Consider the following 57,671-nt stretch of genomic DNA (forward strand, 5'->3'; position numbering starts at 1 on the left):
CAGGCGAGTTCCCCTACCTCGCCGACGTCAACGGCGACGGCAAAGACGACATCATCACCTTCACCAAGAGCAACACCAACGACATCTACGTCGGAGTCACCACCGGCACCACCTTCACCGCCGGCACCAAATGGCACGACTTCTTCGGCCTCAACGGCGAAACCACGCTCTGAACAGCGGGTCATAGGGGGCGCCGGTCGAACCGGGCCGGCGCTCCGTCGACCTGACGAACGACTTCGTCGACCGCCCTCACCGGCCAGAGCCATCTCCATCTGCCGGCGACGGTGCGGCACTGGCGCGGGCTGGCGGCCGACGATCGGGTGCTGCTGGCGGCCAATCCCACTGACCGGCTGCTCGTGGTGCACCCTTCCGCCGCCCTGGACGCGCTGATCATCCAGCCTGACGCTGCTGTTCTCGGCGGTGATCTGCCATGAGCGGCACTACGGCGGGTCGCGACGTCGTCTTCGGCTGGCTTCCTTGAAGGGTTCCCCCGCCCGGCATTCTTTGCCAGGATTCACATCACGTGTGGAAGATTTCTACACGCTTAGACTGGGGAGGACGAATCATGCGAATCCGCAGCATGGTGAGTGCAGCCGTACTCGCTGGGGGCCTGGTCGCCGCAGCGACGCCGGCCGCCGCCGCGCCCACCGCCGCGCCCCAACAAGAATCGGCGTGCTCGCTGACGGTCACCAACCTCTACTACTCCATTGGCATGCAGACCGCTTTCGCCAGGCTCTCGGGCGGGTGCAGCGGGCCGATCGACATCGCCCTGGAACGCGCGGACGCGCCCGCCGGCCCGTACCAGGAGGACCCGGAGGCGCTCTACTACCTGCAGCAGGCCGCCGACGGTACGGCAGCCACCGCCTACTTCATGGACCCCGCGGAACGGGGATACTGCCGCGCGAGGGCCAGCTTCGACACGCTCGTCGTGTACTCCCAGAACCCGGTCGGCTGCTAGACCAGCGGCCGGACGAAGACCAGCACGAAGGTCTCCGCGAGCGGGGCCGCCCGAGACGACGGCGGCCCCGACGGCCATGTCAACCGTGACGGGGCCAGGCCCAGGGGCCTGGTCGTAGGTGTGTAGATCTGCGCTGACAGGGTTGCTGTGCGTCATCCCAGCGTGTGCAGGGCGTCGTCCATCTCGGCGAGCAGGCGCACGGCGGTGTCCTCGGTCATCCCGTCGGCCCGCCACAGCATGATCAGCGACCAGGAACCGTCCGGGCGGGGAAACGCTTCGAACATCAGCTCGACGGCGGTGGTGGGGGGCCGGACCCGGACCCGTTCGACAACGACGTCCGCGCCCATCGTCACCGGTGGCGTCTCCGCCTGGAGCACCGCCCAGACCTGGAAGAAGGGATGCCGGGACCGGTCCGGCCGCAGCTCCCGGACCAACTCGTCGAAGGGGATCCGGGCATGCTCCAGAGCAGCGACCGTGCTGTCGCTGACCGCCCGCAGCAGCGTTCCGGGCTCGCTGTCCGGCACGTCGTACACCGGCACCGCGAGCGGGTTGACGAAGTACCCGATGATCCGCTCGGTCTCGGTGTCGAACCGGCCAGCGGTAACCGTGCCGATAAACAGGTCGGGTACCCCGAAAACGGTGGCCACCGCCCTGCCGGTGGCGGTGATCAGGGCCGACACCGGCGGTCCCCCGTTCGCGGCGGCGGCCCGGTGCAGGGCGGCCACCGTCTCCGCCGCCACCTCCAGTTCGAGTTCCCGCCGCGGCGCCTCACCGACGGCCGACGGACGCGGCAGAAACGGGGCCGGCGCACCCTTGAGGGTGTCCCGCCAGAAGGGCAGTTCGGTACGACCCCAGTGCTCCAGGTTCTCCTGCTCCCACACCGTGAAGTCCCGGTAGGAGACCGGCCCGCTCGGGGTCGGGCTGTCCTCCCCGGCGAGACGGGCCGCGTACGCGTCGGCGAGGTCCGCCAGGAAGACCGATTCGGACCAGCCGTCGAACGCGACATGGTGCACGTGCAGGCAGAGCAGGTGCCGACCCTCGTCGAGCCGGCAGATCCGGGCCCGGACCGGGATCTCGTCCTCCAGCTCGAACGGGCGGCTCCACCAGTCCATGGTCGCCTGCTCGGCGGCCAGTTGGACCGTGGCCACCGCCGGGAGGGCCACCTCCTCGACGCTGAGCACGACAGCGTCGCCGTCCAGCACCTGCTGGATCGGGGAGTCGTCGTCCCAGCCGTAGCTGGTGCGCAGCACCGGATTGCGCCGTACGACGTCGGTCAACGCCTGCCGCAGCACGTCCGGGTGCGGGGTGCCGGTCATCAGATAGGCCAGCACCAGCATGTTGTCGGCCTGGCCCGGCGCGGTCTGCTCGGCGAGCCAGAACCGGCGTTGCGCGTGGGAGAGCGGGGCCGGGCCGCTGGCGGCCACCGGCACCAGCGGCGTCGCGGCCCGTGGCGCGGTCGCGTCGAGCGCGTCGACGATGCCGGCCAGCGAGCGCCGCCGGTAGATGTCCGCGATCGTGCAACGGACACCGAGGCGGCCGGTCAGCCGGGCGGCGAGCCGGATCGCGTCGAGGGAGGTGGCGCCCGCTGCCAGCAGGTCGTCGGAGGCCGTCACCTCCGGCAGGTCGAGCAGGTCGCGTACCTCCGCCAACAGCGGATCCACGGCGTCGCCGTCGGCCCCGGTCGGGGCGTGCGACACCAGCCGGTGCAGCTCGGCCTGGTCCAGCTTGCCGTTCGGGGTCAGCGGTAGCCGGCCGACCTGGTGGAACCGGGTCGGGATCATCGCGTCGAGCAGGGTGCGCGCGGCGAAGTCGCGCAGCGGCGCGAGCTCTACCGGACGCCCGTCGGTGGAGCTGAAGACGCAGGCCAGCTCCGCGTCACCGGCGCGCCGCGCCACCCGCAGCACCGCGCACGAGGCGATCGACGGGTACGACCGCAGCACCGCCTCGACCTCGCCCGGCTCGATCCGCACACCACGGATCTTGAACTGCCGGTCGATTCGGCCCCGGTACCGCAACTCGCCGCCCGGGCCGAGTTCGCCACGGTCACCCGTGCGGTAGTAGCGGACACCGTCCCGGTCGAAGAACCGGCGCGCGGTCTCGTCCGGGTCGTTGAGGTAGCCCAGGGCCAGCCCGTCACCGGAGAGTGCGATCTCCCCGGTGCCGTCGAGGAGCACCACCCCGGTCTGCGGCACCGGCCGGCCGATGGGCACGTCGTCGGTGCCGTCCACCAGGTCGGCGTGGGTCACCACGTGGGTGGTCGCCGCCATCGAGCACTCGGCTGGCCCGTAGAGGTTCACCAGGTGCAGCTCCGGTGCGGCGTCGAGAATCCGGCGCAGGTGCGGGGCGGACACCCGGTCACCGCCGACGACCAGGACCCGGATGTCGCGGAACAGCTCCGGGCACTCGTCGGCGAAGACGTTGCACAACGAGCTGGTCACCCAGAGGGTGTTCACCCCCCGGGCGATCCCGGCGCGCAGCGCCTCGGCGTCCAGGGCCGGCTGGTCGCGGTCCATCAGCACACAGCGACCGCCGTTGAGCAGGGCCCCCCACAGCTCCAACGAGTGCATGTCCCACGGCACCGGTACGGCCTGCAACAACACGGTGGTCGAATCCAGCGGGATGGTCGGCGAGTTGACCAGCACCCGGCAGGTGCCGCGGTGCGGGGAGAGAACGCCCTTGGGTCGGCCGGTCGAGCCCGAGGTGTAGAACACGCTGGCCGGGGCGGCACCGTCGAGTCCGGGTCGACCGGTCGGCGCGTCGGGCGCCACCGGCCGGGGTGGTGACCCGGTGAACACGTCCGGCGAGAGGCTGACCAGGCCGGTCCCGGCGAAGCGCTGCTCGTCGTCGGTAACGACCAGGGACACGCCGCTGCGTGCCACCACCCCGTCGACGCGGTCCCTGGGCCACCGGGGATCCAGGGGCAGGTACGCGGCCCCGGCCAGCAGCACGCCGAGAAAGGCCGCCACCCGCTCCGGGGTGCGTTCCATGTGCACGGCGACGACGTCACCGGCCGATACGCCGCCGGCTCGGACGGCCTCCCGGGCCGTGGACGCCTGCGCCCACAGCTCGCCGTAGCTGACCCGGCGATCCCCCTGCTGGACCGCCGTCGCGTCGGGTCGCTGGCGGACGCGGGTCGCGACGACCTGTTCGATCCGGTCACCGAGGGCGTACGGGCTGTCCATCGGTCTCACTCTCCTGGTGGCGGGGCAGGGCAGCGGAACAGCGGCGGGACCGCCCGACTCAGACGACCCGCACCGGGAGGGAGGTGATGCCGAGCATGAAGTTCGACCCCGCGCCCCGGACGAACAGGTCGACGTCGGTGCGGTCGACGCCCGCTGCGCCCGTCACGCCGGCTCGCCCCCCGCCACGGACTGGTCGATCAGGGCCGCGAGGTCGGCCAGGACGGTGTTGGACAGCAGCGCCTGGAACGGCAGCTTCACCCCGAGGTCCCGGCTGATCCGCCGATGCATCTGGAACGCCTGAAGGGAATGGCCACCCAACGCGAAGAAGTTCTCATTGCTGCCGATGTTCTCCACCCCGAGCAGCCGCTCCCACAACTCGACGAGATACCGCTCGGTGTCCGTACCCGGCGGCAGGTAGCTGTCCCGGCGCAGGCGGTGGGCGTCCAGCAGTTCGCGCAGCGCCGCCATGTCCCGCTTGCCGTGGTCGGTGGCCGGGATCTGCGGCACCACGATGAAGTGACTGGGCACCATGAAGTCCGGCAGGTCACCTTCGGCCTGGGCCCGCAGCTCCGCGAGGCTGGGCGTGCCGTCGACCACCACGACGGCGATCAGCCGCCGGTCGTCACCCGTACCGTCGGGCAGGACGGCCGCCTCCTGCACCTGCCGCTGGCGGCGCAGGCCCCGCTCCACCTCGCCCGGTTCCACCCGGTAACCCCGGATCCTCACCTGGTCGTCGGCCCGGCCGATGAACTCCAGTACGCCGTCGGGCCGGCGACGGACCAGGTCACCGGTCCGGTAGGCCCGGACCGGAGCACCGTCGTCGCCGGTAACCGTGCAGAACCGCTCCTCGGTCAGCTCCGGTTGGTCCTGGTAGCCACGGGCCACCCCCGGTCCCTCGACGAACAGTTCGCCGATCTCCCCGTCGGCGGTGGGCCGCAGGTCCGGCGAGAGCACGTGGGCGGTCACCCCGGACAGCGGCCGGCCGATGGGGATCAGGTCGCTCTCGGCGTCGGCCATCGTCACCAGGTGCGCGGTGCAGGCCGTGGTGATCTCGGCAGGTCCGTACATGTTGTACAGCTCGCCGGAGAACCGGCCGCCGAGCAGGTCGCGGCAGGCGGACGGCTGGAGCACGTCCCCGCCGACCCGGACAAGACGTAGCGGGGCGAAGGCGTCGCGGTCCGCCCGGACCACCTGGTTGACCACCATCGTCGGGACCACCATCACCGTGATCCCGTACCGCTTGAGCTGCCGCTGGAAGTCGGCCGCCAGCAGATCCGGCACGTCGGGCAGCACGACCACCTCGGCGCCGACGGCCAGCGCCGTCCAGAGCTCCATGTTGAAGGCGTCGAACGACACGCTGGAGATCTGCCCGGACCGGTCGGCCGGGGTGAGCTGGGGCAGTCCCGGATTGAGCGCGAGCGAGACCAGGTTCCGGTGTTCCAGGACGATCGCCTTCGGCTGCCCCGACGAGCCGGAGGTGAACAGGACGTTCGCCGCGCTGGCGGGTTCGACGGCCGGCATCGGCGTCGGCTCCGACCGGGTCACCTCGGCCAGGGTGACCACGTCGGCGGGGACCTCCCGCAGCCGGTCGAGCCAGTCCGGCGCGCAGATGACCAGTTTCGCGCCGCTGGTATGCAGCATGAGGTCGCGCCGGGCGTCCGGGTAGCGGCTGTCCACCGCGACGTAGGCGGCGCCCGCCTTGAGGATGCCGAGGACCGCCACGAGCAGGTCGACGGACCGCTCGGCGTAGAGCCCGACCCGGTCCTCGACGGTCACGCCCCGGGCCCGTAGCCCGGAGGCCACGGCGTCGGACTCCCGGTCGAGTTCCGCATACGTCAGTCGGCGGTCGCCGTCGCTGACCGCGGGGCGGTCCGGATGCGTCCGTACCGCCGCTCGGAACAGCCCGGGCAACGTGTCGACGACCGCCGGCGCATCCGCTGAACCCGTCACGGTGTCTCTCCCCTCATCGTCAGCGAACCTGAGCTGTTCCCGCCGTCCTCGGCCGCCACGAGAGTCCGCACCAGCCCACACAGTCCGGCGAACGTCGGCGCCTGGACGAACTGCGGCAGGCGGAGCCGCACGCCGAGCCGGCGGCGCAGGTCCGCCAGCACGCGTACCGCGCCGAGCGAGTCACCGCCGAGGCGGAAGAAGCTGTCCGCCCGGCCGAAGCCGTCATGGCCGAGCACCCGGGCCCAGGCGTCCCGCACCGCCGCCTCCAGCGGGTCGGCCGGCTGCGCGGTGTGGCCCTGCCGGGCCTGCACGTGTTCGAGCACCAGCCGCCGTGCGCGGTTCCGGTCGGCCTTGCCGCTGGGCAACCGTGGCAGCGCCGGCACCGTGACGATCACGTGGGGCACCAGGTAGGGCGGCAGGATCCGGCGCAGCCGCTCGATCGCGTCCTCCGGATCGAACCCGGCTGCGGGGGACCGCCGTGGCTCGCTGACCAGTGGCCGGCCCGGATCCACCGTGGCCCGCGCGGCGTCCCACTCCGCGTACCGCCGGGCGGCCGTGGCGGATCGGCCGAGGTAGGCGCAGAGCAGGGTGGCGTCCCGCGGGTCGACGCGGAGCACAGCGACGCAGCCGTGGGCGCGGGCGAGATCCACCAGCGCCGCCGGGGTCACCGGCACCCGGGGCTCCGGGGCCGGGAGCCATGCCGCGTTCTGGGCGTTCGGAATTCCCCGGACCACCGCCGGGTCGCCGCCGTCGCCCACCCGGGCACAGATCCCCTCGAACGACTCCGGGGTCCGCCAGGCGTGTTCACCGGGGGTGCGGTCGGGCGCGGTCGGCGCCCCGGCCCTGGTCAACACCGCGTCGAACCGGAACGCGGACATCTCGCTCCATGCGACCAGGTGCTTGGGTCGCAGGGAGACCCGCAGGTCACCCCGGGACCCGGCGAGCCGGTACAGGTACCCCGGGTCGACGAGCAGTTCCCGTTCAGCGTCGGCGAGTTGGTCGGCCGCTGCGGCCAGTCGCGGCCCGTCCGCGTCCGGATGGCGTGCCTCTGCCATCGCCCGGTAGTGTGCCCGCGCCAGCGGCCACGAGCGGAGATCACCGAGGAAGATCCGGCCACCGGGCGACAGGTGGTCCAGGCACGCGTCCAGCACCTGGTCGAGGTACTCCCGGGTCGGGAAGTACTGGATCACCGAGTTGAGCACGATGAGGTCGAACCGGTCCGGCAGGCCGTCCCATTCGTCGGCCGACCTCAGCAGCGCCGCGAAACCGGGGCCCAGCGTTTCCCGGTCCGCGTTCAGCGCGTCCACCGACCGGGCCGAGATGTCGGTGGCCAGCCAGGTCGCGGCCTTCCGTGCCAGCGGCCGGGTCACGATGCCCGACCCCGCGCCGATCTCCAGCACATGCTCGAACCCGAGGCGGGTGAGCGCGTCGAGTGTGTGGCCGGCCCATTCCCGCATCACCCCGTCCGGGTACCGTTCGCGGGTCAGACTGCTCGTCCAGCCACTGAACTCCGACCGGTCGAGGTCGGTGTAGACCTCTTCCCACTGGGTGCGCCAGTCATCGACGGCGGCGCCCGCCCCGTCGCGCTCGGTGGGCACCACCAGGGCCGCGAGGCTACGGTTGTCGTCGACCTCGACCGCGACGACCGTGGAACCGTTCACCCCCGGCAGCCGGTTGATCGCGCTCTCCACCTCGCCCGGCTCGATCCGGTAGCCGCGCAGCTTCAACTGGTCGTCCACCCGGCCGCGTAGCTGGTACTGGCCGTCGCGGGTACGCCGGGCCCGGTCACCGGTGCGGTAGCCGCGTCCGACCCCGTCGATCGTCTTGAACGCCTCGGCGGTCAGCTCGGGTCGGTTCAGGTAACCGCGCGACAGCGCCGGACCACTGATCCACAGGTCGCCCCAGGTGCCGGCGGGGGCCGGACGGCCCCACCGGTCGCGCACGAGGAACCGGTTGGTGCGCAGTGGCACGCCGACGGAGATGTCCCCGGGGGTCATCTCCCAGGCCGACGAGTAGACGGTGGCCTCGGTCGGGCCGTACCCGTTGAACGCCTTTCCGGCCAGGCCCAGCAGCGCGTCGCGGACCTCCACGGTCAGCGGTTCCCCGCCGCAGATCGCCACCCGTACCCCGCTGTCGAGGTGTTCGGCCAGGATCCGCCACACGCTCGGCGTCGCCTGCACCACGGTCACGCCACGGTCCCGGACGAGTTCGGCGAGCCGGACCGGGTCGGCCGCGATCCCGGAGTCCGCGACCACACACTCGATGCCCGTGGTCAGCGGCAGCAGCAGTTCCACCAGCGAGATGTCGAAGGTGACCGTGGTTGACGCGACCATCCGGTCGGCTGCGTTCGGCCGGACCAACCGCTCCATCTCCGCGATCAGCCCGGCCAGGCTGCCGTGCTCCACCAGCACACCCTTCGGATGGCCGGTGGAACCGGAGGTGTACATGACGTACGCCGGTGACCCGGGGTCGGTCAGGAACTCCCCGACGGTCGGACCGGTGTCGCCGACCTCCCCCAGCAGGACCGCGGTGCGCCGACCCAGCTCGGGGACCGCCCGGTCGGCGACCAGCACCCCGATCCCCGCGTCGTCGAGGATGAACAGGTTGCGCGGCAGCGGGTTCTGCGGGTCCAACGGCACGTACACCCCGCCCGCCGCCCAGATGCCCAGCACGGACACCACGAGATCGACACCCCGGGGAAGGTACGAGCCGACCGGCACCCCCTCGGTGACCCCGGCGGCGCGTAGCCGGGCGGCGAGCCGGAGAGCGGCCCGCCACAGCTCACGCCGGGTGAGCCGAACATCCCCACAGGTCACCGCGACCGCGTCGGGCGCGGTGCGGACCGCGTCCGCGACCAGGGAGAGCACCGGTGACGGCACGGCCGTCACCGGCTCCGACCCGTCGGGCCGCTCGGCGACCTGTTCCCCGGGGAGCAGGTCGATCTCGCCCACCCGGACCCCGGGGTCGGCGAGACAGCGTCGCAGAACCTCGACGTACGAGCCGACGGCCTCGGCAATCGACCGGTCGTCGAACAGGGCCGTGCGGTACTCGAACCGCACGTTCAGTCCCTCGCTGTGGGGTGCCAGATCGATCAGCAGGTCGAACTTCGCGCCGGCCGGGTAGACCGGACGGGCGTGCGCCCGGGTCGCCCCGAGCCGCAGGTGGATCTCCGGCACGTTCTGGTACGTCATCATGACCTGGAACAGCGGATGCGTCCCGGGGGTCCGGTCCAGATCCAGCGACCGGATGATGAGGTCCAGCGGGGCCTCGCGGTGCAGCAGCGCCTCGAACGCGCGGGCCTGGGTACGGCTGATCATCTCGTCGAACGACGGGTCGCCGCTGAGATCGAGCCTGATCGGCAGCGTGTTGACGAAGAAGCCCACCGCCCGCTCGGTCACCTCGTCGCGGTCGTCGGCGACCGGTACACCGATCACCAGGTCCACCACGTTGCACCATCGGGCGAGGAAGACTCCGAGCACCGACATCGCCACCACGAACGGGGTGGTGCGACGCTCGGCGGCCAGCTTCCTGAGTGCCTGCGCCGTCGACCGGTCCAGCTTGTGGGTACGGATGCCACCACGCCAGTCGAGCAGATCGGGGCGGCGGGCCCGGTCGACCGGAAGGTCGAGTTCGGCGGGCGCTCCCTGGAGCGTCTCCCGCCAGTGGCTGACCGCCTCCTGCTGCGTCTGCTCGGTGCGTTCCCGCCGTTGCAGGGCGGCCAGTTCGGCCATCCCCGGAACCGGCGGCAGTTCCGTGCCGGACCCCTCGGCGCCGGCGCCGGCCAGCCCCGCGTAGAGAGTGGAGAGATCCTCGGCCAGGTTGGCAACCGACCAGCCGTCCACCACGGCGTGGTGCAGAATCAGGGCGAGTAACGCCTCCTGCTCGGGCAGCGTCCAGAGCGCCGCCCGGAACACCTCACCGCGCTGCAGGCTCAACGGCCGGTCGAGGAAGGCGGCCAGCTCGGCCTCGGCCTGCGCGGCTGCCTGCCCGGTCGACACCCGCAGGTTGCCGCCGGCCGGCTCGTCGACCAGCATGTGCACCTGGTCGCCGTCGTCCACGAACGCACAGCGCAGCGCCTCGTGTCGCGCCACCAGCGCGTCCACCGCCGCTTCGAGGGCCGGCACGTCCAGCTCGCCGTACACCTGCCAGACCAGTGGCACGGTGTAGGCGGCGCCTCCCTCCTCGTGCCGGTCGACCAGCCACAGTCGACGCTGTTCAGGGCTGGCGGGCACCGGCCGGCTCATCGGGTCGCTCCCTCGGGTTGCGCCGTTGGCACCGTTTCGTCCGCGACGCTGTCGCTCGTGGAGGGGATCGGCTCGGGGTTGCTGCCGGCGGGGGTGTATCGGACGCGAGTGCGCTGCGCCCACCCGACGACCGGCCCGGTCGCGGCGGCGAGCAGCAGGAAGATGACGACCAGGGCGAGCCAGCCCACGCCGGCCCAGACGCCCAGGAGGTAGGTCACCAGGACCGGACCACAGATGGACCGGATCGTCGAACCGAGGGAGTGGATGGACCCGTACTCGCCCTGGGCGTCCGGGTGGGCCAGCTCGAACCGGAGGGACCAGTCGGCGGCTGCGGCGCGCAGCTCACCGGCGGTCAGCAGCAGGACGCCAGCGGAAAGGACGGCCCCGGCCAGCACGGCGGTGTCGGTCCAGGCGGTGACGCCGAAGATGGCGCAGGCGAGCGCGGCGGCCAGGCTGCCCTGGATGAGGGCCCGGCGCGCGTCGGGCACCGATTCGACGTTGCGTGCGGCGCGGACCTGGAACAGGACGATGAGCAGGGTGTTGGTGACCATCAGTCCGGCGAAGATCGTGGCCGGGGCGTCGGTGTGGTGGGCGATCCACAGCGGCAGACCGATCACCAGCACCGTGTCGTAGATCGAGACGAGGCCGGCCAGGATGGACACCGTGAGGAACGGCGGATCGCGGAAGACGCCTCTGGGGCCGGTCCGGACGGTTTCCCGCCGGCCGGGCACCCGGGGATACTGAAGGCTGATCGCGCTGACCCCCAGGGTGAGCGCCGCGTAGGTGACCAGCAGCACGACGAACGCCGTACGGGTGTTCACCGCGAGCGCGACGCCGGCCAGGGCGGTGCCCACCGAGAGGCCGATGTTCGCGATGCTCCGGCTCCGGGCGGCGGTGACCACCCGGCGCTTGTCGTCGACGAGCTGTGCCAGGAGCGCCTCCCGGCTGACGCTCGCGCTACGTTCGGCGATGCCGAGAGTGCACATCAGGATCAGGAACGACGCGACGCCGTTGATCAGCGGCAGGCAGGCGAGCAGGAGTCCCTGCACCGCACCGGCTCCGATGGTCATCTCGCGTGGTCCGATCCGGTCGACCAGCCGGCCGACCGGACTGGCCGCGAAGATCCAGACCGAGGCGGTGAGGGAGAATCCGAGCCCCACCTGCACCGCCGACACGTCGGCGAAGGTGGAGAAGTAGATCACGCTGACCGCGGTGTAGAGCCCGAACCCGACGCACCCGACGAGGGTGTTGACGAGCAGGATGGCCTCGACCTTCGGCAGGTCGCGGACGCTGGCCCACCAACGCGATGGCCAACCGGCAACGCCTCTGAAGCTTGCCACCTGACTGATCGTCCTTCCGCCTCGATGCTTCGCCGGACCGTGGTGCGCTGGCCGCACCGACCCGTGGTGCTGGCGCTTCACCCGCGCCGCCGGCCAGATCCGGCTCACCTACGGCCACCGGCCGGACCGGGCCACCGGGTGGGCGGGGCCGACGGGGGTGGGTGTTGGCCACCCGAATGGGGCCTGAGCAGGGGAAACCCGCCGGTCGACCTGGCCGGATCGCGATTACGGTCGGGGTTGCGGCATCCGATCGGACCATGCCGGTCGTTACTGGTCGACCGGTCCGCCGGGGACGTGGCTCAGAGGATGCCGCCTGACGACATGCCGATCGGGAGACGGTCGGTCATACCTGTGTGCGTCCACCAATTGTTACGTCGCCGCATCTCCCGTGGTCACTATCTGTAGCCACAATTAGCACATGAAACATAGTTGATATCTGATGCGGCCCCGACGCTAGCAGGAGTCGGTTGCGTGATCAAGAGCACTCAGGGTGCCGTGCCGACCCGGGCGGCCCGGTCGCCGACGCCGATCCGAACTGCACAGACATCACTACGCGGAGTGACCGCAACCCGGAGCCGTCACGTCGCCACCATGGCTGCGACCACCTCTCACCCGAGGGCTACGATGGCCGGCGCGACCAGCGGGACGGGTCCGCCGCCCGAAGGGACGGCCAGCACCGGGTGCCGCGTCGCTTCCAGGCAAATCGTGCGCCTGAGGTGCGATGTCCATCGTTCGAGAGGACCAGGATGCAGGAAAGCGAGACGGACGAACGACTCGGCCACGAGTCCCCGCGTCGACACCTCCCGGTCGAGTCGCAGTCGGTCGACCCCGACAGTCCGTTCCTGGCCGACATGCTCGCTCTCTGGCGGGAGTTGCTCAGCCAACCCGAGCTGCCGGTGGACGCCGACTTCTTCGCCTCCGGCGGCCAGTCGCTGCTGGCGATCCAGCTTCTCCAACGGGTACGCCGGACGCTCGGCATTCCGGTTCCACTGGACACGCTCATCTCGGCGCCCACCCCGCGCCGGTTCGCCGAACGGCTGACCGTCCTGCGCGCCGAGCACCGCCGGGACGGGCCGGCGGACCGGCCGGCCTCCCGGTCGGCGACCGGTGCGCTGGACCGGGCGATCGCGGAGGCGATCGGGGAGGTCCGACACCTCGGCATCCAGCTCTACGTCTCGATCGCCGGCAAGCCGGTGCACGACCGGGTCGCCGGCCACCGCGAGGACGGCACGCCGTTGGGGCCCGACGACATCCTGCCCTGGTTCAGCGGTGGCAAGCCGCTACTCGCGGCGGCCCTGTGTGAGCTGTGGCGCCGCGGGTCACTCGACCCGAACGAGCCGGTGGCGACCTACCTGCCGGCGTTCGGCACCGATGGCAAGGCCGCGATCACCCTCCGGCACCTGCTCACCCACTCCTCGGGGCGACTGCTCACCGACGACCCGCGCAGCGCCGACCCTTACTCCGTGGGCTACGCGCAGGCGGTCCAGGGAGCTCTCGCGGCCCGGCTGCACCCGGACGACGTGCCCGGTCAGCAGCCGTCGTACTCCTCCTCGGCCATCGGCTGGCTGGTGCTGTCCGAGGTGGTCCGGCAGCTGGACGGCCGCGACTTCGACCGGTTCGTGACCGACGAGATCGCCGGCCCGCTCGGCGCGACGTACCACTATGGTTTCTCCGCCGACGAGCTGCGGGCGCTCGGCGGCCAGGTGGGCACCTACCACCGGCACAGGGCGGCGGAGCTCAGCAGCCCGCAGGAGGTGCAGACCGCTGCCGAAACCCGGCGGCTGCTGGCCAGCGGCCTGGTCCACACGACCCGGCATCCGGGTGAGGGGCTGTGGGCCAGCGCCCGCAGCATGGCCCGGTTCTACGAGCTGCTCTGCCACCATGCGGTCGGCGACGCGTGGAGTGCCGGGCATGACGGCCTGCTGGACGCACCGACCGTCCAGCAGATGATCCGACCGCAGCGACCGAGCTTCTTCGGGGAGGCTCCCCTCATCGACTTCGGGTTGGGCCTGACGCTGGAGAGCAGACGGCACGGGGAGGAACACGCCTACTACGGGTCACACACCAGCCCTCGCACCTTCGGTCACCAGGGCCACGGGTCGTCGCCGATGGCATACGTCGACCCGGAACACGAGCTGGTGGTGGCCTTCAACGGAAACGGACTGCCCGGCTTCGTGTCGGGCAAATCCATCTGGCACCGGGTCAGTGACGCTATCTACCGGGAACTGGGGCTGGTGTCACCGACCGCCCGGTGATGAACTCCGCCAACAGTCGACCGGCCCTGGCGTCCGCGAGCAGGTCGGCGCGGGGAACGTCGAACCGGACCCGGCGGTCGCCGATCGCCGGGAAGACGTCCTCGGGGTGCGTGGCGGACATGACGGTCAGTACCGGGAGCCGCAGCGCGGCGACCGGTGCCGGCAGCTCGGCGAGAGCGGCCACCACCAGGTACGACAGGTAGCGCTGGAACCGGACGGTGAGGTCGTCGACGAGATCGTCGTCCAGGTCCAACTCCCGGCCGACCTGGCCGGCGGTCCGGACGTAGCTGTCACCGAGACGCCGGGCCAGGCCCACCAGGGCGGCCCCTCCCGGCACCGGGCCGGACACCTCATCGCCGCTGGCCGGCGGCTGGTCGAGCACCGCCACCAGCGATTCGATCGAGCTGTGGTACGCCTCCAGGAGCAGTTCGTGGGTCGCCACCGCGGGATCGACCAGCACCAGGCTGACCGGGTGCCCGTGGGCGGTGAAGTCGTGCGCCAGGCGGGTGGCCACGGTCGCGCCGGAGCAGTATCCGATCACCGCCGAGATCCGCGCACCGGTGGCTAGGACCTCGTCCCGCCAGGCGTCGACCTGCCGGACGGCGGCGGCCGGGTCGTCGATGAGGCGGTCCGGCGGCCGGGTGGCCAGCACGGTGCAGCCGGACGGCAGCCGGGCGGCCAGGTCCACAAACCCGGCCTCCGGCCTGGCCCCGCCGAAGTCGACGGTGAGCACGAGGTCCTGCCCGCCGTCACCTACGCGGAGCAGGCTCCACATCTCCGTGTCCAAGAGGTCTCCTCAGTTTCAGGGTCGGGTACGACGGCCGTCCGAGTGGGACGGCCACGTCCATGATCTTCCGGCGCGGCACTGCCAATCTCGATCATGGCCGCTTACCCCCACCGGCACCACCAAAAGCCAGTCGATAGCTACCGATCAAATCAGTGATCATCAAGTCGAACGGCCGCCAGACCGAGCCGGACGCCGCCGACACCCCGGAAGCCGGGTCGGACGCAGGGGACGCTCGTCGGACGAGCAGCCACCCGGCGGCCAGCCACTCGTAGAAGCCGGGACGTCGTACCGCCAGGACGCGGCACAGCTGCTGCATGCCGTAGTCGGCGCGGTGTTCGGAGACGAACCGGTAGCGGAGGGTCATCGACCCATCGCCGGAGCGGGCCACTATGGCGGCGAGGCTCTCGAGGAGGGCCTCCAGCCGGATCTCGAAGCGCGCCCGCCGCTCTTGCCTGATGCCGGCGGACATAACGGTCTCAGCGGTCGGAGCCAGACGTCTCGTCGCCAGCCAACAGGCCGCGGCACGCATCCGCAGCGCTGTCACCTCGCCAAACGGCACTGCTGATGACGGGACCAGCAGCGGGAATGGCACACTGAACACGACGAAGCGTCGTCAGGGACAAGGTCCGTGAGGAACCTCGTCCTGCCGGAGCTTCCCGCTCAACATGCCGAAGTTGCCGTACCACGACAATCGCTACCTACAGCGACATTGTGATCTTGACGTGGTCGTGGCGGCGTAGGTGACCTGCGGGTCGCCCAGCATGCGCGGCAGGTCGGCCATGGTTGCACATCGAGGAGTATTTATGTCGGCACAGGACAAGCTAGAGTCGATCTTCACTTCGGTGGTGCGGCGCAACCCTGGCGAGAACGAATTCCACCAATCGGTGCGGGAGGTGCTCGACAGTGTCGTGCCGGCCTTGGAGAGGCACCCCGAGTACGCCGAAGCGAAGATTATCGAGCGAATCTGCGAGCCGGAGCGGCAGATCATCTTCCGGGTGCCGTGGGAGGACGATCGCGGTGAGGTCCACATCAACCGCGGCTTCCGGGTGGAGTTCAACAGTGCCCTGGGCCCGTACAAGGGAGGTCTTCGCTTCCACCCGTCGGTCTATCTGGGGATCGTGAAGTTCCTCGGTTTTGAACAACTGTTCAAGAACGCGTTGACTGGCATGCCGATCGGCGGCGGCAAGGGTGGGTCGGACTTCGACCCCAAGGGCCGCTCCGACCGGGAGGTGATGCGGTTCTGCCAATCGTTCATGACCGAGCTGTACCGGCACATCGGCGAGTACACGGACGTGCCGGCCGGCGACATCGGAGTCGGTGGCCGGGAGATCGGCTACCTGTTCGGGCAGTACAAGCGGATCACCAACCGGTATGAGTCCGGGGTGCTGACCGGCAAAGGCCTCAGTTACGGCGGTGCCCAGGTGCGCCGGGAGGCTACCGGCTACGGTGCGGTGTTCTTCGCCGATGAGATGCTACGCGCCGACGGCGGCGACAGTCTCGACGGAAAGCGGGTGGTGGTTTCCGGCTCGGGCAACGTGGCGATCTACGCGATTGAAAAGGTGCATCAGCTCGGCGGCACCGTGGTGACATGCTCGGACTCCTCCGGCTATATATACGACGAAAAGGGAATCAACGTCGATGTGCTCAAGCAGGTCAAGGAGGTCCGCCGGGCACGGATCGACGAATACGTCGACGCGCGCCGGCACGCCACGTTCGTCGCGGGTCGCCCGGTCTGGGACGTGCCCTGCCAGGTGGCGATCCCCTGCGCGACGCAGAACGAGCTCACCGCCGCCGACGCGCTCACCCTGATCGCGGGTGGCTGCACCATCGTGGTGGAGGGGGCCAACATGCCCACCACGCCGGAGGCGGTGCGGAGATTCGCCGAGGCCGGGGTGCGGTTCGCGCCCGGAAAAGCGGCCAACGCCGGTGGAGTCGCGGCCAGCGCGCTGGAAATGCAGCAGAACGCCAGCCGCGACTCGTGGACCTTCACCCATTCTGAGCAGCGGCTGCGGGAAATCATGCGGACTATCCATGCCCGCTGCTACGACACCGCCGAGGAGTACGGCATGCCGGGCAACTACGTCGCTGGAGCCAACATTGACGGCTTCCGGCTCGTCGCCGAGGCGATGCTCGCCCACGGGCTGATCTGAGACGGCGGCGTACTCGTAGTCCGTCCGGTCACGTCGTTCAGTGTCGCGGTCATCACGGCACCCTCCTCACCAGGCGCAACGCCTGGCGGGTCAGGCCGGAAACACCCTCAGACCCACAGGCCCGCGGCTGACCGGGCAGTTTCGGCGTGCACTACGAGGCGTCGCGGGCTGGACCCGTCAAGTGCCGGTGTTGACGATGACGGCCGGGTGGTTTCGCTGCTGGTGCCGTCTGCGGTCGACTGGGAGATGCCGGGGGCGGCGGGGCGGCCCGGTCCGGACCGGCCCCGCCGGGAATCACTCGGGGATGACGAACTGGGCGGTGCTGGTGGTGTCGTAGTTGACGCCGTTCTTCTCGGCGTGGTGGGTGCAGTTGACGTTGACGGTCCGGGACTGGACGGGGACGCCAGTGACCGGGACAGTCGGAGACCAGAAGTGCACATCGACGAGCGCCCCGTTGTTCTCAGAGTCGTAGTCGTCGGTGGAGTAGCTGAGGACGGTAGCGGAGCAGTAGACGTTGATGTAGTTGGCGTCCACCCGGTCGTTGCCCCAGGTGGCGAGTCGGGAGTATCCGCGGATCTTGACTCCGCCGCGGCGCAACGGCCAGGATCCTTCGTGGCCGGTGCCTTCCAGTTGGATGACGCCCTGCAGGTTGTACGCCGGCGACGGAGGCGTGACGGGGCCGCCACCGCCACCGCCACCGCCGTCGCCACCCCCACCGTCGCAATCGATGGGACACTCGGGTTCCCAGGCGTGCGCTGGCATGGCCACCGCGCCGGTGCCCGCAAGGCAGGCCAGCAGGGCGATTCCGACGGTTGCAGTACGTCTGAGCACGTCATCTCCGGTCAGCAGGCATTCAGGACGATCACCTAGGGCGTTCGATCGGGCGCGTAGAGTATCTACCCGGCTGTCGGCGACGCAATATCGACCATGCGGCGCGCAGTCGCCGCCGTCCGGCGCTTCCGTCCACCCGGGCCCCTTTGCCGGCGCACCCGGACAGCGGAGGGCTCCGAGGCCAGAGCCTCGCTCCACCCGGAGAACCGCCGCCATCACCGGTCAGTGGGCGGCTTCACCGCCGGGCCTGGTAGTAGGAGTCACGACGGGCGTGCGGCACCGCCGTGCATCGCCAGTCCGTCGAGGATCAGATCGAGGCCGAATTCGAACTGCCCGCCGAAGTGGTAGCCAGGCTGCTGGACGTGCTGCGTGGCGAACTCGACCATGTGCGGGTACTCGCCCGCCGCGAAACCTTCCATGATCGAATCCGCGATCGCGGTGGCGGAGTCTGGACCGTCGAACGGCAGCGACGCCTCCTGCAGCACGAAGCCGTAGACGTACGCATCGATGATCGCGTACGCGTGGGCTGTCATCTGTAGCGAGAAGCCCCCGGCCCGCAGCACACCCAGCATGGTGTCGTGATGGCGCAGGTTGGCCGGCCCGGGACTGGTCCGGGCTTCTACCAGGGTCAGCGCCCAGGGATGCCGCGCGAGGACCGTACGGGCCGAGAGGGAACGTCGGCGCACCTCGGCGCGCCAGTCGCCGCCCACCTCTGGCAGTTCGATCTCCGCGAAAACCCCGTCCACGAGTGCGTCGAGGAGCTCGTCCTTGCTGCGGATGTAGTGGTAAAGCGACATCGGCTTGGCGTTGAGCTCGGCGGCCAGCGACCGCATGGTCAATGCCCCCAGGCCGTGCGCGTCGGCGATGCCGACCGCGGCCTGCAGCACTCGCTCGCGGCTCAGCTGCCGTGCTGGTTCGCCCACCGACTGGTTCCCGTCTTCCTGGCATTGCGTTGACCGGCCTCGCCGCCAAGGCTATCGTACTTAGTACCCCTTACTTAGTACGAAGGCCTGAGAGGCAAAAATGTCACTCCGCGTGACCGGCAGATGCGCCGGTGCGTTCTTCCTGTTGGCATTCGTCTTCTACGGCATCGGCAGCGCTCTCGCCGGGCAGTTCGCCGGGGTGGCGCTCGTGGTGCTCAACTCCGTCATGGTGGCGGCCATCGGCGTACTGGTCTTTCGGGCGCTGCGTCGATCGCGTCCGGGGGCCGCCTGGACATACCTTGTCGCGCGCGGCGCGGAGGCGTTCCTGCTCACCGCCGGGATCGTCCTGCTGGACTCGGCCGGTGCCGGTGCCGCCGACATCGCCTACCAGGCGGCCATGCTGTCGCTGGGGCTGGGCAGCCTGCCGTTCTGCCTGGCCCTCAACCGGCAGCGCTGGCTGCCGAGCTGGCTGGCGATCTGGGGATTCTCCGGATACGCGCTGCTGGCGACGGGCGCGGCCGCCGAGCTGATGGGGGCCGGGGTCGGGGTCGTCCTGGCGATCCCGGGAGGTCTATTCGAGATTGTCTTCGGTCTGCTGTTGCTCGCTCGCGGCTTCGTGCCGTCCGCCGCTGTGCAGCCGAGCGCCGCCCCCGACGGGGCGTCGAGCGTGGCGGCCGTGGACGGCGACTCCCGAGCAGGCCGCGCGGCGCTGGCCGCCGGGCTCGGCCTGCTGCTGATGGCGGTTCTCGCTGGGCTGGCCAACTTCGGCGTCGTGGACCGGCTGGTCTCCACCGACGCCGCCGAGACCACCACCCGGATGCTGTCGAATCAACGGGCATTTGTCCTTGCCATCGTCGCCCTGTTCGCGGTGGCCTGCCTCGACGTGCTGGTCGCCTGGTCGCTGCGGGCGTTCTTCGATGACACCCACCGCACCGTCCCACTGCTCTCGGCCTGGTGCCGCACCGCGTACGCGGTCGTCTTCGCCGTCGCGATCACCTACCTGATCGCCGCCGCCGGTCTCCTGCACGACGGTCCGGCGACCGACGAGATCAGCCCCAGCGTGTACGCGTACATCACCGAATTCGAGGAGATCTGGAGCCTCGGTCTGATCCTGTTCGGCGTCCACCTGCTGATGATCGGGTGGCTGGCATGGCGGTCTCCCACTGTGCCGACCTGGGTGGCGGTGCTCGTAGCGATCGCCGGTGCGGGCTATCTCGCCGACTCGGTCGGGGCGCTTGTCTCGGCCGCGTACACGATTCAGGTCGCCGCAGTCACGTTCGTCGGTGAGGTCGTCGTCATGGGGTGGCTGCTCGTGTTCGCCGCACGCTCGCGTAGCCACCGCCGGCCCGACCCGGACGGAAACCGCGCCCGCAAGTTGCGGCAGCCCGCTTGAGAGCGGCCACCGCGCCGGGTGTTCCCGGCGCGGGATGAGGTGAGGAAGCAGAGTCCGGGTGTCCGCCGGTACCGCGCGGGTCGGCGCCGGGTTGGTCAGGTGCCCGCGGCCGGCGGGGACGCGGGGATCTCCTCGATCTGGGACACGCCGCTGGCGGCGTGGGCACCGTGGCGCTGCCACGTCTCGTGCAGCAGGATGCGCCCGTCGGGGAGGATCTCGGGGGTGCTGTGACACTCGCCGACGATGATCCGCCCGTCGTCGAGCACCATGCAGTACGCGAAGTCGACCGAGCCGTCAGGCTGGCACTGTCCGGCGAGGGTGCCCCGGCGCGCGTGACCCCCGGTGAATTCGCCCCAGAGCAGGTCGCCGTCCTGCCAGTAGTTCGCGACGCGGCTGTGCTCCCCGCTGCCGTCCGCGACCGGCCGGAACCGGCGCCCGTGATAGTTGATCGAGAGGGCCGTGGCGTTGGGTGAGGGCACGCGTGCTCCTTGAACGGGGTGGACGGCCTGGGCCGGCGATAGCGGTACGGTCGAGGTGAGTGGCTCTGGCGGTGCGCCAGACGCCGGGACACGCAAGAGGCCAGCGAGTCACCGGACCTCGGCGGCCGACGGACGCTCGCCAGCCGCCGAGGCGGTCAATCGAGCAGGACGACGCTGCGCAGCACGTCGCCGCGGCGCATGCGCTCGAACGCCACCTCGACGTCGCCCAAACCGATCCGCTCGGTGACGAACAGATCGAGCGGCAGCCGGCCCTGCAGGTGCAGATCGACCAACATCGGCATGTCCCTGGAGGGCAGGCAGTCGCCGTACCAGGAGGTCTTGTAGGTGCCGCCCCGCAGGAACAGGTCCAGCAGCGGCATCTCCAGCCGCATCGATGAGTCCGGCCTGGCCACCAGCACGAAGGTGCCGCCGATGGAGCGCGCGTGGAAAGCCTGGCTCCATGTTTCCGGCGACCCGGCCGCGTCGATGGTCACGTCGGCGCCGAGCCCACCGGTGATCTGTCGGATCCTGGAGACCACGTCCGGTTCCCGGCTGGCGTCGACGACATGCGTGGCGCCCAACTGGGTGGCCATCGGCAGCTTCCGCGGATCGATGTCGACAGCGACGATGGTTGTCGCCCCGGCCAGTTGCGCGCCGGTCACGGCCGCGCAGCCCACCCCGCCGCAGCCGATCACCGCGACGGTGTCTCCGGGACTGACGCCCCCGGTGCGCATCGCCGCACCCAGTCCGGACATCACACCGCAGCCGAGCAGGCAGGCAGTGGCCGGGTCCACCGCCTTGTCGACCAGGGTGCACTGGCCCGCGTGGACCAGGGTGAGCCGGGCGAAGGCACCGATGCCCAGTGCCGCCCCGAGCGGTTCCCCGGTGGTCAGGGTCATCGGTCGACTGGCGGTGAGTTCGTCCAGACACGCTTCGGGTGCCCCGCGCAGGCAGGGGCGACAGCGCCCGCAGACCGCCCGCCAGTTGAGGATGACGAGGTCACCTGGGACGACGTGCGTCACGTTGTCACCCACCTGCTCGACGATCCCGGCTGCCTCGTGCCCCAGCAGGTACGGGTAGCCGGAGCCGATGACGCCGTCGCGGTAGTGCAGGTCGGTGTGGCAGACCCCGCAGGCCAGCACCCGCACCGTTGCCTCGTCAGGTCCCGGGTCCGGGACCACGATGTCGCGGATCTGCACCGGTTGGCCCGGGCCGAGCGACACCACGGCCTCGACTGTCTGCGCCATGAACCATCGTCCTTGTCTGTCTGTCCTGCTGCTGCTGGTATGGGGGAGAGACGGCCGGTGGAGCGGCCCGGATCAGTCGGCGAACTCCACCTTGATCAGGTCCGCGAACCGGATCATCGTGGCGAAGGCGTCCTCCTGCGAGGTCCCGGTGGTGCCGAGGAACCCGAGGATCGTGTTGCCGTGCGGCGGGCGCTTGATGACGTCGCCCGGCCGTGCGGTGATCTTCAGGTCGAACGTCCGTTCCGACTCGCTGACCTCGGCCGGCACGTGCACGCTGGCGATGGTGCCGGCCGCGCAGATCAGACACATCGACGCGGTGTGCGTACCAGTGGGCTGAAAGTGCCGCACCCGGGGTCGCACGCCGCGGGCGATGTCGACGGCCGCCGCGATCGGGTCGTGATCGGCGGTCAGCCTGGCGATCAGGTCGAGCCCGCCGCCGCCGACCCGTCCGGCGATCTCCAGAAGGTGCGGCCGGCCGTCGTGGAACCGTACCTCCGCATGCGCCACGCTGCGCCGCAGCCCCTGCGCCCGCACCCCGGCAGCGACCACCTCGTGCACCGCTGCCAGGTCCTGCGGGCTCATCGACGTCGGCGCGTGGTGGACATCGTCGTCGAAGGTCTGCCCCTCTATGGTGATCCGGTCCACCACCGAGCCGAGGTAGACCTCGTCGTCCCAGACGACCACCTCCATCAGGTACTCCGCGCCGTCCAGGAACGACTCCACCAGCAGCCCGCTCGGTCCGAGGTCCACCCCTTCCGGTTCGGACCGCGCCCAGAACATGTCCCGGCTGCCTTCCTCCGCCTGCGCGTACCGCTCGGCCAACTCCGCCGGGGAGCCGACCTTGAACACGAAGTTGCTGCCGGCGCCGTGCGTGGGCTTGATGATGACCGGATAACCGAACGCCTCCGCCGCGGCATGCGCCTCGGCCAGGGTGCCGGTCAGCCGGAACTGGGGAGAGGGCGCGCCGGCCCGCTCGTACGCCTGCCGCATCAGGTACTTGTTGCGGCAGTTGACCGCGGTTTCGACTCCGATGCCGGGTAGGCCGAGGGCCTCGGCCACCGCCGCTACGGTGATCACCGACGACTCCGAGAACGTCAACACCCCGTCGAAGCCCTCGGCCTGGTGCCACTGCTTGCCGGCGGCGATGATGTCGTCGATGTGGCGGGAACCGGCCACCTGGTACCGCTCGGCGGGCCAGAAGTCCGGCTTACCTTCACCGTTGAGCACGTAGAGTGTCGCGCCCAGGGCTTCCACCTGCGCGTAACGCGACAGGTAGTACTCCAGATACTGGCAGGTCTCGATGGCGAGTAACTTCATCTGGTTCTCCTACGATGCTCGTCCGGCGCCAGCGCCGGGAGCCAGCTGGTCGAACGTGGCCGGCAGCATTGGCAACCGGAACATCGTGACCTTGTCCACGGCCCCGTCGTCGACCCGCAGCCGTACCCCGGCGCCGGCCAACGTGTCGGTAACGTCGATCAGGATGGGCGCGGCGTACGCGAGCAGGGTCTGCACCTGAGCCAGCACGTCGGCTGCGGTCTCCGAGTTGATGTGGGCACGTGCCAGGCGGTCCAGTTGGGTGGCGATCGTGTCGGCGACCCCGCCCGGGCTGAACCGGTCGTCACGGTAGTGCCGGCGCAGCCGGTCGGCCACCACCCGGGCCCGAGCGCGGCCGGCCGCGCTCACCGGCAACACCGCGCCGTCCGGGATGGTCAGCTCGGCCAGCGCCGTGGCCAGTCGGTTCCAGGGCCGCACCAGCCGGGTGGCCACCACGTCCCGCAGATCGGCCTCGGTGAAGTTGGTGCGTTGGAACTCCGGGGCGGTGAGGGCCAGATAGAACCGCGCCAGGTCGCGGGGCACGCGGTCGAGCAGTTCGGTGGCGGAGATCAGATGGCCGCGGCTGGTGGAGAACTTCGACCGGTCCAGCTCGTAGAACTCATTGGTCACGGTCACCGTCGGGGTGGCGTACCGCTGCGGGTGCGACAGCAGCATGGCCAGGTCGAGCATTCCCCAGTGGAAGACGTTGTCGTACCCGTGGAGGTAGACGATCGTGGGCTGGGTGTCGGCGAGCCAGAACTGGTCGGTGCGCTCGGTCGGCCGGCCGAGCTGCCCCGCCGACCACCACGTGCTGTAGATGATCGCCGGCATCGCCTCGATCCACGGGTACAACCGTTGCCCGGGAGTCTCGGCGAACGGCGCCGGCAGCCCCCAGTTGCCGGGCACGGTGACCGGCACATCCGGTAGCGGGCCGGCCATCAGCTCCGTGACCAGGTCGCGGGCGTTCGGCCGCCACTGCGGCGCGTGCCGGGCGTAGTGGTCGGCGAGCTGGTCACGCAGTCGCTCCAACGGCAGCACGAGGATCTCCACCTCGCGGTACTCGACGTCGTCCGTGGGGTCGAGCGGGTAATACGGGTCGAGCAGCTCGTCGAAGTTGTTCGGGTGCCCGCACGCCTCGCACGCGCCGCCCGAGCTCTGCGCCAGGCAGGTCGGACAGGTGCCCGAGACGAGCGCGTCGTAGAGGTAGACCCCGGCCCGTCGGGCGTACGGGAACCGGACGGTACGCAGCTCGAAAGCGCCTGCCCGGTGCTGGGCGGTGACGAAGTCGAGCACGGTGCGTCGGTAGGTCTCGTCGACCGGCGGCAGCCCGACCAGGGTGGCACCCAGCGCGGTGAACGCCTGTCCGATCTGCGCGGTGGCATCGCGCACCAGGTCCGCCGGGGCTACCCCCAGGTTCGCCGCGCGGGTCGCCACGAAGGACTGACTGTCGTCGGTGCAGGTGGTGTGGATGACGAACTTGCCCCGCGCCCGCTGGTACCGGGCGTAGACATCGGCGGCCAGGTACGGCCCCGCCAGGTGCCCGACGTGCAGGCCCCCGTTGGAGGTGGGCGTGGCCGGAACCACGATCACCGGGGATTCGTCCAGGCTCATGACACGGCCCGGTGGCGCTCGACGAACTGGTCCGCCATCTCGTGATCCCACCAGATCGCGTACATCTGGAACGGCTGGTCACCACGGTTGACCACCTGGTGCCGCTCGTGTGGCGGGAAGTGCACGACGTCCCCCGCGACGAACGGCGTGGTGCCCGCCTCGGTGACGAGCTCCGCCTGGCCCGTCAACGCGATCCAGATCTCGTACTCGTGGTGACCGTGCGCCCCGGACTCGGCCCCGGGCGGCACCACACACCAGGAGCCCTCGAAGGGGGCGTTCAACGCCTCCCAGGGCATCAGCCGCTGCGCCCGCAGCCCGTTGTCGGGCTTGAGGCCGTGGTGGTCCAGCTTGCGGATCTCCATGAGTCAGTCATCCCTTCCCTCGGCGAGGACGCCGCCGGCCACTGCCGTGCCGACCAGCGCCGGTGTGCTGGCACGGGGGGTGAGTAGATCGTTCACCATCTCGCCAGCGCGGACCGCCAGTACGCTGATCAGCGAGTCCGCGATGCCATGAGTCGCCTCGTTGACGCCCTGCAGATAGCAGCCGGCGGTCACGGAGTCCGGCGTCACCATGCGGTAGTTGCGGTCGACCGTGATCTCGCGTACACCCACGGAGGCGGCGGTCTGCCGGATCAGCGCCGGCTTGCCCTGCTCGAAGCCGGTGCCCAGGAGCACCAGGTCGGCGCGGAGCTCCTCGGTCGTCGCCCGTAGCCGGTCGTGCACGGTCAACACGACCTCGTCGCCCTCCATCCGGGTGGCGAGCACGTCGGTGAGCGTATGCATGACGATCCGCGCGTTGCCGGTCAGCCGGTCCTGGTACATCTGGCGATACAGCGAGTCGAGCATGCCGGGGGCCAGCCCGGCATAGTTCGTCCGGTGCATCTCCTGCAACAACTGGGCCCTGGCCTCGGCGGAGCCGGCGTGGAACTGGTCGACGAACGACGGGAAGTACAGCTCATTGGTGAAGGCGCTGCTCTCGTAGCCGCGCAGACCGGCCGACCTCATCAACATCCGGCACTCGGCGGTGGGGAACTGCTGGTACATCGTCCACAGCATCTCGGCAGCACTCTGCGCCCCGCCGACCACCACGACCCGGCGTACCGCCTTCGGGTCGAGCTGCGCCACCCGGCTGGTGAACTCGGTGCTGTGGACCACCCGGTCGGCGGGCAGATCCAGGAACGCGGCGGGAACGTTGGGGGCCCGGCCGACCCCGATCACCACGTTCCGGCAGCGGACCACCTCGCCGGTGTCGAACTGGACCCGCCAGCGATCCGACACCCCGTCGTCACGCGACGACACCGGCGTGATCGCCGTTACCGCCCGCCCGTACTCCACCTGCACCCGCTCCAGCGACTTGGCCACCCACTGCAGGTACGCGGAGACCTCCAGTCGGAACGGCAACGCCGAGCCCAGGTTGATGAACTCGTCCAGCCGGTTGGTCGAGTGCAGGTAGTTGACGAAGGAGTACCGGCTGCGTGGGTTGCGCAGCGTCACGAGATCCTTGAGGAAGCCGACCTGGCTCTGGGCCCACGGCAGCAGCATCCCGCGCTGCCAGGCGATGTCGTCGTACTGGTCCACCAGCAGGGTTTCGTCGGCCACGTCGGGAGCCATCTCCTCGACCGCCACGGCAAAGGCGAGGTTGGCCGGGCCGGCCCCCACCGCGACCACTGACTTGTGTCTCTCCATGCTGCCTCTCATCTTGACGCCTGGTCGCCCAGCTCCCGGCAAACCGGCACCGGGGGCGTGGACATCTGTGGCGGTTGTCCGCCGGCCGCCACGCACACCGTCGCGGCGGCCAGTCGGCTCGATGCCAGAACACTCTTCGCGGCGCTCCCCGCCCCACCGGCGAAGCTGAACACCCCCGGCATGTTGTCGATCGCGCGTAGCCGCAGCCCGCCCTCATCGGCAAAACTGTCCACGCCCGCGGCCGACCACCGCGGCGACGGCAGCCGCCCGTCGAGGCCGAGAACGGCGCGGGCGACCTCCGAAACCCGATCCAGGTACGCCGGGTCGGGGCGGGCGTCCCCCGGAGCTGCTCCCCACGCCGAGGTGGCGACACCGAGCAGCACGGACCCGGCTCCATAGGACCGGCCGTACAACGTGGACAGGTCATCGACGAGGCAACCGAAGTCGGGTCGCGCCAGCGGGTACACGCCGTACTGGATTCGTCGGGTGCGCAGCGACACGGGAACCAGTGCGCCGGTCCACGCGCCGGCCGCGACCACCACCATGTCGTGATGCCGGACGATGCCGCCCATCGTCACGGCTGGCCCGGCCTCGACCGAGTCGACCGCCTCGTGGCGTACCCGAACACCCAATTCGGTGGCCCGAGTGACGGCGTAGTGGCGCAGCGCATCCGGACGGATGTGCCCCGCGTACTGCTCGACGACCGCGAACGTGCCCTCCGGCCGGGGGGCGAGGCCGAGGGCCCGCGCCACCTGTCCGGCTGGCACCAGCCGGGCGGAGCCGCTGAGCGCGCCGTCCAACAGGGCGAGCTGGCGGTCCGGATCGACCTCCGGGCGCAGGAAATAGTAGGAGGGCGACTCCTGGTATCCGCTTGCCTGGGCCAGCGCGGGGTCGCGGCGGAGCTCGGCGAGGCTCTCAACCGCCAGCCGACACTCGTCGAGGTTCGTCTCGAAGCCCCGGACCAGTCCACCGGAGGCGACAGTGGCATCTCGGCCGCGCGTCGCCGCGCCCAGGTACAGCTCGATGCGGGGCCCCCCGATCTGCTCGGCGAGCCGCAGCGCGAGCAGGGAACCGGCCAGGCCCCCGCCGATGACGGCCACTGGAGTCCGCATCGGATCAGGCTCGGCGGGCATGCGGGCCGCACTGTGGACGCCCTGCGGCCCGCCGGTCGAGCCCGCGCATGATCACTCCGACTCCACAAGTGGGGGAAAGGTGCCGCTGTGGCAACTGTGGTTGCAGACAATAGAGATCAGTCGACATTCCGACAACCGATCAGGAAGCCCTGGTGCAGGGCGCGCAGGGCGACCATCCACGCCTTCACCACGCCCGTCTCCATCGAACGGGTTGATCCGGTTGGCTTGCGGGCGTTCAAATGTCGCTTGTCGGCTGTCAAACCTCGACGTTCGGTCGCGCTTCCTCCACCGGGGGCGCGGCGTTGGCGATGCGGTCGTCCGGGCTCGGCTGAACGGCCACCAGGACCACCGCGGCGGCCGTCAGCACCGCCGACGCACCGATGGTGACGGTGTAGCTGTGCTGCAGGTCAGCGAGAATCGCCCCGACCTGGCTCGTCGCTGCCACGGCGAGCATGTGGACTGCCCAGAGCACCCCGAGCGCGGTGCCGCGCACTCCGGGCGGCAGGACCCGGGTCGCCCACACCGTCGTGGCGACCACGGTGGCCAGATAGCTCACGCCGAAGACCGCGCCGAAGGCGATGACGGTGGCCGGGGAGTTGACGAACAGCAGCATGACCATGGCGGTGGCGCGCATCGCGTAGGCGCCGATCAGCGTGGCCCGCGTCCAGCCGAGGTCACACAGTCGTCCGGCGGCCAGCGCGCCGATGATTTCCAGCGCGCCCAGCACCGCCACCGCCGAGGCGCCGACCGAATCCGAGATGCCGTGGTCGTGCAGGTGCGGGAAGAAGTGCACGTCGATGAAGGCCATGGTGGTTCCACAGCCGATGAAGGCCAGCACCAGCGCGCGCATCTGCGGGTGGCGGAACGTCGTGGCCGTCGCGCTCCAGAACGACACCCTCGGTGCCACCCTGGCCGGCTGCCGGCTGACGGACAGGCGTACCAACGCCAGGGACAGGGGCAGCAGTACGACGAGGAAGACCACACCGATGGCGAACAGCACCTGGTTCCAGGACATGGTGTTGTCCAGGTAGGTCCACAGGGGAACCAGCACCATGAACCCCACCGCCGCCCCGTTGGTCAGCAGCGCGTAGAACAGGCCGCTGTTGCGCCCCTGGAACAGCTGGTCGGCCAGCACGCCCAGCGGCACGAAGGAGAGCATCGTGACCGCGACGGCACCGACCACGCCGTAGGTGAGGACGAACATCCACAACTCGGTGGCCATGGCACTGAGCAGCAACACGATGCCGTTCAGGGCGGTGCCGATCGCCAGCACCGGGATCGCGCCGATCCGGTCGGCGAGGTGCCCGATCACCGATGATGTCACCGCGGTGATCACAGCGAACAGGGTGGTCGCGATCGCCAGACTGCCGCGGCTGACGTCGAAGCCGTCCGCGATGTTCAGGAAGAAGACCTGGACAGTGCTTTTCAACGAGGAACCGGCGAGCGAGATCAAGAAACTGGCAGCCGCTGCGAAGGCCGCAAAGGCCGTGCCCACTTTGGCGGTCCTGGTCATTGGGTAGCCTCTGCTTAGGAGAGTGCCGATCTACAGGCACGATTGCCGAGACATCCTGGCATGAGCGTCAACCCCTGACCAGGGTCGGGTCTGGACCGACGACCGCGGCGGATCTCAGCGATGCTCGTCGGTGGTGCCCAGCACGGCGTCGATGAGGCTGTACATCTCCTCGTCGGAGGCGACGTCGAGATCGGCGGAGACGTCGAGATCGGGGGAGACGGCGAGACCCTCGGTGCCGCGCCATCGGCGGAGAAGCCCCTCCAGCGCGGCCGTTATCTCCGTACGCGCGTCCTCTGCGGCCGTGGTCGCGCCCAGGGCCTCCTCCAGGTCGCGCAACCGGTCGAGGACCGGACGACTGGACGGCACCCGCAGCGCACGCAGGCGGTCGCTGAGATGGCCGGCGAGTTCGACCGGGGTCGGGTGCTCGTAGACGACGGTCGCGGCCAGGCTCAGGCCGGTGTCGGCGCTGAGCCGGTTGCGCAGCTGGATCGTGGCGAGGGAGTCCATGCCCAACTGCTTGAACGGCTCGCCCGGCGGAACGTCGGCGGCGGGGTGCCCGGAGACGGCCGAGACCTGGGTGACCACGCGCCCGAGCAGGAACTCCCGGAGGTCCTCGTCCGGCAGCGCGAGCACCTCGGCGGGCAGCGGGTCGGGGCGGCCGGGCTCCGCGCCGGTGGTCAGCTCGGCGAGCAGGCCACGGGGACGCCGACCGAAGCGGTTCCAGTCGACCTCGGCGACCACGCTGCAGCCAGACACGCAGCGCTCCAGCGCGTCCAGGGCCTCCTGCGGCGCCAACGCGGTGAGACCGTCGAGGTGCGGGGAGCGGCCCGCCCCGGCGTCGAACATGCCGGGACCGGCCCACGGTCCCCAGGCGACCGAGGAGGCGGGCAGGCCCAGGTCGCGCCGGTGCAGGGCGAGAGCGTCCAGCGCGGCGTTGGCGGCAGCGTAGGCGCCCTGACCGGCCGATCCGACCACCCCGGCGAGCGAGGAGAACAGCACGAAACGCTCGAGCGGCAGGGCGCGGGTTAGCTCGTGCAGGTGCCAGGCGGCACCGGTCTTGGGCGCCCAGACGTCCGCCATCCGTTGCGGGGTCAGGGCTGCGGCGGGGGCGTCGTCGAGGATGCCGGCAGCGTGCACGACCGCGGTCAGCGGCGCATCGCCGGGCACCGACGCGATCAGCCGGGACAGGGCGGCCCGGTCGGTGACGTCGCAGGCGGCGATGTGTGCGTCCGCTCCCAGCGCGACCAGGTCGGCGCGCAGGTCCTCCGCGCCCGGCGTGGCGGCGCCGCGGCGGCCGGCGAGCAGCAGGCGGCCGGCGCCGCGCCGGGCCAGCCACCGGGCGACCTGCGCGCCCAGGCCGCCGAGTCCGCCCGTCACCAGGACGGTCCCGTGCGGACGCCAGGGCTGCGGCTCCCGCACCGGTGCGCGGCGCAGGCGCGGGACGAGGACGTCGTCGCCGCGGATCGCGATCTCGTCCTCGCCACCGGGATCGAGCAGGACATCGGCCACCAGAGACCAGCGGTCCTGCTCCGGCAGATCGAGCAGGCCGCCCCAGACGTACGGTGTCTCGAGCGCGATCGTGCGGCCCAGCCCCCACACGGCGGCCTGCGCGGGCCGGCGGATCCGGTCGCCGGGGCCGGTCGAGACGGCGCCCCGGGTCAGGTTCCAGACCGGCGCGCCCAGCCCGGTGGCGTCGACGGCGTTGAGCAGGTCGAGCGTGGCGGTCGCGGCCCGGGGCAGCCCGGCGTCGTCCCGGTCGTCCAGCGCGAGCAGCGAGACGATCCCGGCCGGTGTCCCCTGGTGCTGCCGCGGATCGGTGCACTGCCGCACCTGCACGCCGCGCTCGGTCAGGGCCCGGCGAAGGTCTGCGGCGTCGTGCTCGCCGACGATCAGCCAGGTCCCGCCGTGCGCGGGACGCCCGGGTGCGGGCCGGGGCTGCCAGGTGACGTCGTAGCGCACCGGGTCGACAGGCGGGTGCTCCACGTCGCGCAGCCAGTAACGCTGCCGCTGAAAGGCGTACGGCGGCAGGTCGACCAGTGTGCCGCCGGCGGTCAGCGGTGACCAGTCGACGGGGACGCCGCGTACGTGCAGGCCGGCCAGCGCGGTCAGGAAGCCGTCCGGCTCGGTCTCGCGCAGGCAGGTGATCGGCTCGTCCGCGTCCGGCAGGGCCGCGGACACCAGGGTGGACAGCGTGTGTCCCGGCCCGGCCTCGACGAACGCGCGGACCCCGGCCCGCGCGAGCCGCTCCAGTGCGTCGCCGAAGCGCACCGTGTCGCGGGCCTGCCGCGTCCAGTACTCCGGCGTGCACAGCTGCCCGGCCGCGACCGGCTCGCCGGTGACCGCGGAGATGATCGGCGTGGCGGGCGGCGAGAACGTCAAGCCGGTCAGCACCTCGTGGAACGGTTCGAGGATCTCGTCGAGGTGGTGCGAGTGGAAGGCGCGGTCGGTGCGCAGCACGGTGGCCCGCAGCCCTCGTACGCAGTCGTGGACGGCCTGCTCGTCGCCGGAGAGCACCACGGCGGCGGGCCCGTTCACGGCCGCGATCGCGACCTCGTGCTCGCGGCCCCGGATCAGCTCCCGCGCCTCGTCCTCGGAGATTGTCAGGGCGACCATCGCTCCGGCGTGGCCGACCTGGCGCATCAGCCTGCCCCGGGCGACGACCAGCGCGCAGGCGTCGGCCGTCGAGAGGACCCCTGCGGCGTACGCGGCGGTGACCTCCCCGACGGAGTGACCGACGAGGAAGTCCGGGCGTACGCCGAAGCTGGTCAGCAGGCGGTGCAGCGCCGCCTCGACCGCGAAGATCGCGGGCTGGGCGTAGTCGGTGCGGCTCAGCAGCTCGGGGCCCAGGTCGGTGAGTGACCGGCCGAGCAGGGGCTCCAGCTCGGCATTCAGTTCGTCGAAGGCCTGCGCGTACGCGGGCATCGTTTCGTGGAGACGGCGGCCCATCCCGGGCCACGCCGTTCCCTGGCCGGGGAAGAGGAAGGCGGTCGGGACCTCGCCCGACGCGTGCCCGGTGAGGCAGACGCCGCCGAGAAGGACGCTGCGGTGCGGGTGGTGGGCGCGCCGGGAGAGCGTGTACGCCACGTCCACGAGGCGAGGAGCGTCGGCCACGTGGTCGAGCAGCCGGGCGGTCTGCGCGGCCAGGGCGGCCGGCGTGGTGCCCGACACCGGGAGCGGCACGACCGGGGCCGTGGTGGCCGCCGCCGGGGGCTCGGCGGGTTCGGGCTGTTCCAGGATCAGGTGCGCGTTGGTGCCACTGATCCCGAACGCGCTGACCGCGGCGCGCCGGGGCCGGCCGGTCTCGGGCCAGGGGGTGGGCGAGGTGAGCAGGGCCAACGGCGTGTCGTCCCAGTCGACGTGCGGGGTGGGCGCGGTGAGCCTGGGCTGCGCCGGAAGTTCTCCGTGGCGCATCGCCAGGATCATCTTGACGATGCCGGTGACGCCCGCGGCGGCCTGGGTGTGCCCGAGGTTGGCCTTGATCGAGCCGACATGGAACGGTCGTTCCCGCCCGGCGCCGTACGTGGCGGCCAGGGCCTGCGCCTCGATCGGGTCGCCGAGCGTGGTACCCGTGCCGTGCGCCTCGACCACGTCGACGTCGTCGGCGTTCAGCCCGGCCCCGGCGAGCGTGGCCCGGATCAGCCGCTCCTGGGCGTCGCGGCTGGGCGCGGTGAGACCGTTGGAGGGCCCGTCCTGGTTGACGGCGGTGCCGCGGACGACGGCGAGCACCCGGTGGCCGTTGGCGCGGGCCCGCGACAGCGTCTCGACGACGAGGACGGCTGCCCCCTCGCCCCATGCGGTGCCGTCGGCGTCCGCGGAGAACGGTTTGGCGTGGCCGTCGGGGGCGAGGCCGTGCTGCTGGGAGAACTCGACGAACCGGGTGGGCGTGGACATGACGGTCGCCCCGGCCACGATCGCGAGGCTGCTCTCGCGCTCGCGCAGCGACCGGGCGGCCAGGTGCAGCGCGACCAGGGAGGACGAGCACGCCGTGTCGACGGTCATGGCCGGCCCGTGCAGGCCGAGCAGGTAGGCGAGCCGACCGGAGGCGACGCTCGGGGTATTGGCGACCGAGGCATGCCCTACCAGGTCGTCGGGGATGTCGGTGACCAGCGAGGTGTAGTCGCCGGCGATCAGCCCGGTGAAGATGCCGGTGTCGGAGCCGCGCAGCGCGTGCGGGTCCACGCCGGCGTCCTCCAGGGCGTGCCAGGTGGTTTCCAGCAGGACCCGGTGCTGCGGGTCCATGATCAGCGCGTCGCGCGGCGAGATGCCGAAGAACGAAGCGTCGAACGCGGTGGCGTCGCCCAGGAACCCACCCCGTCGCACGTACGTCTTCCCGGGGGCCGGCGAAGGCGCGTAGAGTGCGTCGGTCGCCCAGCCCCGGTCGGCGGGGAAGCCGGTGATCACGTCTCGGCCCTCGGTGAGCAGGCGCCACAGCTCGGCGGGCGTGCCGATGCCGGGGTAGCGGCAGGCCATACCGACGATCACGACCGGGTCGTCGGTGTCCGCGGCAGGCCGGGCCGCCGGTTCGCCGTCGGCGGGCCGGGCGGGTGTCCGGCCGGCCAGGAAGGCGACCAGCGCGGCCGGTGTGGGCCGGTCGAAGACCAGGGTGGCCGGCAGCCGCAGTCCGGTGGCGGCGCTCAGCCGGTTGCGCAGTTCGAGGCCGGTGAGCGAGTCGAAGCCCAGGTCGCGGAAGGTGCGGTCCTCCTCGATGTGGTCGGCCGAGCCGTGCCCGAGCACCGCGGCCGCGGTCGACAGGACCAGGTCGGTCAGCGTCTGCCGGTCGCGCGGGGCGGGGTCCGCCGCGCCGGTGGGCGCTGCCGCCGGTGTACGGCGGGACGGGCCGGCGAACACGGTGGGGTCGAGTCGGGCGGGGATCAGGTGCGCGACGTCGCGGGCGAGCGCCAGGTCGAACGCCGCGAGGCCCTGTTCGCGGCCGAGCGGGGAGAGGCCGTACCGGGCCAGCCGGGCCCGGCCGGCGTCGCCGAGGTGGCCGGCCATGCCGGTGTCGAGTTCCCAGAGCCCCCAGGACAGCGAGGTCGCCGTGAGGCCGCGGGCACGGCGGTGGTGGGCGAGCGCGTCGAGGAACGAGTTCGCGGCGGCGTAATTGGCCTGCCCGGGCGTGCCGATCGTGCCGGCCACCGAGGAGAAGAGCACGAACGCGTCGAGGTCGAGGTGCTCGGTGAGCCGGTGCAGGTGCCACGCTCCGTCGACCTTGGGCCGCAGCACGGTGTCGAGCCGGGTCGCGTCCAGCGAGTCGAGGGTGCCGTCGTCGAGGGCCCCGGCGGCGTGCACGACGGCGGTCAGCGGGTGTTCGGGGTCGAAGGAGCCGAGCAGCGCGGCGACCGCGTCGGGGTCGGCCACGTCGCAGGCGGCGACGCGCGTCCGGGCGCCGAGCGCGGCCAGCTCGTCCGCGATCGGGGCGCCGCGCCCGCTGCGCCCGGTCAGGACCAGGTGGCGTACGCCGTGCTCGGTGACCAAATGGCGGGCGACGAGCGCGCCCAGCGTGCCGGTGCCCCCGGTGATCAGCACGGTTCCGTCGGGGTTCCACGCCCACGCCGCCGTCGTGGGTGGGGTGGCGGAGCGGGTCAGTCGGGGGACGAGCAGCCGCGAGCCGCGTAGGGCGACCTGGGGTTCGCCGGTGCCGGCCGCCACGCGCAGATCCTCGGGGCCGGTCGGCCGGTCGGTGTCGACGAGCACGATTCGGCCCGGGTTCTCGGTCTGCGCCGAGCGCACCAGGCCCCGGACCGCCGACTGCGCCAGGTCGGCGTGCCGGGTGACCACGACCAGGGTCGTGTCCGAGTGGGCCGGGTCGGCCAGGGTGCGCTGCAACCACTCCAGGACGCCGCCGGTCGCCGCGCGCACCGCGGCGGGGACGTCCGGTGTGCTGTCGGGGCAGACGTACGCCACGACCTCGGCCGGTTCGCCGGCCCTCACCTCGACCCAGTCGACCTGCCAGAGCAGCCGGTCGGGCGACCCGCGCCGCAGCGGGCGCAGCGTGAGCGCGTCGACCGAGGCCACGGGCCGGCCGCCGAAGTCGGTGGCGTGCAACCGGATCGCGCCGCCGCCCGCGTCGGCGAGGTGCACCCGCAGGCCGGTCGCGCCGGTGGCGTGCAGCGCGACGCCGCTCCACGAGTACGGCAGGCGGATCTCGTCGTGGTCGTCCGCGACCAGCAGGGGATGCAGGGCGGCGTCGAGCAGGGCGGGATGCAGCCCGTACCCGGCGGCGTCGGCTTGCAGCGGTTCCGGGAGGACGATCTCGGCGTACAGGTCGGTGCCGGATCGCCAGAGCGCCCGCAGGCCCCGGAAGGCGGGCCCGTACTCGTAGCCGGTCGCGGCCAGGCGCTCGTAGGCGCCGCCGAGGTCGACCCGTTCGACGTCCGCGGGCGGCCACGCGAACGGCGCGGCCGGGGCCACCCCGCCGGTCAGCCAGCCGCTCGCATGCCGGACCCAGGTGCCGCCGTCCTCGGCGTACACGGTGACCGGGCGGCGTGGCTCCGACGCGGCCCCGCCGACACTGACCTGGATCCGCGCGCCGGCACCCTCGGCCAGGACCAGCGGCGCGTGCAGGACCAGCTCCTCGACCTGCGGGCGGCCGACCCGCTGCCCGATGTGCAGGGCGAGCTCCACGAACGTCGTCCCGGAGAGCAGCACGTCGCCGCCGACGCCATGGTCGGCCAGCCACGGCCGGCCGGTCGCCGACAGGACGCCGGTGAGCAGCAGCCCGCCGTCGTCGGCGCGCGGCAGCTCGGCACCGAGCAGCGGATGCTCGCCGGGCACCAGGCCCAGGGCGCGGGCGTCGGCCGCCGCGGTGTCGGGCAGCATCCAGAAGCGTTCGGTCTGGAACGCGTACGTGGGCAGGCCGACACGCCCGCGGGCACCCGCCGCCAGGGCCGGCTCCCAGCGCACGCCGAGGCCGATCACGTATGCCTCGGCGATCGAGGTCAGCAGCCGGTCGAGGCCGCCGTCGTCGCGGCGCAGCGTGCCGAGCGCGGTCCCGGGCCGGTCGCCCTCGTCGAGGATCTCCTGGACGTCCATGGTCAGCACCGCGCGCGGGCTCGCCTCGACGAACGTGCGGTGGCCGGCGGCGTGCAGGGCCCTGATCGCGCCCTCGAATTCGACGGTGTGCCGCAGGTTGCGGTACCAGTACTCGGCGTCGAGGCCGGCCGTGTCGATGATCCCGCCGGTGAGCGTGGAGTGGAACGGCACGTCCGAGGTGCGCGGCCGGATCCCGGCGAGCTCGGTGAGCAGGCGCTCGCGCAGCCGTTCCACCTGGACCGAGTGCGAGGCGTAGTCCACGGGCAGCCGGGACAGCCGTACGTCTTCGGCCGCGAGCTGCTCGCCCAGCGCGTCCAGCGCGTCCGGGTCGCCGGAGAGCACCGTCGACCGGGGACCGTTGACCGCCGCGACCGAGATCCGCCCCTGCCAGGGCCGCAGGTGCCGCTCGGCGTCGGCGCGCGGGAGCTGGACCGACATCATGCCGCCGCGACCCGACAGCGCGCGGATCGCCCTGGCCCGCAGGCAGACCACCCGGGCACCGTCCGAGAGCGAGAGTGCCCCGGCGACGCAGGCCGCCGCGATCTCCCCCTGCGAGTGCCCCACCACCGCGACCGGCTCGACGCCGAAGGAACGCCACACCGCGGCCAGCGACACCATCACCGCCCACAGCGCCGGCTGCACGACGTCGACGTGGCGCAGCGCCGCCGCGTCGCCCAGCACGCCGGGCAGCGACCAGTCCACGAACGGAGCCACGGCCCGCCCGCACTCGCGCATCGACGCCGCGAACACCGGCGAGGACTCCAGCAGCCGCACGGCCATGCCGGTCCACTGGGTGCCCTGGCCCGGGAAGACCAGGACCGGCCGGTGTCCCGCGCGGGCCCGCCCGGTGCTCACGCCCGAGGCCGGCTGCCCGCAGGCCACCGCGTCGAGGCCGCGCAGCAGCTCGTCGCGGCCGGCGCCGACCACGACCGCCCGGTGCTCGTGCGCGTGGCGGTGCGCGGTCAGGGCCCGGGCCAGATCGGCGAGGTCGGTCTCCGGTTCGTCGTGCAGCAGGTCGCGCAGCCGGGCGGCCTGCGCCCGCAACGCCCGCGGGGACCGGCCGGACACCACCCAGGGCAGCGCGGTGGGCGGTTCCGGGCGGCGTCCGGGCACCGGCTCCGGGGCGGGTTCCTCCAGCAGTACGTGCGCATTGGTGCCGCTGATGCCGAAGGAGGAGACGCCCGCCCGGCGCGGGCGGCCGGTCCGCGGCCACGTGCTGGTGGCGTCGAGCAGGCGTACGCCCGAGTCGTCCCAGTCGACGTGCCCGGTCGGGCGGTCCAGGTGCAGCAGGCCCGGCAGGACCCCGTGCCGTAGGGCCTGGACCATCTTGATGACGCCGCCGACGCCGGCCGCCGCCTGCGCGTGCCCGATGTTCGCCTTGAGCGAGCCGAGCAGCAGCGGCCGTCCGTCCGGCCGGTCCCGCCCGTACGTGGCGATCAGCGACCGCGCCTCGATGGGGTCGCCGAGCGGTGTGCCGGTGCCGTGCGCCTCCACCGCGTCGATGTCGCCGGGTGCCAGGCCGGCGTCGGCGAGCGCCTCCCGGATCACCTGCTCCTGGGCCGGGCCGCTGGGCGCGGAGAGGCCGTTGGAGGCGCCGTCCTGGTTCACGGCGCTGCCGCGCACGACCGCCCACACCCGGTGGCCGTGGCGGCGGGCGTCGGAGAGGCGTTCGAGCACGAGCAGGCCGACGCCCTCGGCCCAGGCGGTGCCGTCCGCACCGGCCGCGAACGACTTGCACCGCCCGTCGGGGGCGAGCCCGCGCAGCCGGGAGAACTCCACGAACATCTCCGGCGTGGACATCACCGAGACGCCGCCGGCCAGGGCGAGCGTGCACTCGCCGCGACGCAGCGACTGGGCGGCCAGGTGCAGGGCGACCAGCGAGGACGAGCACGCCGTGTCCACGGTGACGGCGGGGCCGCGCAGGCCGAACACGTACGACAGGCGCCCGGAGACCACGCTGGAGGTGTTGCCCGTGACGAGGTGGCCCTCGAGTCCGGCGGGCACGGTGTGCACCCGGGGCGCGTAGTCGTGGTGCATGACGCCGGCGAAGACGGCGGTGCGGCTCTCGCGTACGGTCGCCGGGTCGATGCCGGCGTGCTCGAACGCCTCCCAGGCGGTGGTCAGCAGCAGCCGCTGCTGCGGGTCGGTGGTGAGCGCCTCGCGCGGCGAGATTCCGAAGAACGCGGCGTCGAACTCGGCGGCGTCGTAGAGGAAACCGCCGCGGCGGGTCAGCGAGGTGCCGGGCCGGTCGGGTCCGGCACCGAACAGCGCGTCGAGGTCCCAGCCACGGTCGGCGGGGAACTCGCCGATCGCGTCGTCGCCCGACTCGGCCAGCCACCACAGCTCGTCGGGGCCGGTGACGCCACCGGGGTAGCGGCAAGCCATGCCCACGATGACGACCGGGTCGTCCGCGTCGGCCGACCCGGCCACCGGCGCGGGCACGGGGACGGACACGGCGAACAGGTGACGGGTCAGCGCGGCCGGGGTGGGGTGGTCGAAGACCGCCGTGCCGGGCAGCGCGGTGCCCGTGCGCACACGGACCCGGTCCAGCAGTTCCGCGGCCATCAGCGAGTCGAGACCCAGGTCGGCGAACGTGCGCTCAGGTTCCACGGCCGTCGCGTCGGGATGGCCGAGCACCTCGGCGACCTCCTCCACGACCAGGTCCCCGAGGGCCACCGCGGGCCGCGTCGTTCGCGGGACCGGCCGCGCGGTCAGCCAGTGGGGCTCGCGCTGGAACGCGTACGTCGGCAGCCGCAGTCGTGCGGCCCCGCCGAGCACCTTGGCCCAGTCCACCGGCACGCCGTGCGCGTGCAGCGTGCCGAGCGCGCCGAGCAGCGTCGCCGGTTCGGGCCGCTTGCGGCGCAGCACGGCGGTCACGGCCGGCGCAGGCCCGTCGCCGGCGGCCAGACACTCGCGGGCCGCGGCGGCCAGGCCCGCGCCGGGCCCGAGCTCGACGAGGACGGCGGCGTCCAGGGCGCGCATCGCGGCCAGGAACCGTACGGGCTCCCGAGCCTGCCGCACCCAGTAACCCGGGTCGGTCATCTCGGCGGGGCCGACGGGCTCGCCGGTGAGCGTCGACACGATCGGCAGCCGCGGCGGGTGCAGGGCCACCGCCGCCAGGACCTCACCGTAACGCTCCAGCATCGGGTCCAGGTCGCGCGAGTGCAGCGCCCGGTTCACCCGCAGCGCCGTGGTCTTGCGCCCCCGGCGAGCGAGCAACTCGGCCGCGTGGGCGAGCGCGTCGGCATCGCCGCTGATCACGGTGGCCGCCGGCCCGTTGACGGCGGCCAGCCCGATCCGGCCGTCGTAGCCGGACAGCAGTTCGAGGATCTCCTCCGCGGGGGCGCGTACGGTCAGCATCGCGCCGGTCGCCGGCAGCGCCTGCATGAGCTCGCCCCGGGCGGCCACCACGGCCGCCGCGTCGGGCATGTCGAGCACACCGGCGACGGTCGCGGCGGCGAGCTCGCCGATCGAGTGCCCGGCGAGCGCTGCGGCCGCCACGCCGTACGAGGTGACCAGGCGGTGGACCGCCACCTCCAGCGCGAACAGCGCCGGCTGGGTGTAGCGGGTCTCGTCCAGCAGGGCGGCCTGCGGCGTGCCGGCCGAGGCGAACACGATCTCGCGCAGCGGTACGCCGAGGCGGGCGTCCAGGTGCCGGCAGACCTCGTCGAAGGCGTCCCGGAACACCCGGTGCTCGCGGTACAGCGCCCGGCCCATCCCCGGATACTGGCTGCCCTGCCCGGAGAAGAGGAACGCGGCGGTCGCGCCGGGCGTGGCCACGCCCCGGGAGATCTCCGGGCCGCCGCGCCCGGCCGCGAGCCGGTCCAGCCCCGCGAGCAGACCCGGCTCGTCGGCCGCGGTGAGCACCGCGCGATGCCGCAAGGACGTCCGCGCACCGGCCAGCGTGCGGGCCACCGCCAGGAGGTCGGTGCGGGGCCGGTCGGCCAGGTACGTCCGCAGCCGCGCCGCCTGATCCGCCAGCGCGGCACCGGTGTGGCCGGAGAGCAGGAACGCGGCCCGCGCCGGGTCGGGTTCCGACGAGGGCGCCGCGGCGACGTGTTCGGCGAGCACCACGTGGCAGTTCGTGCCGCCCATCCCGAACGAGCTGACCGCGGCGATCCGTGGCCCGTCCGCCGTCCACGGCGCCGACTCGGTCACGACCCGCAGCCGCAGCTCGTCGAGGGGTATCCGCGGGTGCGGCGCCGTGAAGTGCAGGGCGGCGGGCAGCTCGCGGTGCCGGATCGCCAGGGCGGTCTTGATCAGGCCGCAGATGCCGGCCGCGCCCTCCAGGTGGCCGAGGTTGGTCTTGACCGAGCCGACCGGCAGCGGGCGGCGGGGGTCGCGGACCGCGCCCAGGACCGCGCCGAGCGCGGCGGCCTCGACCGGGTCACCGACGGGCGTGCCGGTGCCGTGCAGCTCGACGTAGCCCACGCTCGCCGGGTCGGCACCGGCGTCGCGGTACGCGTCGCGCAGTAGCTGCGCCTGCGCCGCCTCGCTGGGCACGGTCAGGCCTGCGCCGCCGCCGTCGTTGTTCAGCGCCGACCCCTTGACGACGCAGTACACCGGGTCGCCGTCGCGCAGCGCCGCCGCCAGGGGCTTGAGCACGACGATGCCGCCGCCCTCGCCCCGCACGAAGCCGTCGGCGCCCGCGTCGAAGGTGCGGCAGCGGCCGCCGGGGGACAGGCCGCCGAACAGGGCGGTCTCCTCGTCGCTCGCCGCGAGCAGGTTGAGGTTCACGCCCCCGGCCAGTGCCACGTCGGATTCGCCCGAGCGCAGGCTGCGGCAGGCCAGGTGAACGGCGGCGAGGGAGGAAGACTGCCCGGTGTCGACGGTCAGGCTCGGGCCGCGCAGGCCGTACAGGTAGGAGATCCGGTTGGCGATCAGGCTGCGCTGCAGGCCGGTGAAGGAGTGCTGGGCGGCGGTGTCCTCGCCGAGCTGCTGGGCCAGCCGGGCGTAGTCGTCGCGCATCGCACCGACGAAGACCCCGGCCCGGCCGCCGCGCAGGGTCGCCGGGACGATCCCGGCGTCCTCCAGGGCCTCCCAGCTCAGCTCCAGGGCGAGTCGCTGCTGCGGGTCCATGACGGCCGCCTCGCGCGGAGAAATCCCGAAGAACGCGGCGTCGAAGCCGTCGACCGCGGGCAAGAACGAGCCAACCCGGGGCCGCTCGCCAGGCCCGGCGTCGGTCCAGCGGTCCGGGGGCGCCCCGGTGACGGCGTCCACCCGGTCGCGCAGCAGCCGCCAGAACTGCTCCGGCCCATCGGCGTCGGCGAACCGGCAGGCCATCCCGACGATCGCGACGTCCTCGCGCATCACAGGACCTCGGCCAGCCAGTCGTGGACCGCACGGGCGGCCGCCTCGGCCTGCTCGGAGAGCATGTTCAGGTGGTTGCCGGGCAGCGTCACCACGCGGTTGCAGGGCGGCCGGAACCGGGCCTGCGGCGCGGGCGCGGGACGTCCGGGCAGCGCGTCAGCCGCGGCCACGTGCAGGATCGGGGCGGCTATCCCGCCGGGCCGCCAGTCGGCGAACAGGCTCTGGTAGGCGCCCATCGCGCCGAGCTGGGTGTCCAGGGCGCGGTCGGCGCCGCCCGCCCCGGCCGGCCAGCGGCGCGCCTGCTCGCGCATGAAGCCGCCGCGCAGCTCGTCGGTTCCCGAGGCGTACGGGTAGTAGTCGAAGAGTACGAGCGCGGCGGCCGGACGTCCGGCGGCCTCCAGGTGCGCGGCGAGTTCGTGCGCGAGCCACCCGCCCGACGAGTAGCCCACCAGCACGACCCGGTCCAGCTCGCCGTTGTCCAGCAGGGCCCGCGCCTGCGCCCGCACCAGGGCGTCCAGGTCGGCCGGCACCCGCTCACCGGGCTCGAAGCCCGGCGGCCGCACCATCCACAACGGACGGGGCTGCGGCATCGCGGCGGCGAAGAACCCGTAGGCGACGTCGGTCATCGGGGCGATCGGCGCTGTCGTGCAGACCAGCGCCGCGCCCGTGCCGTCCGCCATCCGGTACATCGGCGCGGCGGTCCCGGCCTCGAAGGTGGGGCGCAGGCTGCCCGCCGTACGGATCAGGTCCATGGCCACGGCGGTGCGGCCCTCGCGGACACCGACGAGGTAGAGCGCGCTGAGCGTGCCGTCGCCCGCGTCCGCGTCGGCGGGTGCGTCGAGCGCGGCGGGCCCGGCCTCGGGCAGCCGGGTGCCGAGGAACTCGGCGAGGTCGGTGACGGTCGGGTAGTTGAGGATGTCGGCCAGCTGCAGCTCGGCGCCGGTCGCGGCGCCCAGCCGGTTGCGCAGGTCCACCGCGTTGAGCGACTCGAAGCCCAGGTCGCGGAACGTGTCGTCGCGCGGGACGGCCCCGGGCGAGGCGTATCGCAGCACCACGGCGACGTGCTCGGCGATCAGGTCGGCGAGAGCGTCGTCGCGTTCGCCCGGCGTCAGCGTGGCCAGGCGGCGCAGCAGGGCACCGGCGGTCTCCTCCGCTCCATCGTCGTCCGCCGGGCGGCCGTCCATCCGGGGCAGCGCCGAGTTCAGCCAGTACCGTTCCCGCTGGAACGCGTAGCCCGGCAGGTCGATCCGGCGCCCACCCGTGCCGGCGAGCACGGTCGGCCAGTCGACGGCCACGCCCGACACGTGCGCCTCGGCCAGCGTGGCCATCCACCGGTCGAGGTCGCCCTCGTCGCGGCGCAGCGTGCCCAGGGCCGCGGCGGAGGCCCCGACCGCGTCGAGCGTCTCGCGGACGGCCGGCAGGAGCACCGGGTGCGGGCTGACCTCGATCAGCTTCAGGTTGCCGCCGTCCAGCAGCGTGCCGACCGCCCGGTCGAACCGAACCGGCTCACGCAGATTGCGGTACCAGTAGGCGGCGTCCAGCGGCATCGCCGCCGTGTCGTGCCAGTCACCGGTGACCCCGGAGACGTAGGGCACGGTCGCAGCCTCGGCCCGGATCCCGGCCAGCCCTTCGAGGAGCCGGTCGCGGACCGACTCCACCTGGTAGGAATGGGCGGCGTACCCGATCGGCAGCCGCCGGGTGCGCACACCCCGGCGCGCGCACCCGGCGAGCAGCGCGGCCAACTCCTCGAGGTCACCGGAGACCACCGTGGATCGGGGCCCGTTGACGGCGGCGATCTCGAGGCGGCGCGACAGCAGGCCGCCGGTCTCGTCGGGGGACAGGCCCACCGAGGCCATCCCGCCCAGCCCGCTCAGTTCGGTGAACAGCCGGCTGCGCAGCGCTGACACCCGCATGGCGTCGGGCAGCGTCAACGCACCGGCCAGCCACGCCGCGGCGATCTCCCCCTGCGAGTGCCCGGTGACGGCGGTGGGCCGCACACCGCAGGAGCTCCACATCTGGGCCAGTCCGGCCATCATCGCGAGCAGTGTGGGTTGCAGCACGTCGGGCCGCTGCTGAGGCGGTGTGCCGTTCTCGCCGCGCAGCACCGCGCCCAGCGACCAGTCGACCACTTCGGACAGCGCGTCCTCGCACGCCGCGATCGTCTCTCGGAACACCCGTGAGGTCCGCAGCAGCTCCCGCCCCATGCCCGGCCACTCGCTGCCCTGCCCGGGAAAGAGGAACGCGACACCGCCGTCCGCACCGGCGTGCCCGAGGACGACCCGCGGCGAGGGCGTCCCTTCGGCCAGGGCGTCGAGGCCGGCAAAGCCGTCCCCGCGGTCGCTCAGCACGACGGCCCGGTGCGGGTGGTGGGTGCGTCGGCAGAGAACGTACGCGACGTCGGCAGCGCCCGCCTCTGCCGTCAACCCGTCGAGGTGCCCACGCAGGCTGCGCGCCTGAGCGGCCAACGCCGCCGCACTGGTGGCCGACAGCGTGAGCGGCAGCGCCGCCGGCACATCGTCCTCCTCACCGCCGGCGGACCCCGCCGGAGTGTCCGCCTCGCCGGGGGTGGGCGGCTCCTCCAGGATCAGGTGGGCGTTGGTGCCGCTCATGCCGAAGGCGCTGACCGCCATGCGCCGGGGCCGGCCGCCCGTCTCGGGCCAGGGGGTGGCCTCCGCCAGGGGGCGCAGGGCCGTCTTCTCCCAGTCGACGTGCGGCGTGGGCCGGGAAAAGCCGGCGATCGGGGGCAGCAGGCCGTGCCGCAGCGCCAGGACCGTCTTGACGACGCTGGCGATGCCGGCCGCCGCCTGGGTGTGCCCGAGGTTGCCCTTGTTGGAACCAAGATGGAACGCGCGTTCTCTGCGAGAGCCGTACGTGGCCGCGAGCGCCTGCGCCTCGATCGGATCGCCGAGCGTGGTGCCGGTGCCGTGCGTCTCCACCGCATCGACGTCGTCCCCGGTGAGCCCGGCCCGTTCGAGGGTCTCCCGGATGAGTTGCTCCTGAGCGTGCCGGTTCGGTGCGGTGAGCCCGTTCGACGGCCCGTCGTGATTGACCCCCGACCCGCGCAGCACGGCCAGCACCCGGTGACCCAGGGTGCGGGCCCGCGACAGCTTCTCCAGGACGACCACCGCCGCGCCCTCGCCCCACGCCGTGCCGTCGGCGTCGGCGGAGAACGGTTTGATCAGGCCGTCCGGGGCCAGTGCCCGCTGCTGGGAGAACTCGATGAACCGGGCCGGGGTGGCGGTGACCGCAGCCCCGCCGGCGAGCGCGAGCCCGCACTCGCCCCGATGCAGGGACTGGGCCGCCAGGTGCACGGCCACCAGCGACGATGAGCAGGCGGTGTCGACGCTCAGCGCCGGCCCGTGGACGCCGAGCAGATAGGCGATGCGGCCCGAGGCGACGCTCACCGCGTTGTTGATTGAGATCTGGCCGATCAGGTCGGGCGGGATCTCGGCCAGATTGGTGGTGTAGTCGCCGGCCGAGACCCCGGCGAACACGCCCGTGTCGGTGCCGCGCAGCGCGGCCGGGTCGACTCCGGCGTCCTCGAGGGCGTGCCAGGCGGTCTCGAGCAGGATCCGGTGCTGCGGGTCCATCACGATCGCCTCACGCGGAGCGATACCGAAGAAGGCCGCGTCGAACCCGGTCGCGGTGTCCACGAAGCCGCCGACGCGGACGTACGTCGTGCCGGGCGCCGGCGCCTGCGGGTTCGGGTCGTAGACGGTGGCGGTGTCCCAGCCGCGGTCGGCCGGGAAGTCGGTGATCGCGTGCTTGCCCTGCGAGAGCAGCTCCCACAGGGCGTCGGGGGTGTCCACGCCGCCGGGGAAGCGGCAGGCCATGCCGACGACCACCACCGGGTCGGTGTCCGGGCGCAGGGCCTCGCGCAGCCGGGCCCGGGTGTCGTACAGCTCGGTGGTGACGCGCCTGAGGTATTCGGCGAGTTTCGTTTCCTGGGACATGCGAACGACACCTCTCAGCCGAATTCACGGTCCACGAAGTCGAACAGTTCCTCCACGGTGGTCGTCGGGCGCAGCGCCGCCCGGTCGTCGTCGCCGGGCGTCAGCACGTCCAGCAGCGCCCGCAGCCGGGTACGCACCTTGCCGCGCGACTCGTCGTCCAGGCCGGCAGCGCCGGCCTCCAGGGCCGCCAGCCCGTCCAGTACCGACGGGGCGGGCGCCGGTTCGGCGGGCGCCGCGGCGGTCCGCGTGAGCTCGGCGTCGAGGTGCTCGATCAGGGCGAGCGGCGTCGGCTGGTCGAAGGCGAGGGTGGCGGGCAGCTCCAGTCCGGTCGCGCCGCCGATCCGGTTGCGCAGCTCCACCGAGGTGAGCGAGTCGAAGCCCAGGTCGTGGAAGGGCAGTTCGACGGTGACCTCGTCGGCCGAGGCATAGCCGAGCACTGCGGCCACGTGAATGCGGACGAGTTCGCGCAGCCGCCCGCGCCGCCGCGCCGGGGCGAGTGCCCCCAGGGCCTCGGCCGACACCGCCGACGCGGACCGGGGCCGGACCGCGCGGCGCCGCCCGGACCGCCCGGCGAGTTCGCGCAGCATCGCCGGGACGTCGTGCTCGTCGAGCCCGGCGACCGTCGTCAGGTCGAGGCGCATCGGGGCGAGCAGCACCCGGTCGCTGGCCCGCGCCGCGTCCCACAGGTCCAGGCCCTGCTCGGTGGTCAGGCCGAGCATGCCGCCGCGGCCCAGCCGGGCCCAGTCGGCGGCGCCGAGCCCGCCCGCCATGCCCGCACCCGAGGGGTCGTCGCCGTCGGGCGCCCACGGCCCCCAGGCCAGCGACGTCGCGGGCAGCCCCGCGGCGCGTCGCTCGGTCATGAGCGCGTCCAGGAACGAGTTGGCTGCGGCGTACGCGCCCTGCCCGGCCGCGCCGAGCAACCCGGCCGCGGAGGAGAAGCACACGAACTCGGCCGGAGGCGCGTCGCGGGTCAGCTCGTGCAGGTGCCAGGCGCCGTCGACCTTGGGGCGCAGCACCCGCTCCAGCTGCTCGCCGGTGATCGAGCCGAGCACCCCGTCGGCCAGCACGCCCGCGGCGTGCACGACGGCGCCCAGCGGGTGCTCCGGCACGACGGAGTCCAGCACGCGCCGGACGTCCTCGCGGGAGCCGATGTCGCCGGCGACCACCGACACCGTGGCCCCGGCCGCGGTCAGCTCGGCGACCAGCGCGTCGGTTCCGGGCGCGTCCGAGCCGCGCCGGCTGAACAGCAGTAGCCGCCGGGCACCGCCGCGGGCCAGGTGCCGGGCCAGGTCGTGGCCCAGCCGGCCGGAGGCGCCCGTGATCAGTACCGTGTCCTCGGGCCGGGCCGTTCGCGGCACGGTGAGCACGACCTTGCCGACGTGCCGGGCCTGGCTGACGAAGCGCAGCGCCTCCGGCGCCCGTCGGATGTCCCAGTCGCGTCGCGGCGGCAGGTGCAGCACACCCCGCTCGAAGAGGGCGAACAGTACGGCGCTCATGCCGGCGATCCGGTCCGGACCGGCGGACTCGACCAGGTCGAACGCCTGGTACGCGATGCCCCGGCCGGCGAGTTCCGCGGGGTCGCGCGGGTCGGCCTTGCCGATCTCCACGAACCGTCCGCCGGGGGCGAGCAGCCGCAGCGAGGCGTCCAGGAACTCGCCGGTGAGCGAGTTGAGTACGACGTCCACGCCGCGTCCCCCGGTGCTCGCGCGGAAGTGCTGCTCGAAGTCGGTGGTGCGGCTGGAGGCGAGGTGGTCGTCGTCGAGTCCGAGGTCGCGCAGCACCGCCCACTTGCCGGCGCTGGCCGTGGCGAACACCTCGGCGCCCAGGTGACGGGCGAGCTGGATCGCCGCGATGCCCACGCCCCCGGCCCCGGAGTGGACGAGCACGGTCTCGCCGGCCCGCAGGCGGGCCAGGTCGGCGAGACCGTGGTACGCGGTGAGCCAGGCGATCGGCAGGGCCGCGGCGTCCTCGAAGGACCAGCCTGGCGGCATCGGCGCGACCAGGCGTTCGTCGGTGACCGCGACCGCCCCGAACGCGCCGCCGAACACGCCCGTCACCCGGTCGCCGGGGCGTACCCGGGTCACCTCGGGGCCCACCTCCCGCACCGTGCCCGCGGCCTCGGCGCCCGGTATCGCGGACCCGGGGTACATGCCCAGGGTGATCAGCACGTCGCGGAAGTTCACGCCGGCGGCCCGCACCTCGACGCGTACCTCGCGGTCGCCGAGCGGCTCCAGGGCCTCGGGGAACGGCACGAGCGCGAGGTCGTCGAGGGTGCCCGCGCCGGACGCCGCGAGCCGCCAGGCCGCCTCTTCGGGCACGCTCAGCAGGCCGTCGGCGTCGGCCGGTCGCAGCACGGGCACGAGCACCCGGCCGTCGCGCACCGCGACCTGCGGGGCGCCCGTGGTCAGCGCCAGGGCTACTGCGGTGCCCTCCGGAGTGTGCTCGTCGACGTCGACCAGCACGATCCGGCCGGGGTTCTCGGCCTGCGCGGCGCGCGCCAGGCCGAGCGCGGGCGCCGCGATCAGGCCGGCCGTCTCGCCGGGCCCGGCGGCGACCGCGCCGCGGGTCAGCACCGCCAGCCGCGTGCCGGCGTGGCGTGCGTCGGCGAGCCATCCGGCCAGGTCGCCGGTCACCCGCTCGACGGTGGCGCGGACCAGGGCGGGAACGTCGTCGCCCTCCTCGGCCACCACGCGGTACACCTCGGCCTGCGCATCGACGGACCCGGTGGCCTCGACCCAGTCGAGGCCGAGCAGGGTCCGGTCGCCGCGGCGGCCGGACGGCGCCGACAGGCGGGCCGGGATCGGCCGCCAGACCAGGTTCTCCACGGTCGCCACCGGCAGGCCGACGTCGTCGGCGAGGGTCAGCTTCACCTGCCCGTCGGTGCCGCGCACCCGGACCCGCAGCTTGGCCGGGCCGGGCCGGTGCAGGGTGAACCCCGACCAGGTGAACGGCATGACGCCCGTGCCGGTGTCGACCGGCCGCAGGTACGGGCCGAGCCCGACGGTCTGCAGCGCCGCGTCCAGCAGCGCCGGGTGGATGCGGTAGTGGCCGGCCTCGCGCTCGTGCTCGGCGGGCAGGGCGACCTCGCCGTACACCTCGGTGTCGCCGCCGGGCAGCTCGCGCAGCCAGACCCGGCCCATCCCGCGGAACGCGCCGGTGTAGTCCCAGCCGTCGGCCAGGTCGGGCCGCTCGTAGATGCCGCCGCCGATCGTCGGCACCAGGCCGGGCGGCGGCCATGAGGTCAGCTCCGGCTCGCCGGGGGAGCCGCCGGGCGCGAGCAGGCCTGCGGCGTGCTGCTGCCAGGGGCCGTCATCGTCGGGGCGGGAGAACACGCGTACGGTGCGGGTGCCCGTGTCGTCGGGGGCGCCGACCTGGATCTGGATCCGGACGCCGCCGTCCTCGGGCGGTAGCAGCGGCGCCTGCAGGGTCAGCTCGCGCAGCACCTCGCACCCGGTCAGCTCGCCGGCGTGCAGGGCCATCTCGACGAACGCGGTCGCGGGCAGGATCAGGGTGTCGTGCACGCGGTGCCCCGCCAGCCACGGGTGCTCGGCCAGCGAGAGCCGCCCGGTCAGGACGCGACCGTCGCCGTCGGCGAGGTCAACCACCGCACCCAGGAACGGGTGCGTGGAGCGCCCGAGCCCGGCGGCGGCGACATCGGCGGCGCCGGCCGGCGCGGACAGCCAGTAGTGCTCGTGCTGGAACGGGTAGGTGGGCAGGGCCACGGCGCGGGGAGCGGCCGGGGCGAACACCGCGCGCCAGTCCACGGCGGCCCCGTGCGCCCACGCCGTCGCCAGCGCCCGCAGCACCGACTCGTCGTCGTCGTGCCCCTTGCGCAGCGTGGGCACGGCGACCGCCTGCTCGACCAGCGGGCTGAGCACCGCGTCGGGGCCGAGTTCGAGCAGTACGTCGACGCCCTTGGCGAGCACGGCGCTGAGCCCGTCGCGGAAGCGGACCGTGCGGCGTACCTGCTGGGCCCAGTACGCGGGTGAGGTGAGCTGCCCGGCGGTGGCGAGGCGGCCGGTCACGTTGGAGACGATCGGGATCCGGGGCTCGTGCGCGGTCAGACCCGCCACGACGGCCTCGAACCCGGCGAGCATCGGCTCCATCAGGGGGGAGTGGAAGGCGTGGCTGACCCGCAGCCGCCGGGTGCGCCGTCCCGCACCGGCCCAGAGGCTCTCCAGACGTTCGATCTCGGCGAGCTCGCCGGACACCACGACGGCGTCGGCCGCGTTGACGGCCGCGATGGCGACCCGGTCGCCGCGCCCTTCCAGTGCGGGCAGGACGTCGTGCTCGGGCGCGCGTACGGAAAGCATGGCGCCGCCCTCGGGCAGCGCGGCCATCAGCCGTCCCCGTGCGGCGACCAGCCGGCAGGCGTCGGCGAGCGACCACACCCCGGCGACGTGGGCCGCCGCGATCTCCCCGATCGAGTGCCCGAGCAGGACGCGCGGTCGCAGGCCCCAGCCCTCGTAGATTCGGAACAGCGCGACCTCGACCGCGAACAGGGCGGCCTGGGCGTGATCCGTACGGTCGAGCAGGCCGCCGTCGGGCGCCGCGAGAATCTCGCGCAGCGGGGTTTCCAGGTGTTTGTCGAGCTCGGTGCAGATCTCATCGAAGACCGGGTTCTCCTTGGCCAGCGCCAGGGCCATGCCCGGGCGCTGCGAGCCCTGGCCGGTGAAGAGCATCCCGACGCGCCCGGCCGTGGCGACACCGGTCACGACCTCGGGGCCCGGTTCCCCGCCGGCCAGGCCGTGCAGCCCGTTCAGCAGGCTGTCGCGGTCGCGGCCGAGCAGGACCGCCCGGTGCCGGAACGCCGACCTGGCGGTGGCCAGCGAGGCTCCGAGGTCGGCCGGCTCGGTGCGCCCGGCGACGTCGAGCAGCCCGGCGGCCTGCGCGGGAAGTGCCCGCTCGGTCTTGGCCGAGACCGGCCAGGCGAGCACGGGCAGCGTGCCGGCCTCCACCTCGTGCTCGTGCTCGTCCTCGGGCGCCTCCTCGAGGATCAGGTGGGCGTTGGTGCCGCTGATCCCGAACGAGGACACCGCGGCGCGGCGCGGCCCGTGTCCGCGCTCCCACTCGACCGGCTCGGTGAGCAGCGCGACCGCACCCCGCCAGTCGACCTTCGCGGTGGGCTCGTCCACGTGCAGCGTCCGAGGCAGGCGCCGGTGCCGCATCGCCATGATCATTTTGAGGACGCCGGCCACGCCGGCGGCGGCCTGGCTGTGCCCGATGTTCGACTTCACCGAGCCGAGGCGCAGGGGGCGCTGCGGTGCCCGGTCGCGGCCGTACGTGGCCACCAGCGCCTCGCCCTCGATCGGGTCGCCCAGCGCCGTGCCCGTGCCGTGCGCCTCCACCGCGTCCACGTCGCGCGGCGACAACCCGGCGTCGGCCAGCGCCGCGCCGATCACCCGCCGCTGCGCCTCGCCGTTGGGTGCCGACAGGCCGTTGCTGCGGCCGTCCTGGTTGACCGCCGAGCCGCGCAGCGTCGCCAGCACCCGGTGCCCGTTGCGGCGCGCGTCGGAGAGGCGTTCCAGCAGCACGACCCCGGCGCCCTCGGCCCAGATCGTGCCGTCCGCGCCGGCCGCGAACGACCGGCAGCGGGCGGTCCGCGAGATGACGCCCTGCCCGCAGAACTCCACGAAGCTCCGCGAGGTGCTCAGGATCGTCACCCCGGCCGCCACCGCCAGCGAGCACTCCCGGACGCGCAGCGCCAGCGCCGCCTGGTGGATCGCGACCAGCGACGACGAGCACGCCGTGTCCACGGTGACCGAGGGGCCGGTGAAGTCGAAGAAGTACGACACCCGGCCCGACACCACGCTGGCGATGTTGCCGATGATGCCGTGGGGCGAGTACGGCGACGCCTTCCACAGGGTGTCGTAGTCGTGCCCGGTCACCCCGCAGAAGACGCCGGTGTCGCTGTCGCGGAGCGTCTCGGGGTCGATGCCTGCGGACTCCAGGGCCTCCCAGACGACCTCCAGCAGGACACGCTGCTGCGGGTCCATCACCAGCGCCTCGCGCGGCGAGATGCCGAAGAAGCCCGCATCGAACGCGCCGGCGTCGATGAAGCCGCCCTCGCGCACGTACGAGCGCCCCTCCTGCCCGGCCTGAGGGTCTGGGTCGTACAGCGCCTCGACGTCCCAGTGGCGGTCGCCGGGGAACTCGCCGATCGCGTCGCGGCCCGCGTCGACCAGGTCCCACAGGTCCTGCGCCGAGCGCACCCCGCCCGGGAACCGGCAGCCGGTGCCGACCACCACGACCGGGTCGTCGGCGCGCTCCTCGCCCCGGCGCAGCTTCTCCTTCGTGGCGAGCAGGTCGGCGGTGACCTTCTTGAGGTACTGCCGCATCTTGTCGTCGGCGACGCGCACGTCGATCCCTTCGCTCAGGGCCGCAGGGTGACGGGCAGGGTCCGCAGGCCGCGCACCACGACGTGCTGGCGATAGTCGAGCGCGTCCTCGTCGGCCTCGAACCCGGACGGTCGGGTCGCGAACGCGGACAGCGCGATCTCCGCCTCCTGCCTGGCCAGTGCGGCGCCGATGCAGTAGTGCGGCCCGGCGCCGAAGGAGAGCTGGGTGCTCTTCGGCTTGCGGTCGGCCTTGAACCGGTCGGCCCCGGGGAACGCTGCCTCGTCCCGGTTGCCCGCGGCCAGCAGCAGCACCACGACCGTGCCCGGCTCGATCCGCACCTCGCCGACCGTGGTGGGCCGCAGCACGACCCGGGCGGTGAGCTGCACCGGGGCGTCGTACCGCAGCACCTCGTTGACCAGCAGCGGCGCGATCTCGTGCCGCTCGCGCACCAGGGCCAGCTGGTCGCGGTTACGGTGCAGCGCCAGCACCCCGTTGGAGATCACGTTGGTCACCGACTCGTGGGCGGCGGCGAACAGGTTGAGCAGCACGTTGGTGATCTCGGGGCGGGTCAGCGACTCGCCGCCGTCGCGGACCTCGATCAGGCTGGAGATCAGGTCTTCGCCCGGCTGCCGGCGTCGCTTGTGGATCAGGTCGGCGAAGTACGCGTGGATCTCGAACGAGGTCTTCGCGAAGCCGCCGACCTCCTCCTCGCTGAACAGCTCCGGGCTGCGGAACGCAGCGGACAGCGTCGGCACCTCGGTGGCCAGGGCCAGCTCGTCCGACCAGTCCTTGAGCATGGTCACGTCGCCGTCGGGGATCGCCATCAGCTCGCAGATCACGCCCAGCGACACGCGGGTCGCGTACTCGACGACGTCGAACGAGCCGCGATCCGCCAGGTCGGCGTAGACGCGGTCGACGGTGCTGCGGATCATCGGCTCGTACCGGCCGGTGATCCGGGGGGTGAACGACTTGGAGATCAGGTTGCGCTGGCGGCCGTGCTCGGGCGGGTCCATGAAGAACAGCGACTCGAGCACCATCAGCGAGCTCGACCGAGGCAGCACCTCGGCGATGCTCGGGTAGCCGAGGGTGTCGTTGCCCATCGCCGGGTTGCGCAGCACCGCCATGCAGGTGGCGTGGTCGCCGACGACGACCAGGTCACCGGCGTGCAGCGGGCTGGCCGCCCGCAGCTCGGCGAGGACCGGGTACGGGTCGCGGCGCACGGAGTGGTCGAGGAGCGCGAACAGCGGATTGGTGTCCAGCGGACCGGGCACGGTGCAGTCTCCTGACGACGACAGTGACGGAGTCGATCCGCTGTGGCCGATACTAGGATCGCGCAACGGATTCGCGCCCCTACCAGGATGAATGGTTTCCGCCCCCGGCCCCGACGGACCGACGTCTCCCACGCACAATCGGTGGCCGCACTCGCCCCGATGGCCGATTCGGGCCTTCCCCGAAAAGAAGCGCGCCCACCCATTTTCTGGCGGCCGGGTGCCGTCAATGTGAGGGATGGGGACCATGCTTCCCCGCAGGTTAACCTGCGATTCGCGGTCGGCGCTGGTCATCGCGTTCTTCCGGAGAAGGAAGGCGAACCGGGTTATGAGTACGACGCATGTGCATTATGTTCAGCGGTTGCTGACCAATTTCGACGCCGATCCGGATCGCGCCGCAATAGTCAGCGGCGGTGTCATCCTCGCTGCGGGGGAAATCGCCGACGCCACCCGCCGGGCCGCGGCGGCGATGGGCCGCCAGGGCGTCACCTGCGGGGACGTCGTGTGCATTTTCACCGAGCCCAACACCGCCGCCACCCTGATTCTGCGTTGGGCGGCCAACCTGCGGGGGGCGACCGCCGCGCACGTGCGCGGCGTGAGCACGGTCATCCCCGACGACGAACTGCGACTGGAGTTGCAGCGCGCCGTCGTCGCGGACCTGGGCGCACGGATGCTGGCGGTCGACGTGTCTCACGAGGGGCGGGCGCGCGACCTGCTCGCGACCGGGGCCGAGCGTCCGGTCCTGGCGGTTCTCGGGGCCGGGGGTCCGGACACCGTGGACCTGACCGCCGGATCCGGCGACGGTGCCGAGCCCTGCGCGGACATCACCGACGACGACCTCGCGGTGATCACCCAGACCAGCGGGTCGAGCGGCCTGCCGAAGGGCGTCTGCTGGACCTTTGGGGTCAAGAACGACATGGTCGCGTCCGCACCGTGGCTGCCACCCATCGCCGGCGCTGGCGCCGCCGGCCGCCGCGGCCGGACGAATGTCCTGATCACCGCGCCGCTCACCCATTCCAGCGGGTTCGCCGCGGACGACACGCTCGTCTCCGGTGGCATGGTGGTGCTGCACAACGGCTTCGAGGCGGGGGCGGTGCTGCGCGCGGTCGCCCATCACCGGATCAGCCGGCTCATGCTCGGCACTCCGCAGGTGAACGCGCTCGCCGAGCATCCGGACCGGGCGGGCACCGACCTGTCCAGCTTGACCGAGCTGTTCTACATGGGCAGCCCCGGGGCGCCGCTCCGACTGCGCGAGGCCCGGGAGATCTTCGGTCCGGTGCTGATCCAAGGCTACGGCACAAGCGAGGCCGGCGACGCGATCACCGTGCTCTCCCCGGACGACCACGAGGACCTGCGGACCTGCGGCACCGTCGGCCGGCCGGTGAATCCCGAAGCGCTGAGCATCCGGGACCCGGAGACCGGCGCGGCCCTGCCCGTCGGCGAGATCGGCGAGGTCTGTGCGAAGCCGCGCTGGCCGTCGGCCGGCTACTGGCACGAGCCCGAACTGACCGCGGCGCTCGTCCGGGACGGCTGGATTCGCACCGGCGACCTCGGGCACCTCGACGCCGGCGGTTACCTGCACCTGAGCGGCCGGCTCTCGGACATGATGAAGGTCAAGGGAGTCCGGATCCATCCCGAGGCCGTCGAGAGGGTGCTGAACCAAGCGCCCGGCGTGTCCCAGGCCGTGGTGTGCGGCGTGGAGGACCCCGACCGGGTGGAGCGGATGTATGCCGCCGTCGTGCCGAAGCCCGGGGCGGCCGTGGACCCTGAGGAACTGCGTCGCCATGTCGCCGAGGCACTTTCCGACAGCTACGTCCCCAGCGTGATCGAAATTCGCCTGGAACTGCCGGTGATCGGCCCGGGCAAACCTGATCGGGTCCAACTGCGGGCCGATGCCCGCGCGGCATTGGCCCGGTCCGGCTCCCGGGTCTAGCACTGCAGACGTGCCGGCCGACGAGGTGGAGCACTGGGACCTGCCGTACGACCTGGGCGCGACCGCTACGCAGCGGGTCGAGATCCGTGCCCGCATCGACGCCGGCCAGCCGGTTCCGACCGGGTACGGAAATCCGCTCTATCCGTACGGTGCCGGCCTGACCTGGTAGTACCCGCTCACGAGTGAGGCGGCTCCACCGGGTCGACCCGGTGAAGCCGCCTCATCCGGCGCCTACGGACAAACATTCACGCCCGCGGCTGTGATGTAGCCCGACACCGCCATGTCATTCCTTGCCCAGTACGGGACTGTCCGAGTTGACGAGACAGCCCCGGTTGAGCGGCGGGACGGAGGAGTGGTTCGGGTTGTCTGCGCGGGCTATGCCTTGGCGCTAGCCCTCTTGGCGGTGGTGGACTGGCCGACTGCCTGGGTGAACACCGGTAGGTAGCCGTTGGCCTGCCCGGTCACCATCGGGTGGTACGAGTTCGACAGGTTCAGGATGTCGACCGAGTGGATCCACTTGTTGCCGCTGCAGATCTGGTGCCCGACGAAGATGCTGCGCACGTCGGCGAAGGCGAACCCGGCGCGGGCCGCGGCGGCGGCGATCAGGTTGTCGGCCAGGTTGATGCCCTCGTTGACCTTCGCGCGGGCCGCCTCACCGATCCCGACGCAGACCGTGCCGAGCTGGTAGAAGACCGGGTAGCTCAGCACCACGACCTTGGCGTTCGGGGCCTTGCCGCGGATCGCGGCGTAGGTCCGGTCGAGCAGGCCGGGGAGGTTGGCCCGGGCCTGCGCCTGGGCCGCGTCCACCGCGGCGATGCAGGCAGTGGAGCCCTTGAGGGCGCAGGTGGACATGATGTTGCCGAACCCGGCGTCGTTGCCGCCGATGGTGATGCTGACCAGGGTGGTCTGCGAGCTGAGCGCGGCGACCTGCGAATTGATCACGTCAGTCGTCTTCGCGCCCCCGCAGGCCACCGACTTGTAGGAGGCCGGCGCGTTGGCCGCCGCCCAGAGGGCGGAGAACGCGTTGGTGCTGCGTTTGCAGTTGCCGCTCTCCGAGGTGTAGCTGCCGGCGCCGACACCCGAGGCGTACGAGTCGCCGAGCGCCACGTAGTGGTGGCCGGCGGCCTGCGCCGGGTTGGCCAGCCCAAGCACCGCGAGCGTCGCGGAGAGAACACCTGCGAGCAGGGTCAGCATCCGGGTTCTGGTCATGTACCCCTCCATCGTTCAGTGGATGCGAAACGACTAATAGCAGTTCGTCGATGCCTGAGGATACATGCCGCTTGGATCATTACAACGGCGTGCGACTACAACTCCAGCCGTCGCCGCGCTGTCCACGGCGCGCAGCGCCCCTGGCCGGGATCCATCCACGAGCGTAGGAAGGAAACCAGGCTCCACCCGCCACCGTCACCCCTGCACCGGACCACCGACCGCGTCGATCAGAACGGTGGCGTGACCCCGTGCTTCAGCGCCGAGCCCAGCCGACGGAGACTCTCCCGCAGCCCTCTCGCCCCGCCGGGTGCCGCCGCCCCGCGGCACCCGGCCGTCCGCCTGGGTCAGGCGGCGGCGGGCAGTTTTCCCGGCGCTTCGGGTACGTCGTCGGCCTCGGCGGGCAGCTTCGCACCCGGCACGACCGTCATCCGGACCGGCCGGTACTACTCACGTTGGTGATGGCTGCCCGGAGCGACGCGGGCGAGACTGATCAGGCGGTTGGTGGGGGCGGAACCCGTTCACGCAGCGGCCGGAGGGGACAACATGACCGCGGTTTCTCTGCGTCTGAGAGACCATTCGTACGACGTACTCATCGGCCCGGGCGTGCGGACGGCGCTCGCCGGCGTCATCCGGCGGCTGGGCGCCGAGCGAGCCGTCGTCGTGTCGGCCCGCCCCCGGGAATGGGTGCCCGACACCGGGGTGCAGAGCCTGGTGCTGCCCGCGCACGACGGCGAGCACGACAAGACCCTCGGCACGGTGGAGGCATTGTGCGGTGAGTTCGTCCGCTTCGGGCTGACCAGGTCGGACGTGATTGTCTCGTGCGGCGGCGGTACCACCACCGACGTGGTCGGGCTGGCGGCCGCGCTGTACCACCGGGGCGTCCCTGTGATCCATCTGCCCACGTCCCTGCTCGCCCAGGTGGATGCCAGCGTCGGCGGGAAGACGGCGGTGAACCTGCCCGCCGGCAAGAACCTGGTCGGCGCGTACTGGCAGCCCAGCGCGGTGCTCTGCGACACCGACTACCTGTCGACCCTGCCGCGGCGGGAGATGCTCAGCGGCCTCGGCGAGATCGCCCGCTGCCACTTCATCGGCGCGCCGGATCTGCGCGGGCTCACCCTGGCCGAACAGATCACCGCCAGCGTGACGCTCAAGGCCCGCATCGTGGAGGCGGACGAGCGGGACACCGGAGTGCGGCACCTGCTCAACTACGGCCACACGCTGGGCCATGCGGTGGAGAGAGCCACCGGCTACGCCGTACGCCACGGCGAGGCGGTGGCCATCGGAACGGTCTTCGCGGGACAGCTCGCCGGGGCTCTCGGCCGGATCGGGCAGGCCCGGGTGGCCGAGCATCACGACGTCGTCCGGCACTACGGGCTCCCCGCCGCACTGCCGGCCGAGGCTGATACCGCCGCCCTCCTCCGGTTGATGCGACACGACAAGAAGGCGCTGCGGGGATTCACCTTCGTCCTGGACGGACCGGAGGGCGCGGCACTGGTGAGCGACGTCCCGCCGGACGTGGTCGCGAGCGTGCTGGATCGGATGCCGCGAACGCCCGTGGCCGACCTGGTCGCTTCGCCCGGCGGGGCTCGTCGATGACGCACTTTCCTCCGCTGGACGGCCTTCTCGCCGGGCG

General features: G+C 72.4%; 30 protein-coding genes and 1 pseudogene (1 of these 31 running past the window's edge). 9 read left to right on the top strand and 22 right to left on the bottom strand.

Annotated elements, in window-relative coordinates; translation table 11 throughout:
- Nucleotides 1-284: 284 nt before the first annotated feature.
- Together ACH4T9_RS29290 and ACH4T9_RS29295 are read left to right on the top strand one after the other, a co-directional pair.
- Nucleotides 285-434, top strand: coding sequence for a hypothetical protein (locus tag ACH4T9_RS29290; protein WP_396674412.1), 150 nt, complete (start codon nt 285-287; stop codon nt 432-434).
- 131 nt (nt 435-565) lie between these two features.
- Nucleotides 566-958 (top strand): hypothetical protein, encoded by a 393-nt coding sequence (locus ACH4T9_RS29295; RefSeq protein WP_396674414.1) that lies wholly within the window; start codon nt 566-568, stop codon nt 956-958.
- Between the two features lie 152 nt (nt 959-1,110).
- Here the strand turns inward: ACH4T9_RS29295 and ACH4T9_RS29300 are convergent, their stop codons facing one another.
- The 4 genes from ACH4T9_RS29300 to ACH4T9_RS29315 all read right to left on the bottom strand — a co-directional run bounded on the left by ACH4T9_RS29300 (nt 1,111) and on the right by ACH4T9_RS29315 (nt 11,674).
- Nucleotides 1,111-4,140 (bottom strand): AMP-binding protein, encoded by a 3,030-nt coding sequence (locus ACH4T9_RS29300; protein ID WP_396674416.1) that lies wholly within the window; start codon nt 4,138-4,140, stop codon nt 1,111-1,113.
- A 162-nt stretch (nt 4,141-4,302) separates the two neighbouring features.
- The gene (locus ACH4T9_RS29305) at nt 4,303-6,090 is read right to left on the bottom strand and encodes a non-ribosomal peptide synthetase (RefSeq protein ID WP_396674417.1); all 1,788 of its coding nucleotides are present in this window, start codon (nt 6,088-6,090) and stop codon (nt 4,303-4,305) included.
- Nucleotides 6,087-10,334, bottom strand: coding sequence for an amino acid adenylation domain-containing protein (locus ACH4T9_RS29310; RefSeq protein ID WP_396674419.1), 4,248 nt, complete (start codon nt 10,332-10,334; stop codon nt 6,087-6,089). The genes ACH4T9_RS29305 and ACH4T9_RS29310 overlap by 4 nt, the downstream gene beginning before the upstream one ends.
- The gene (locus ACH4T9_RS29315) at nt 10,331-11,674 is read right to left on the bottom strand and encodes an MFS transporter (protein WP_396674420.1); all 1,344 of its coding nucleotides are present in this window, start codon (nt 11,672-11,674) and stop codon (nt 10,331-10,333) included. The genes ACH4T9_RS29310 and ACH4T9_RS29315 overlap by 4 nt, the downstream gene beginning before the upstream one ends.
- Nucleotides 11,675-12,420: 746 nt before the next feature.
- On the opposite strand from ACH4T9_RS29315, the gene ACH4T9_RS29320 reads away from it, so the two are divergent.
- Nucleotides 12,421-13,929, top strand: a complete 1,509-nt coding sequence (locus ACH4T9_RS29320; RefSeq protein WP_396674422.1) for a serine hydrolase — start codon at nt 12,421-12,423, stop codon at nt 13,927-13,929.
- On the opposite strand, the gene ACH4T9_RS29325 is transcribed toward ACH4T9_RS29320, so the two are convergent.
- Together ACH4T9_RS29325 and ACH4T9_RS29330 are read right to left on the bottom strand one after the other, a co-directional pair.
- Nucleotides 13,886-14,716, bottom strand: coding sequence for a hypothetical protein (locus ACH4T9_RS29325; protein WP_396674424.1), 831 nt, complete (start codon nt 14,714-14,716; stop codon nt 13,886-13,888). The two genes, ACH4T9_RS29320 and ACH4T9_RS29325, sit on opposite strands and share 44 nt — an antisense overlap.
- A gap of 91 nt (nt 14,717-14,807) precedes the next feature.
- On the bottom strand, nt 14,808-15,185 hold the full coding sequence (locus ACH4T9_RS29330; RefSeq protein ID WP_396674425.1) for a hypothetical protein: 378 nt from the start codon (nt 15,183-15,185) through the stop codon (nt 14,808-14,810).
- A gap of 334 nt (nt 15,186-15,519) precedes the next feature.
- Here ACH4T9_RS29330 and gdhA point away from each other — a divergent pair, with 334 nt between their 5' ends.
- On the top strand, nt 15,520-16,866 hold the full coding sequence (gdhA, locus tag ACH4T9_RS29335; RefSeq protein ID WP_396674426.1) for an NADP-specific glutamate dehydrogenase: 1,347 nt from the start codon (nt 15,520-15,522) through the stop codon (nt 16,864-16,866).
- A gap of 294 nt (nt 16,867-17,160) precedes the next feature.
- Here the strand turns inward: gdhA and ACH4T9_RS29340 are convergent, their stop codons facing one another.
- Nucleotides 17,161-17,697, bottom strand: a complete 537-nt coding sequence (locus ACH4T9_RS29340) for a hypothetical protein (RefSeq protein WP_396674427.1) — start codon at nt 17,695-17,697, stop codon at nt 17,161-17,163.
- 260 nt (nt 17,698-17,957) lie between these two features.
- Nucleotides 17,958-18,620, bottom strand: a complete 663-nt coding sequence (locus tag ACH4T9_RS29345) for a TetR/AcrR family transcriptional regulator (protein ID WP_396674428.1) — start codon at nt 18,618-18,620, stop codon at nt 17,958-17,960.
- 112 nt (nt 18,621-18,732) lie between these two features.
- Between ACH4T9_RS29345 and ACH4T9_RS29350 the strand changes: the two genes are divergently transcribed.
- Nucleotides 18,733-20,013: a DUF4386 domain-containing protein gene (locus ACH4T9_RS29350; protein WP_396674430.1), complete on the top strand. Its 1,281-nt coding sequence runs from the start codon at nt 18,733-18,735 to the stop codon at nt 20,011-20,013.
- A gap of 95 nt (nt 20,014-20,108) precedes the next feature.
- On the opposite strand, the gene ACH4T9_RS29355 is transcribed toward ACH4T9_RS29350, so the two are convergent.
- The 13 genes and pseudogenes from ACH4T9_RS29355 to ACH4T9_RS29415 form a co-directional block, all read right to left on the bottom strand.
- Nucleotides 20,109-20,492 carry a hypothetical protein gene (locus tag ACH4T9_RS29355; protein ID WP_396674432.1) on the bottom strand — a complete coding sequence of 128 codons (384 nt, stop codon included), beginning with the start codon at nt 20,490-20,492 and terminating at the stop codon, nt 20,109-20,111.
- 155 nt (nt 20,493-20,647) lie between these two features.
- Nucleotides 20,648-21,739, bottom strand: a complete 1,092-nt coding sequence (locus tag ACH4T9_RS29360) for an S-(hydroxymethyl)mycothiol dehydrogenase (protein ID WP_396674434.1) — start codon at nt 21,737-21,739, stop codon at nt 20,648-20,650.
- Nucleotides 21,740-21,811: 72 nt separating this feature from the next.
- A complete protein-coding gene (locus ACH4T9_RS29365) occupies nt 21,812-23,056 on the bottom strand; it encodes an ATP-grasp domain-containing protein (RefSeq protein WP_396674436.1) in 1,245 nt (414 codons plus the stop codon).
- 9 nt (nt 23,057-23,065) lie between these two features.
- Nucleotides 23,066-24,664: a class I tRNA ligase family protein gene (locus ACH4T9_RS29370; protein ID WP_396674438.1), complete on the bottom strand. Its 1,599-nt coding sequence runs from the start codon at nt 24,662-24,664 to the stop codon at nt 23,066-23,068.
- Nucleotides 24,661-25,026 (bottom strand): cupin domain-containing protein, encoded by a 366-nt coding sequence (locus tag ACH4T9_RS29375; RefSeq protein ID WP_396674440.1) that lies wholly within the window; start codon nt 25,024-25,026, stop codon nt 24,661-24,663. Before ACH4T9_RS29375 ends, ACH4T9_RS29370 begins: the two co-directional genes overlap by 4 nt.
- A 3-nt stretch (nt 25,027-25,029) precedes the next feature.
- On the bottom strand, nt 25,030-26,349 hold the full coding sequence (locus ACH4T9_RS29380; protein ID WP_396674442.1) for a SidA/IucD/PvdA family monooxygenase: 1,320 nt from the start codon (nt 26,347-26,349) through the stop codon (nt 25,030-25,032).
- A gap of 8 nt (nt 26,350-26,357) precedes the next feature.
- Nucleotides 26,358-27,461, bottom strand: a complete 1,104-nt coding sequence (locus ACH4T9_RS29385) for an FAD-dependent oxidoreductase (RefSeq protein ID WP_396674443.1) — start codon at nt 27,459-27,461, stop codon at nt 26,358-26,360.
- A gap of 137 nt (nt 27,462-27,598) precedes the next feature.
- Nucleotides 27,599-27,742 carry a hypothetical protein gene (locus ACH4T9_RS29390; protein WP_396674444.1) on the bottom strand — a complete coding sequence of 48 codons (144 nt, stop codon included), beginning with the start codon at nt 27,740-27,742 and terminating at the stop codon, nt 27,599-27,601.
- A complete protein-coding gene (locus tag ACH4T9_RS29395; RefSeq protein ID WP_396674446.1) occupies nt 27,739-28,911 on the bottom strand; it encodes an MFS transporter in 1,173 nt (390 codons plus the stop codon). The genes ACH4T9_RS29390 and ACH4T9_RS29395 overlap by 4 nt, the downstream gene beginning before the upstream one ends.
- A gap of 198 nt (nt 28,912-29,109) precedes the next feature.
- The gene (locus ACH4T9_RS29400) at nt 29,110-41,337 is read right to left on the bottom strand and encodes an SDR family NAD(P)-dependent oxidoreductase (RefSeq protein WP_396674447.1); all 12,228 of its coding nucleotides are present in this window, start codon (nt 41,335-41,337) and stop codon (nt 29,110-29,112) included.
- The gene (locus ACH4T9_RS29405; RefSeq protein WP_396674449.1) at nt 41,337-45,290 is read right to left on the bottom strand and encodes a type I polyketide synthase; all 3,954 of its coding nucleotides are present in this window, start codon (nt 45,288-45,290) and stop codon (nt 41,337-41,339) included. The genes ACH4T9_RS29400 and ACH4T9_RS29405 overlap by 1 nt, the downstream gene beginning before the upstream one ends.
- A 248-nt stretch (nt 45,291-45,538) precedes the next feature.
- Nucleotides 45,539-51,547, bottom strand: a pseudogene (locus ACH4T9_RS29410) (type I polyketide synthase); the annotation flags it as partial.
- 116 nt (nt 51,548-51,663) lie between these two features.
- A complete protein-coding gene (locus ACH4T9_RS29415) occupies nt 51,664-52,899 on the bottom strand; it encodes a cytochrome P450 (RefSeq protein ID WP_396674450.1) in 1,236 nt (411 codons plus the stop codon).
- 325 nt (nt 52,900-53,224) lie between these two features.
- Between ACH4T9_RS29415 and ACH4T9_RS29420 the strand changes: the two genes are divergently transcribed.
- Both ACH4T9_RS29420 and ACH4T9_RS29425 read left to right on the top strand, forming a co-directional pair.
- Nucleotides 53,225-54,829, top strand: coding sequence for a fatty acid--CoA ligase family protein (locus ACH4T9_RS29420; protein WP_396674451.1), 1,605 nt, complete (start codon nt 53,225-53,227; stop codon nt 54,827-54,829).
- Between the two features lie 10 nt (nt 54,830-54,839).
- Nucleotides 54,840-54,998: a hypothetical protein gene (locus ACH4T9_RS29425; RefSeq protein ID WP_396674452.1), complete on the top strand. Its 159-nt coding sequence runs from the start codon at nt 54,840-54,842 to the stop codon at nt 54,996-54,998.
- Between the two features lie 206 nt (nt 54,999-55,204).
- On the opposite strand, the gene ACH4T9_RS29430 is transcribed toward ACH4T9_RS29425, so the two are convergent.
- Nucleotides 55,205-56,038, bottom strand: coding sequence for an SGNH/GDSL hydrolase family protein (locus ACH4T9_RS29430; RefSeq protein ID WP_396674453.1), 834 nt, complete (start codon nt 56,036-56,038; stop codon nt 55,205-55,207).
- Nucleotides 56,039-56,581: 543 nt separating this feature from the next.
- On the opposite strand from ACH4T9_RS29430, the gene ACH4T9_RS29435 reads away from it, so the two are divergent.
- Nucleotides 56,582-57,634: a 3-dehydroquinate synthase family protein gene (locus ACH4T9_RS29435; RefSeq protein ID WP_396674455.1), complete on the top strand. Its 1,053-nt coding sequence runs from the start codon at nt 56,582-56,584 to the stop codon at nt 57,632-57,634.
- Nucleotides 57,631-57,671: the 5' portion of a 3-deoxy-7-phosphoheptulonate synthase gene (locus ACH4T9_RS29440; RefSeq protein WP_396674457.1), read on the top strand. 1,183 nt of this gene lie beyond the right edge of the window; the window shows 41 of its 1,224 coding nt (coding positions 1-41); the start codon lies at nt 57,631-57,633; the stop codon falls past the right edge of the window. The genes ACH4T9_RS29435 and ACH4T9_RS29440 overlap by 4 nt, the downstream gene beginning before the upstream one ends.

Source organism: Micromonospora sp. NPDC020750 (assembly GCF_044334565.1).
Lineage (GTDB): Bacteria > Actinomycetota > Actinomycetes > Mycobacteriales > Micromonosporaceae > Micromonospora.

What these genes read in the sequence shown, in the direction of transcription:
- ACH4T9_RS29295 (WP_396674414.1), top strand. Translation starts at nt 566, where the DNA reads ATGCGAATCCGCAGCATGGTGAGTGCAGCCGTACTCGCTGGGGGCCTG.
- ACH4T9_RS29300 (WP_396674416.1), bottom strand. Translation starts at nt 4,140, where the DNA reads ATGGACAGCCCGTACGCCCTCGGTGACCGGATCGAACAGGTCGTCGCG.
- ACH4T9_RS29310 (WP_396674419.1), bottom strand. Translation starts at nt 10,334, where the DNA reads ATGAGCCGGCCGGTGCCCGCCAGCCCTGAACAGCGTCGACTGTGGCTG.
- ACH4T9_RS29320 (WP_396674422.1), top strand. Translation starts at nt 12,421, where the DNA reads ATGCAGGAAAGCGAGACGGACGAACGACTCGGCCACGAGTCCCCGCGT.
- ACH4T9_RS29330 (WP_396674425.1), bottom strand. Translation starts at nt 15,185, where the DNA reads ATGTCCGCCGGCATCAGGCAAGAGCGGCGGGCGCGCTTCGAGATCCGG.
- gdhA (WP_396674426.1), top strand. Translation starts at nt 15,520, where the DNA reads ATGTCGGCACAGGACAAGCTAGAGTCGATCTTCACTTCGGTGGTGCGG.
- ACH4T9_RS29360 (WP_396674434.1), bottom strand. Translation starts at nt 21,739, where the DNA reads ATGGCGCAGACAGTCGAGGCCGTGGTGTCGCTCGGCCCGGGCCAACCG.
- ACH4T9_RS29365 (WP_396674436.1), bottom strand. Translation starts at nt 23,056, where the DNA reads ATGAAGTTACTCGCCATCGAGACCTGCCAGTATCTGGAGTACTACCTG.
- ACH4T9_RS29370 (WP_396674438.1), bottom strand. Translation starts at nt 24,664, where the DNA reads ATGAGCCTGGACGAATCCCCGGTGATCGTGGTTCCGGCCACGCCCACC.
- ACH4T9_RS29375 (WP_396674440.1), bottom strand. Translation starts at nt 25,026, where the DNA reads ATGGAGATCCGCAAGCTGGACCACCACGGCCTCAAGCCCGACAACGGG.
- ACH4T9_RS29380 (WP_396674442.1), bottom strand. Translation starts at nt 26,349, where the DNA reads ATGGAGAGACACAAGTCAGTGGTCGCGGTGGGGGCCGGCCCGGCCAAC.
- ACH4T9_RS29385 (WP_396674443.1), bottom strand. Translation starts at nt 27,461, where the DNA reads ATGCGGACTCCAGTGGCCGTCATCGGCGGGGGCCTGGCCGGTTCCCTG.
- ACH4T9_RS29400 (WP_396674447.1), bottom strand. Translation starts at nt 41,337, where the DNA reads ATGCGCGAGGACGTCGCGATCGTCGGGATGGCCTGCCGGTTCGCCGAC.
- ACH4T9_RS29405 (WP_396674449.1), bottom strand. Translation starts at nt 45,290, where the DNA reads ATGTCCCAGGAAACGAAACTCGCCGAATACCTCAGGCGCGTCACCACC.
- ACH4T9_RS29420 (WP_396674451.1), top strand. Translation starts at nt 53,225, where the DNA reads ATGAGTACGACGCATGTGCATTATGTTCAGCGGTTGCTGACCAATTTC.
- ACH4T9_RS29430 (WP_396674453.1), bottom strand. Translation starts at nt 56,038, where the DNA reads ATGACCAGAACCCGGATGCTGACCCTGCTCGCAGGTGTTCTCTCCGCG.
- ACH4T9_RS29435 (WP_396674455.1), top strand. Translation starts at nt 56,582, where the DNA reads ATGACCGCGGTTTCTCTGCGTCTGAGAGACCATTCGTACGACGTACTC.